At 56.0% G+C, this 57078-nt stretch carries 53 protein-coding genes and 4 pseudogenes (1 of these 57 only partly in view); 12 read left to right on the forward strand and 45 right to left on the reverse strand.

The genetic code is table 11. The features are described from left to right. Nucleotides 1-117 precede the first annotated feature (117 nt). From LWH94_RS12865 to LWH94_RS12915, 12 genes and pseudogenes are all read right to left on the reverse strand, one after another. Nucleotides 118-825, reverse strand: a complete 708-nt coding sequence (locus tag LWH94_RS12865; RefSeq protein WP_232902475.1) for a restriction endonuclease subunit S — start codon at nt 823-825, stop codon at nt 118-120. Continuing rightward, nucleotides 822-2297: a class I SAM-dependent DNA methyltransferase gene (locus LWH94_RS12870; protein WP_232902476.1), complete on the reverse strand. Its 1476-nt coding sequence runs from the start codon at nt 2295-2297 to the stop codon at nt 822-824. The genes LWH94_RS12865 and LWH94_RS12870 overlap by 4 nt, the downstream gene beginning before the upstream one ends. Nucleotides 2298-2488: 191 nt before the next feature. Further along, entirely contained in the window at nt 2489-6382 is a 3894-nt protein-coding gene (locus LWH94_RS12875) for a DEAD/DEAH box helicase (RefSeq protein WP_232902477.1), read from the reverse strand. Then, nucleotides 6379-8415, reverse strand: a complete 2037-nt coding sequence (locus tag LWH94_RS12880) for a hypothetical protein (RefSeq protein WP_232902478.1) — start codon at nt 8413-8415, stop codon at nt 6379-6381. Before LWH94_RS12880 ends, LWH94_RS12875 begins: the two co-directional genes overlap by 4 nt. Further along, nucleotides 8415-9632: a hypothetical protein gene (locus LWH94_RS12885; protein ID WP_232902479.1), complete on the reverse strand. Its 1218-nt coding sequence runs from the start codon at nt 9630-9632 to the stop codon at nt 8415-8417. Before LWH94_RS12885 ends, LWH94_RS12880 begins: the two co-directional genes overlap by 1 nt. Nucleotides 9633-9679: 47 nt before the next feature. Then, a complete protein-coding gene (locus LWH94_RS12890; RefSeq protein WP_232902480.1) occupies nt 9680-10162 on the reverse strand; it encodes a hypothetical protein in 483 nt (160 codons plus the stop codon). A gap of 121 nt (nt 10163-10283) precedes the next feature. Next, entirely contained in the window at nt 10284-10526 is a 243-nt protein-coding gene (locus tag LWH94_RS12895) for a death-on-curing protein (RefSeq protein WP_232902481.1), read from the reverse strand. Nucleotides 10527-10573: 47 nt separating this feature from the next. Then, a complete protein-coding gene (locus tag LWH94_RS19430) occupies nt 10574-10705 on the reverse strand; it encodes a hypothetical protein (RefSeq protein WP_269802590.1) in 132 nt (43 codons plus the stop codon). 265 nt (nt 10706-10970) lie between these two features. Continuing rightward, complete coding sequence (locus LWH94_RS12900) at nt 10971-11660, reverse strand: RES family NAD+ phosphorylase (RefSeq protein WP_232902482.1); 690 nt, start codon at nt 11658-11660, stop codon at nt 10971-10973. Then, nucleotides 11660-12064 (reverse strand): MbcA/ParS/Xre antitoxin family protein, encoded by a 405-nt coding sequence (locus LWH94_RS12905; protein ID WP_232902483.1) that lies wholly within the window; start codon nt 12062-12064, stop codon nt 11660-11662. Before LWH94_RS12905 ends, LWH94_RS12900 begins: the two co-directional genes overlap by 1 nt. Nucleotides 12065-12211: 147 nt before the next feature. Further along, nucleotides 12212-12970: an SDR family oxidoreductase gene (locus LWH94_RS12910; protein WP_232902484.1), complete on the reverse strand. Its 759-nt coding sequence runs from the start codon at nt 12968-12970 to the stop codon at nt 12212-12214. Nucleotides 12971-12995: 25 nt separating this feature from the next. Continuing rightward, nucleotides 12996-13416, reverse strand: a pseudogene (locus LWH94_RS12915) (SDR family oxidoreductase). A gap of 149 nt (nt 13417-13565) precedes the next feature. On the opposite strand from LWH94_RS12915, the gene LWH94_RS12920 reads away from it, so the two are divergent. Beyond that, the gene (locus tag LWH94_RS12920) at nt 13566-14240 is read left to right on the forward strand and encodes a spermidine synthase (protein ID WP_232902485.1); all 675 of its coding nucleotides are present in this window, start codon (nt 13566-13568) and stop codon (nt 14238-14240) included. A 15-nt stretch (nt 14241-14255) separates the two neighbouring features. Here LWH94_RS12920 and LWH94_RS12925 read toward each other — a convergent pair whose 3' ends face one another. The 3 genes and pseudogenes from LWH94_RS12925 to LWH94_RS12935 all read right to left on the reverse strand — a co-directional run. Further along, nucleotides 14256-14558 (reverse strand): monooxygenase, encoded by a 303-nt coding sequence (locus tag LWH94_RS12925; RefSeq protein ID WP_058341221.1) that lies wholly within the window; start codon nt 14556-14558, stop codon nt 14256-14258. A gap of 78 nt (nt 14559-14636) precedes the next feature. Further along, nucleotides 14637-15656: a hypothetical protein gene (locus LWH94_RS12930; protein WP_232902486.1), complete on the reverse strand. Its 1020-nt coding sequence runs from the start codon at nt 15654-15656 to the stop codon at nt 14637-14639. 26 nt (nt 15657-15682) lie between these two features. After that, a pseudogene (locus LWH94_RS12935) lies at nt 15683-16336 on the reverse strand (DUF3360 family protein); the annotation flags it as partial. A 27-nt stretch (nt 16337-16363) separates the two neighbouring features. Here LWH94_RS12935 and LWH94_RS12940 point away from each other — a divergent pair. Continuing rightward, nucleotides 16364-16597, forward strand: a complete 234-nt coding sequence (locus tag LWH94_RS12940; RefSeq protein ID WP_442914992.1) for a diguanylate cyclase domain-containing protein — start codon at nt 16364-16366, stop codon at nt 16595-16597. Here LWH94_RS12940 and LWH94_RS12945 read toward each other — a convergent pair. From LWH94_RS12945 to LWH94_RS12960, 4 genes are read right to left on the reverse strand one after another with little or no spacing between them, the layout of a single operon-like run. Then, complete coding sequence (locus LWH94_RS12945) at nt 16588-17220, reverse strand: condensin complex protein MksE (protein ID WP_232902489.1); 633 nt, start codon at nt 17218-17220, stop codon at nt 16588-16590. The genes LWH94_RS12940 and LWH94_RS12945 overlap by 10 nt on opposite strands. Then, complete coding sequence (locus LWH94_RS12950; RefSeq protein ID WP_232902490.1) at nt 17213-18640, reverse strand: hypothetical protein; 1428 nt, start codon at nt 18638-18640, stop codon at nt 17213-17215. Before LWH94_RS12950 ends, LWH94_RS12945 begins: the two co-directional genes overlap by 8 nt. Next, nucleotides 18633-21575 carry a hypothetical protein gene (locus tag LWH94_RS12955; protein ID WP_232902491.1) on the reverse strand — a complete coding sequence of 981 codons (2943 nt, stop codon included), beginning with the start codon at nt 21573-21575 and terminating at the stop codon, nt 18633-18635. Before LWH94_RS12955 ends, LWH94_RS12950 begins: the two co-directional genes overlap by 8 nt. Further along, nucleotides 21568-22350 carry a hypothetical protein gene (locus tag LWH94_RS12960; RefSeq protein ID WP_232902492.1) on the reverse strand — a complete coding sequence of 261 codons (783 nt, stop codon included), beginning with the start codon at nt 22348-22350 and terminating at the stop codon, nt 21568-21570. Before LWH94_RS12960 ends, LWH94_RS12955 begins: the two co-directional genes overlap by 8 nt. A 59-nt stretch (nt 22351-22409) precedes the next feature. Between LWH94_RS12960 and LWH94_RS12965 the strand changes: the two genes are divergently transcribed. After that, nucleotides 22410-23057 (forward strand): MBL fold metallo-hydrolase, encoded by a 648-nt coding sequence (locus LWH94_RS12965; protein WP_269802592.1) that lies wholly within the window; start codon nt 22410-22412, stop codon nt 23055-23057. A 21-nt stretch (nt 23058-23078) separates the two neighbouring features. Here LWH94_RS12965 and LWH94_RS12970 read toward each other — a convergent pair whose 3' ends face one another. Together LWH94_RS12970 and LWH94_RS12975 are read right to left on the reverse strand one after the other, a co-directional pair. Then, nucleotides 23079-23702, reverse strand: a complete 624-nt coding sequence (locus LWH94_RS12970) for an L-threonylcarbamoyladenylate synthase (RefSeq protein WP_022989656.1) — start codon at nt 23700-23702, stop codon at nt 23079-23081. Beyond that, nucleotides 23699-24055 carry a BolA family protein gene (locus LWH94_RS12975; protein ID WP_232902493.1) on the reverse strand — a complete coding sequence of 119 codons (357 nt, stop codon included), beginning with the start codon at nt 24053-24055 and terminating at the stop codon, nt 23699-23701. The genes LWH94_RS12970 and LWH94_RS12975 overlap by 4 nt, the downstream gene beginning before the upstream one ends. Nucleotides 24056-24181: 126 nt before the next feature. Here LWH94_RS12975 and LWH94_RS12980 point away from each other — a divergent pair, with 126 nt between their 5' ends. The 3 genes from LWH94_RS12980 (at nt 24182) to LWH94_RS12990 (ending at nt 28744) form a co-directional block, all read left to right on the forward strand. Then, on the forward strand, nt 24182-26344 hold the full coding sequence (locus LWH94_RS12980) for a DNA topoisomerase III (protein ID WP_232902494.1): 2163 nt from the start codon (nt 24182-24184) through the stop codon (nt 26342-26344). Nucleotides 26345-26427: 83 nt separating this feature from the next. Further along, nucleotides 26428-27111 (forward strand): response regulator transcription factor, encoded by a 684-nt coding sequence (locus LWH94_RS12985; protein ID WP_022989659.1) that lies wholly within the window; start codon nt 26428-26430, stop codon nt 27109-27111. Continuing rightward, nucleotides 27104-28744, forward strand: a complete 1641-nt coding sequence (locus LWH94_RS12990; protein ID WP_232902495.1) for a PAS domain-containing sensor histidine kinase — start codon at nt 27104-27106, stop codon at nt 28742-28744. Before LWH94_RS12985 ends, LWH94_RS12990 begins: the two co-directional genes overlap by 8 nt. On the opposite strand, the gene LWH94_RS12995 is transcribed toward LWH94_RS12990, so the two are convergent. From LWH94_RS12995 to LWH94_RS13015, 5 genes are all read right to left on the reverse strand, one after another. Beyond that, nucleotides 28713-29225 carry a shikimate kinase gene (locus tag LWH94_RS12995; RefSeq protein ID WP_232902496.1) on the reverse strand — a complete coding sequence of 171 codons (513 nt, stop codon included), beginning with the start codon at nt 29223-29225 and terminating at the stop codon, nt 28713-28715. The genes LWH94_RS12990 and LWH94_RS12995 overlap by 32 nt on opposite strands. A 7-nt stretch (nt 29226-29232) precedes the next feature. Continuing rightward, nucleotides 29233-30453 carry a serine/threonine transporter SstT gene (gene sstT, locus LWH94_RS13000; protein WP_232902497.1) on the reverse strand — a complete coding sequence of 407 codons (1221 nt, stop codon included), beginning with the start codon at nt 30451-30453 and terminating at the stop codon, nt 29233-29235. 459 nt (nt 30454-30912) lie between these two features. Continuing rightward, nucleotides 30913-34035 (reverse strand): efflux RND transporter permease subunit, encoded by a 3123-nt coding sequence (locus LWH94_RS13005; protein ID WP_232902498.1) that lies wholly within the window; start codon nt 34033-34035, stop codon nt 30913-30915. After that, nucleotides 34032-35378: an efflux RND transporter periplasmic adaptor subunit gene (locus LWH94_RS13010; protein WP_232902499.1), complete on the reverse strand. Its 1347-nt coding sequence runs from the start codon at nt 35376-35378 to the stop codon at nt 34032-34034. The genes LWH94_RS13005 and LWH94_RS13010 overlap by 4 nt, the downstream gene beginning before the upstream one ends. Nucleotides 35379-35383: 5 nt before the next feature. Continuing rightward, a complete protein-coding gene (locus tag LWH94_RS13015; protein ID WP_232902500.1) occupies nt 35384-36703 on the reverse strand; it encodes a TolC family protein in 1320 nt (439 codons plus the stop codon). A gap of 221 nt (nt 36704-36924) precedes the next feature. Between LWH94_RS13015 and LWH94_RS13020 the strand changes: the two genes are divergently transcribed. Beyond that, the gene (locus tag LWH94_RS13020) at nt 36925-37194 is read left to right on the forward strand and encodes a hypothetical protein (protein WP_232902501.1); all 270 of its coding nucleotides are present in this window, start codon (nt 36925-36927) and stop codon (nt 37192-37194) included. Between the two features lie 125 nt (nt 37195-37319). Further along, entirely contained in the window at nt 37320-37529 is a 210-nt protein-coding gene (locus LWH94_RS13025) for a hypothetical protein (protein ID WP_213477922.1), read from the forward strand. A gap of 502 nt (nt 37530-38031) precedes the next feature. On the opposite strand, the gene LWH94_RS13030 is transcribed toward LWH94_RS13025, so the two are convergent. The 8 genes from LWH94_RS13030 to LWH94_RS13065 all read right to left on the reverse strand — a co-directional run bounded on the left by LWH94_RS13030 (nt 38032) and on the right by LWH94_RS13065 (nt 43716). Next, the gene (locus LWH94_RS13030) at nt 38032-38583 is read right to left on the reverse strand and encodes an ABC transporter ATP-binding protein (RefSeq protein WP_232902502.1); all 552 of its coding nucleotides are present in this window, start codon (nt 38581-38583) and stop codon (nt 38032-38034) included. Between the two features lie 133 nt (nt 38584-38716). Next, complete coding sequence (locus tag LWH94_RS13035) at nt 38717-39136, reverse strand: c-type cytochrome (protein ID WP_232902503.1); 420 nt, start codon at nt 39134-39136, stop codon at nt 38717-38719. 110 nt (nt 39137-39246) lie between these two features. Next, complete coding sequence (locus LWH94_RS13040; protein WP_232902504.1) at nt 39247-39720, reverse strand: hypothetical protein; 474 nt, start codon at nt 39718-39720, stop codon at nt 39247-39249. A 187-nt stretch (nt 39721-39907) separates the two neighbouring features. After that, entirely contained in the window at nt 39908-40744 is an 837-nt protein-coding gene (locus tag LWH94_RS13045) for an outer membrane lipoprotein-sorting protein (RefSeq protein WP_232902505.1), read from the reverse strand. An 18-nt stretch (nt 40745-40762) separates the two neighbouring features. Beyond that, nucleotides 40763-41695 carry a DMT family transporter gene (locus LWH94_RS13050; RefSeq protein ID WP_232902506.1) on the reverse strand — a complete coding sequence of 311 codons (933 nt, stop codon included), beginning with the start codon at nt 41693-41695 and terminating at the stop codon, nt 40763-40765. A 43-nt stretch (nt 41696-41738) separates the two neighbouring features. Further along, nucleotides 41739-42389: a methyltransferase family protein gene (locus LWH94_RS13055; protein WP_058091979.1), complete on the reverse strand. Its 651-nt coding sequence runs from the start codon at nt 42387-42389 to the stop codon at nt 41739-41741. Then, nucleotides 42382-42603 carry a DUF2933 domain-containing protein gene (locus LWH94_RS13060; RefSeq protein WP_076657107.1) on the reverse strand — a complete coding sequence of 74 codons (222 nt, stop codon included), beginning with the start codon at nt 42601-42603 and terminating at the stop codon, nt 42382-42384. The genes LWH94_RS13055 and LWH94_RS13060 overlap by 8 nt, the downstream gene beginning before the upstream one ends. Before the next feature lie 42 nt (nt 42604-42645). Next, nucleotides 42646-43716 (reverse strand): YncE family protein, encoded by a 1071-nt coding sequence (locus LWH94_RS13065; protein WP_232902507.1) that lies wholly within the window; start codon nt 43714-43716, stop codon nt 42646-42648. A 234-nt stretch (nt 43717-43950) separates the two neighbouring features. Between LWH94_RS13065 and LWH94_RS13070 the strand changes: the two genes are divergently transcribed. Continuing rightward, nucleotides 43951-45243 carry a hypothetical protein gene (locus LWH94_RS13070; RefSeq protein ID WP_099616092.1) on the forward strand — a complete coding sequence of 431 codons (1293 nt, stop codon included), beginning with the start codon at nt 43951-43953 and terminating at the stop codon, nt 45241-45243. A gap of 36 nt (nt 45244-45279) precedes the next feature. Here the strand turns inward: LWH94_RS13070 and LWH94_RS19625 are convergent. From LWH94_RS19625 to LWH94_RS13095, 4 genes and pseudogenes are all read right to left on the reverse strand, one after another. Further along, a pseudogene (locus tag LWH94_RS19625) lies at nt 45280-46862 on the reverse strand (BCCT family transporter). Between the two features lie 16 nt (nt 46863-46878). Continuing rightward, on the reverse strand, nt 46879-47397 hold the full coding sequence (locus LWH94_RS13085; protein ID WP_232902510.1) for a lycopene cyclase domain-containing protein: 519 nt from the start codon (nt 47395-47397) through the stop codon (nt 46879-46881). Between the two features lie 188 nt (nt 47398-47585). Further along, nucleotides 47586-48593, reverse strand: coding sequence for a hydroxyacid dehydrogenase (locus LWH94_RS13090; RefSeq protein ID WP_232902511.1), 1008 nt, complete (start codon nt 48591-48593; stop codon nt 47586-47588). Nucleotides 48594-48692: 99 nt separating this feature from the next. Next, nucleotides 48693-50993, reverse strand: a complete 2301-nt coding sequence (locus LWH94_RS13095; RefSeq protein WP_232902523.1) for a copper-transporting P-type ATPase — start codon at nt 50991-50993, stop codon at nt 48693-48695. A gap of 375 nt (nt 50994-51368) precedes the next feature. Between LWH94_RS13095 and LWH94_RS13100 the strand changes: the two genes are divergently transcribed. Next, the gene (locus tag LWH94_RS13100) at nt 51369-52409 is read left to right on the forward strand and encodes a type II glyceraldehyde-3-phosphate dehydrogenase (RefSeq protein ID WP_232902512.1); all 1041 of its coding nucleotides are present in this window, start codon (nt 51369-51371) and stop codon (nt 52407-52409) included. Nucleotides 52410-52411: 2 nt separating this feature from the next. After that, entirely contained in the window at nt 52412-53527 is a 1116-nt protein-coding gene (locus tag LWH94_RS13105; protein ID WP_232902513.1) for a phospholipase D-like domain-containing protein, read from the forward strand. 111 nt (nt 53528-53638) lie between these two features. Here LWH94_RS13105 and LWH94_RS13110 read toward each other — a convergent pair whose 3' ends face one another. The 7 genes from LWH94_RS13110 to LWH94_RS13140 all read right to left on the reverse strand — a co-directional run bounded on the left by LWH94_RS13110 (nt 53639) and on the right by LWH94_RS13140 (nt 56922). Continuing rightward, entirely contained in the window at nt 53639-54025 is a 387-nt protein-coding gene (locus LWH94_RS13110; protein ID WP_091854522.1) for a DUF302 domain-containing protein, read from the reverse strand. 75 nt (nt 54026-54100) lie between these two features. Beyond that, nucleotides 54101-54409, reverse strand: coding sequence for a hypothetical protein (locus tag LWH94_RS13115; protein ID WP_177186091.1), 309 nt, complete (start codon nt 54407-54409; stop codon nt 54101-54103). A gap of 29 nt (nt 54410-54438) precedes the next feature. Next, the gene (locus LWH94_RS13120) at nt 54439-55200 is read right to left on the reverse strand and encodes a hypothetical protein (protein WP_232902514.1); all 762 of its coding nucleotides are present in this window, start codon (nt 55198-55200) and stop codon (nt 54439-54441) included. 37 nt (nt 55201-55237) lie between these two features. Then, on the reverse strand, nt 55238-55504 hold the full coding sequence (locus LWH94_RS13125) for a hypothetical protein (RefSeq protein WP_232902515.1): 267 nt from the start codon (nt 55502-55504) through the stop codon (nt 55238-55240). Between the two features lie 31 nt (nt 55505-55535). Further along, on the reverse strand, nt 55536-56051 hold the full coding sequence (locus LWH94_RS13130) for an outer membrane lipoprotein-sorting protein (protein ID WP_232902516.1): 516 nt from the start codon (nt 56049-56051) through the stop codon (nt 55536-55538). A 5-nt stretch (nt 56052-56056) separates the two neighbouring features. Next, entirely contained in the window at nt 56057-56383 is a 327-nt protein-coding gene (locus LWH94_RS13135) for a hypothetical protein (protein ID WP_211289140.1), read from the reverse strand. Further along, a complete protein-coding gene (locus tag LWH94_RS13140) occupies nt 56380-56922 on the reverse strand; it encodes an MMPL family transporter (RefSeq protein WP_232902517.1) in 543 nt (180 codons plus the stop codon). Before LWH94_RS13140 ends, LWH94_RS13135 begins: the two co-directional genes overlap by 4 nt. Before the next feature lie 52 nt (nt 56923-56974). Here LWH94_RS13140 and LWH94_RS13145 point away from each other — a divergent pair. Next, nucleotides 56975-57078: pseudogene (locus tag LWH94_RS13145) on the forward strand (IS630 family transposase) (its annotated part continues 538 nt past the right edge of the window); the annotation flags it as partial.

Raw genomic sequence — 57078 nt, forward strand, 5'->3', positions numbered from 1 at the left:
AAAGAAATGGACGATGCCGATCCGTGATTGGAAGCCGGCACTGAATCGCTTTATTATCGAATTCGGTGACCGCCTGGACGGTCACCTGTAATGGGGTGGGCAGTTACACAGATTTATTTACAGGCTCTCTTCCGACACCAAAAGCAAATTCTCATCAAATAGGTAGTCAACAACGTGGTCTACAACCCCTGATGCCCCATAGTAAGGGATATTCCCACTTTTTCTATTCGCTTTCGTAATCGGAACTCGCTTCCTGTCCAAATTCTCAGCCACTTCGCTCAGGTATTTTGTCGGCCATCCCCGATTTGAAAATGCTTGCTTCAGAAAACTCTCAAACAACTCCCGAGCATTGGCAAGGTTCTTTTCGGTGTTGGCAATCGCCGCGTCGATGCCCTCAAAGGCTTCATCGAGAATGTCGTCGATGCGTTTTTGCCCTTCAACGGTTCCTGGAACACTCACCATTTCATTGTGGACGCTATTTCTATTGAGCGTTGGCACTCCCGCCCCGGAAGAAAAGCGTTCCAATCCAAAGCTCGAAAGAAGGTAGTAAACAAAGCGAGGGTAGTTTCCGTGAAAGTCCTTAACATACAGTGTGGTATTCAGGGGCCAGAAGTCATCATCAACGTAGAACACATTCCCAATACTACCGCTCCGACCAGTGACAACTCCTGGCCCCGCCACTTTGGCTTGGTTATGGAAATCAATTGCCCCACTGGAGCTCATCAATGGTATATGTCCTAATACCCTATCCCTTTTCGGAAGATCAAAACCACGCTGTAGGGTACATACGTCAGCTAACGCACAATCTTTCCACTCTCCCTTCATAACATCCCCCGAATCCCTTCGAGAATTTCCTCGCTCTCTTTATCCAGCGTCTCAATCTCATTGATGATCACTTCCGGATCACGGAGCGGTGCTTCCTCGGCTTTGTTCGGGTTCTTCACAGACAGGTCGAAGGTTTCCGTATCCACGTCGTTAATGCTGACGGTCCAGGAGTTATCGGAGTCCCCAAAATTCACCTGCCGGGCAACAAAGTCTTTGAGATCGTCGTCATTCAAAGGGTTGGTTTTGCCCAGGCTGCGGCCGGGGTCGAGCTGGTAGTACCAGATGTTCTGCGTGGGGGCGCCCTTTTCGAAGAACAGCACCACGGTTTTCACGCCGGCACCAAGGAAGGTGCCGCCGGGACAGTCCAGAATGGTGTGCAGGTTGCAGCTTTCCAGCAGCTCCTTGCGCAGGGCTCTGGAGGCGTTATCGGAGTTCGAAAGGAAGGTGTTCTTGATCACCACCGCTGCACGGCCGCCGGCCTTCAGGTATTTGATGAAGTGCTGCAGGAACAGGAACGCCGTTTCCCCGGTCTTGATGGGGAAGTTCTGCTGAATCTCCTTTCGCTCTTTGCCGCCAAACGGTGGGTTGGCGAGGATAACGTCGTAGCGGTCCTTTTCCTGAATCTGGCTCAGGTCTTCAGTCAGACTGTTGGTGTGGACGATATTGGGCGTTTCCACGCCGTGCAGGATCATATTCATGATCCCGATCACATAAGGCAGGCTTTTCTTTTCCTTGGCGTAGAAGGTCCGGGTCTGGAGCGTTTCCAGGTCCGCTGTTGAAAGCCGCCGATCATCGCCCTCCCCGTCCGGGCCATAGCGCAGGTAATCGTGGGCTTCACACAGGAACCCGGCAGACCCCGCTGCCGCGTCATAGATACGCTCGCCAATCCGGGGGTTGATCACTTTGATCATGGCGCGGATCAGTGGGCGTGGCGTGTAGTACTCACCGCCATTTCGCCCGGCATTGCCCATATTGCGGATTTTGGCCTCGTACAAGTGGGACAGCTCGTGCTTTTCCGCCTGTGAGCCGAAGCTGAGGGAGTCAATCAGCTCCAGCGCATCGCGCAGGCTGTAGCCGCTGGCAAACTTGTTACGAATCTCGCCGAAGATTTCACCAATCTTGTATTCGATGGTGTCCGTGCTGGAAGCCCGTTCCTTGAAGCCCCGCAGGTAGGGAAACAGCTCAAAATTGACGTACTGGATCAGGTCATCGCCGGTGAGCGCGTTGTCGTGATCGAAGCTGCCATCGGCTTTCCTGGGCGCGGCCCATCTGGACCAGCGGTGGTCTTCGTCAATAATGAACTGGTAGGTCTGGCCGCGCAGCTCGGCTTCCTGTGAACGTTCGAACTCCAGGTCATCCAAATACTTGAGGAACAGCATCCAGGACGTTTGCTCGGTGTAATCCAGCTCCGTTGCGCAACCGGCCTCTTTCCAGAGGACATCATCGATATTTCTGAAGGTTTGTTCGAACATTGAGTTTCCGTTTGAGAATTGGCATCCAATTGGGGTGACTGATAGTGCTTGATTCGCGGGATTTTTCCAAGGTCGTTTCTGATCCAACTCCGGGGCAGATACCGACAAGGTCTATGTGCAACGAGTGGTTTGATTTGAGCAGCTTCATGGGCTCGCGACTCTTTCGCGAGCTAACACCGGAGCATTTCAGATCAGAACTGATCGTCCTCACAGACAAGATACTCCAGCCGGTCACTCTCCACCGCCAGCACATGAGCACAGTAGACAAACTCCCGCCAGTGCAGACTGTCCACTGGATGCACGCAGCGGGCAACAATCTCCTGCCCGTCATTAAGCATGAACTCGACCACGTCAGTAGATCGATTCCGCTCCCAGGTGAGCTCTACAATTTTCTCAACAGTCTGTGCCCTAACAATGTCCGCAGGAACTGCGGAGCTTATGAAAATACACTGCCCGTCGCACTCCGATAGGAGGACGGTCTGGGAGCGCTGCAATTCGCCCTCTTTGAACCAAAACCGGAGTCCGACCGTTTTCCCGGAATCGACCACATCCACCTTCAGAGCCTGTTGACCGACTTGAACTTCTTGGTCTTGCCGAAGTCGTTCGAGATGTTGAGAAACCACAGAGCCTGGCGGTCGGTATTGCTTCGGGTCGTGCCTTTCATGAAACCGATCAAGGAGCGCCGTCATATCCCTCTCGACCGTTACAATCTCATCCCCCACCAGCATTTCGGCATCGTAGGCCAAGCGCCAAACGTTTCTGGCAGTTTGGTAGGCAAAGGTTCTATGGAGCGTGGTCCAGGACTGTTGGTGCATCAACGTAGCCAGTTCAGCATGGGAACCTATCTGGACTTGGGCTCCACGACCGTCCTGGTGATCGACCACGACTCGGGCAAGGATTTCTCCAGATGCCCTGGCTGTCGTCAGCCGGACTTCCGCCATACCCGATACCTGTCCGACCAGGTCGCTGACCTTCAGGTTAACGCTCAACGGCCAGCGAACGCTCTCACTAACACCGAGCGCTGAGGCGATCAGTTGCTTCGCCCGATCGACGTTCGCCTGCACTTGCTCTTGAGTCTCCCTGATCTGCTGTTTGAGAAAACTTAGGTGTCCCATATCAGATCTTGGATCTGCCGGATCAAAAGGACTTTCCAGGAAATCTCTTATCTGCGGCTCTATTATAGTGCGATCGGCAATTTCAGATTCGGCAATCTCCTCCCTATCTGAAGCGACGGTGTTTCCGATCTCATGGAGCGAGGCCATGTAACGATTGATGCTTTCCGAGAGTCGACGAATCTGAACGCGCTCAATGCTCTCCTTCACATGAGGGAAACTGACCTGTATTAAGTCATCCTCTTCCGGATCACTGAAGCCTTCACGAGTGAGCCGCCGCTGTGCCAGCGAGCCAACCCGATCAACCCGGCCATTCTTCTGCTCAATGCTCACTGGCGAACCTGATACGCCGTAGTGAACAACGCTGTCACAGAACAGGTGCAGATCTTCGCCTTCCTGAAACACGTTCGTGCTCACCAGTACCAATGGATACCCCGGCATACGAAACTTGCGGGCCTGGGCTGAGCGCTGTCCCGGCGCATTGGTCTCGCCCGTGGCACCAATGATCGGAGCGATTGGGTTTAGCTGGTTACTCAGATAGCGGCGATATTCATTGGTACCCAGGTCAAAAATGCCTGGAAGGTTGGCTTTCAGTATCGCCGGCAGCTCATCCGCCAGCCCCTTTAGTTCACGATAGGTGGAAAACCCTGGAACCTGGGACTGTCGAGTCAGCTCCGTGACGAAGTCTTTAACCCAGCCAGAGAGGACGCTGCTACTGAGATCTCCCTCTCCCTGCCTCAGACGTGACACGTACAGATCAATCATGCCGTGGCCCGTGCGTAGCACCGTCGATACAAGTGCCGCGTGTATATCGACGGTCCTCAGAAGCGCTTGAATGTCCTCAGGGTTATTGCATTCTGCCGTTTCAGTCAGCTTACGAAGCAGCTTTCCTAAACTTGGCAGAATTTGCTCCCTTAGCTCATCGCTGGCTTCTAGCTCAGAGAACAGTGTTGGCATGCCGAGTTGCTCTCGAACGTCCTGAGGAGTAAGAGGAGCGCCATCATCCTCTGGTTTCTGATGACTGGCGGAAGCTCTAAGATGATCTCGAAGTGGCGCAAAGGCGATGTGCCCGAGTTGATTGACCCAGGCATCGAGGAAAAACAGTTGCGACAGCCTGAATTTCCGGAGGTACTCCTGCGCCTGAACCTTTCCAAGATCAGCAAGGGACGTTTCGGTTGCAGCGGCCAAACATTGCTCGATAACTTGGCGTTGATCCGCACCGCTATAAAGGCAGATGAGCTGAGCCCAATTGATGTCCAATAGCGGGCTGGCAAGGCGCTTGGGTAAGGAGAGACTCTGCTTCACCTGATCCGGCGTTAGCAGCCCCCCCCAGTCTGCTTGTTTTTGAGGTTTTGGCGCATCGCCTCGGAAGAACCAGTTGAAGAGGTTGTCGTTCTTGGGGGGCTGCCGGAGTTCGGCCTCCCCAGTGCTGCCCTCCTCAGCGAGGCCTTCGTCTATGCGCTCGTCCCTGAAACGGCTGATTTCACGGTATTCGCCGATCACGCCTTGCATAGAGCTCAGGGCGTTCGGGCGATCTTGCAGGCGGAAGTTCAGATAATTGATCAGCCAATCGTCATAGCACTCATCGAGTTTCTGTTTGAGCTCTTTGACGCTTTTCACCCGACGCACGAATACAAGCTGTTTGCGATTCTCCTGGAAAACCGCATTGGCCAACTGCTTTGCAACGGTGTCCATTTTAGGGTGTGGCAGTGACCGCCCGAGGTTTGCATTGACATAGCTGTCGACAATAGCGCCAACCACGTTCCGGTCCTGAGCATCGCGTCCTCTATCATCGGGGTCTTCACTATCGAACTCCACCCGGGGGGAGCGAGTGGTTTCACCATAGCTCTCGAAGGATGCGAGCATGCCCATTTGAAATGACGGCGAGCCATGTTTGTGACCAAGTGCATCACCAACCTTCTTCTGAACCAGGGCGGTGACCAGCTTCTGTTCATCCGTTTCCAGTTCAATCGCTGCCTTTTGCCCATCGCGCCACTCCGCACGGTACATATTGCGGGTGTATTCCCGGTCGCCGATTTTCAACCGGTTGAGGCGGCGCACCATAAACCGGGCAATCTCTGCTTTGTCCGTTACAGACTGGGCGTTCCTGAGTAGGCCGTCCTTCCCTACCAGAGCAAGTTGGTTTCGTAGCTGTTCCAGATTGCGGTCGTAAGGCGTGGCGGAGAGCAGCAAGGCATTGCGTACGCGACGCTGAAAAGGTCGGTCCTCAGCGTTTTGGTTTTGATAGAACCCCAAGACCTGAGAAAGTACGCGGTTTCGGTCGCTGCTCTCGAAGTTGTGTTTGAAATTGTGGCTCTCGTCGATAACCACCAGGTCGAAGGTGGGCAGCACGTAATTCAGTGCCCGGGCGAACTCGTCTTTTACTCCACGATGAGTGGGATCACCACTTGGGACCGAAAACGCCGGTAACATTCTCTGCAGTTTATTGCGCTGCTCGTTCCAGCTTCTGATTGCTTCCTCATCGTATTCATCGGCAGCCTTTTTTAAGCCAAAGCTGAAACTCCCATTGCGAACGAAAAAGTCAGCATAGAAGCCGGAGGCTGCTGTGCGGATAAGGTCTTCCAGGCTATCGCATTTGGCCACAGGGGCAGCCGGCTTGCCCTCCGGAGTACGCACTCGGTAGCTAGCAGTACAGACGTTCCTGTCGATAAAGCTAGCATGTTCCCGCAGCCATTTATCCTGAACATTAGCACTCGGGCAAATATAGAGAACCCGCAGGGCCGGGTTGAAATACCGCATTAGCGCAACAACTCCGAGCGCTATGTAGGTTTTTCCCATTCCGACTTCATCGGCGAGATAACCTAACCCGATATTCTCGGTGTTGATCATGTTGTAAAGAGCAACCGCGCCACGGAGCTGGACCTCGCCGAGCGATTTGAGCTCATCCCTACCACCACTGAAATCAAGAATATGGCGTGCAGAGTCCAGGTCGAGAATAGGGTAAGGTTTCATGCGCTACCCTCCGCTCTTTCGATCCGGTACTGCTGCAGAAATTGAGCCTCAAACCAATCGAAGAACCGGCCTCGATCAGCCTCACGCTCACTGGAAAGCTTGATCAATTTGCTCTCGCGTATCTGTTGAAGAAGCGTTTCGATAAACTCCAACTGCACTGTGACATAGGGGCGACCTGCAAATTCGGCTGATCGATAGACTTCCTTGGCACTGAGTAATAACAGATACGCACTGACTGGATGGAGCTGCTGATCACTCTCCTGCGCGGGTTCGAGTGCAGCTGCAGCCCGGCCTACTAAGGTTGGTAGGCTATCCACGCCGGTGCCGGTGAGGTAGTAATCCTGCTTCTTCGGTGTGGATTGCTCGTTGCTGAGGTCACGCCTCAGCATGCGAAATGCGTGGAACAGTTCGGCATATTCGGAAAAGAACTCGTTCTCCAGCGGTGCCTCTTCGATCAAGCTGGTTTCCCCTCGCTCGCCCAGTTCAAACAGTCTCTTAACCCGTGCGTCCGTCAGCAGCAGCTGACGGCGTTCGGGAGACATTCCGGCATAAATAGCCAGGATCTGTTGAGGAGACAGTGTGGCGAGCTCGGGCTGAGGTTTGTGCGACCAGTGTGTTTGCTGAAGCAAAACACGGTGCGGGGCGATTAGTTCATCGGAATCACAAACTCGTCCAGAAACGAGGATCAGGGAGCCATTGGCTAGCGCCTTCTCCAAAGCTTCAGTGTCGCCAGTGTAGTCGTTCAAACAGTTGCTGAGGTGCCAGCCTTTAACTGCCGTGCTTTCTGCCCCGTCCGGGCCGATTAGATCAACTTCGATCGGGCTTTCAGAGTCCACTCGCCCGCTCAGGGTTTTGGTCAGCCAATCAAACGTGAGGGAGGTCTGCGGCATGATGCCCTGCTCTTCGCCGTCAGGTTCACCCGGTGCTGGATCGAGTGATCGTTGGCTAACCTCCGGCAAATCGTCGGATATTGTCTCCAGCAGCGACTCGGGATCTGTAGCTACCAGAAAACCGGCTTCGACATTCTCATTGAGCGCTTTGTACGTGAAATTCACTGACCCAACAAAGGTGAAAGCCAGATCAGCGCCAATGAAATTGAAAATCTTGGCGTGCAGTTCCCTATGAGGCTCTTTTCCTACTCCCAATGGGTCTGATGTTGTTTTAACCCAATCGGACCAGGAGACGTTCTCCAACCTATCAATATGGGCCAGATAGTCGATGTTGCAAAGAGCCTCTTGCTTATCATCACGCGGCAAAAATAGGCGCACATTACTTACGCCCAAATCCTGAAATGCCTCATGCAGATTATTCCTGGAGTCGTCGGCGAAAAATGGCGAGATAATCTCCAGTTCAACGGGCTTTTTAAGCTGGCGGGTCTCTGCCGATAGAAAATCCAGCAACCGCGTTGTACTGGATAATCCGAAGTAGTGGACTGGTGGTGCTTCAGGATCCGCTACGCAGTTAGCCAGAAATCTCTGAATTTCTGAAACCGCACCATCGCCCGACTGGACTATCTGCTTACCTTGCAGGTATTCAAGATCCTGTTTCAGTACCCGCAGAAACTCTCCATCGCCATTCTTTTGGCGAATTTCCTCCCAGTGCTGGCATTCAATGTTATCCCACCAACCAGCCTTAGTGAGGTTATTGGAACCGGCGGATATCAGTAAGGAGTCACTCTCCCCAGCGCCGTTACCTACAAGCAGAAACGATAGCTTCGGGTGGAAAGCACGATTTCCTTCTGAAACACCGTGGCAGCCGTATTCCATTCCAGGTGAGCTTTCACCCTGAATACGGAAAATGTTCTGATCGTAAAAGACATCAATCGGCAGTTCGGCTTCCCTGAGGGATTCTCGCACCTGGAACTGTTTGACCCGCTCATCGATCGAGAACGAGCTGTTTTCTGGCAATAGAAGAGGAACAACTTCCAGCTCAAAAAATGCGGGATCGAACGTGTAGGTAGTAAAGACAGCGGCTTTTACTAAGCGCCCTCCCAGCCGTTCTTCAAGGTATTGGGATATCTGCGCATTATCCATTACGCCCCCTCCAAGTTCGCTTTGGCAATGCGAAAATAAGATCCCAGGAAGTAATCGTAGTCCCAGTCACCTAAGAGAGCCTTCTGGGACCGAAGAACAGCTGTTTCTGACTTCACTTTGACGTTGAGAATATCGCCGTCACAGGTTACCCAGGGAGCACCGCCCCTCGCTTTCATAACGTCCGCATTTAATTTAGTGACGGCTTTCACTGCTCCCCAGTGGTTGCCAGCTTTCAGATTGTCGTTGATCTCACAAAGCGCGTTCCGTCGCGTCATCCCTTGGGGCAAAGTCTCTGGCAGGTGCACATAGTCATATTTTCCTTTGCTTTCAATCGCCTTAACAACTGAAGAAACAGACTGGCGATCCTGTCTGAGCAGGTAATAAAACACATTGTTGGCAGCGACCAGTACACGTTCTACTCGCTGGATTTCGTCCAGACACTTCTGCAGTTCAGGCGACGCGATGCGTTGAATTTCATTCAACTTTTGTTGAAAGTCACCAGTCAGTTTGCCTTCCCTCACTAGTGTCTCGGTTGCGGAGAAAAGATCCTCCTGAACTGAGGCATTTTGATTCTGGCGTCCACGAAGCAGAATATGAGTGAGTTTTTGTCGAACAGTCTCCGTTCGAATTGCCTGCCAAAACTGAGGTGCCAAGCGTTCACATTCATCTCTGGAAAGCTGACAGTCACCTCTGAACAGCGGGATGAATTCATTGGCGTTCAGATCCCTCGCGATTGTGTCAGCGAGCGCCATCCCTTCGGCTGTAGGCTTCCGATCGCTCCCTTCCGCAAGCCCGGAATCTTTCAGGGCCGAACTGTACAAGCCCCACAAGCCATAACTTGCCTGATTGCTCAGAATTTGAGCCTTCAAGCTAATAGCTAACGACCCCACCTGGGCTGTCATATTTTTGTGAACGCGGGTAATACCCATGATTTCTTTGCTACCGGACTGGTAGCGGAGGTAGGCGGCAAGCTGCTCGTAGCGAAGGAACGTCTCCCTGATTAGCCGCTCGCGACTGTCTTTGTCGGCATCCCCATGGATCTGATGTGCCCAATAAAAGCCAAGCAGCGCAACAGTGAAGTTCTCAACGGAACTGGTGATGGTAGTCAGGTTGCCAACCACCTTTCGGCCGAAATGGGTCCATACCAGCTCGAAGCCCAGTGGGTCACGTGAACCTTTGGGTTTGGCTCGATCATCAAGGAGTGAAAGGAAAGGCATATCGTTTCAGATCCATCTCTTTATTATTCTGGAACCCTCGCTTTTCGTCAGAGGGTCGTGACTACTTTTCTCTCCACACCAAAGGGCACTACTCCCTTTTCGAACATTCTCTGCAGACCATACGCCATTCCCTCAAGCGGAGCCTTTTCGCTGTACCCAAATCTTCGTATTTCTTCCATATAGCGTTGTATAAAGTTTCGCGCGCCGAGCGTTCGCCATTGGATAACGTGCACCAGTTCGTGAAAGTGGATACCAACATCCCTGGCTGCCTCTGGCACAAGGTAGTAAGTATCTTTGTAGGTGATACCACCGAAGTGGCCCTCATTATCTATAAAGTCAGCCAACCCTGCTTCTCTGAGCTCCGGCATCTTCGGCATGGGGATAGCCTTCACGACTACGAAATAGGATGAGCGGAGCAGGTCCGGGCGATAATAGCCTTCAAACTGGTGCTGCAAAACTGAACAGGGGCGGCGGTCGCTTTTGTGGGCCTCATTGACCTCATCAATCCAGGATTCCAGCAGATCAATCATTTCCTCTCCCAACACTTAAACCCATCCATAGGATGTTAAGCCAACTTCCGGTCACCAGTAGTTAGCCTGCGAATTTGACCAGTCATCAATACTGCTTGCTTCATTGGAAATTTCCAAGGGTTCACTCTCGACCACCCTCCGATTGAACTTGTAAGAAATCCTTACAAGTTGCCTCCTCCACCAGCTCACCCTCCGCATAGATGCTCTTCAGGTGCATGGTGATGTTCTGGGGTTTTACGCCAAACAAAGTCCCAATTTGCGCCTGAGTTAACCACAGGGTTTCCTGGTCGGCATCCAAGCGCACCTCGACCGCCTGACCGGCATTTTCGTATATGACGATGGGGGTGTTTTTTTCTTCAGTCATACTATTTCTCTATCCTTGAGAGTTTTCACTTGAAAACCGTTGCTCGATCAATGATCAGGCTCACGCCACGGCCTCGTCCACAGCATCCAGGACGTTTGCTCGGTGTAATCCAACTCCGTTGCAAAGCCAGCCTCTTTCCAGAGGACCTCATCGATATTTCTGAAGGTTTGTTCGAACATTGAGTTTCCGTTTAAGAATTGGCATCCAATTGGGGTGACTGATAGTGCTTGATTGGCGGGCTTTTTCCAAGGTCGTTTCTGATCCAACTCCGGGTCAGATACCGACAAGGTCTATGTGCAGCGAGTGCTTTGATTTGAGCATCTTGATACCCTCCCAACTCACTCGTTATTCATTTAACCCGATCTGCCCACTCGGTTTAAACCAAACAGGCACCGGCGATCCACTGGTTATTCTCCAGGGGGCACCACCTTCCCTGCGCCAAAATCAAATCCCAACCACCCTCTTCCGGTCCACAATCTGCCCGTCCCGCACAATAAACTCGTAATGCGCGGTTTGAACAATCGATTGCACCCGCCTGGGCGTAAACAGCCCCCAACAGGTGGCTCCCGGGTTTCTTACTGACCAGTACTGGATCCCTTCGGAACCGGCTGAACGAAGCCGGGCACCGAGTGCGCGGGCGGCGGAATAATCCTCAGGGTGATAAATGTCGCTGGATTCCGGCAACACCGTTGCGTCGTGAATATCTTCGCCAGCAAAGGTGCAGGCCAGCCCCCGGAACATCAACCGATCGAACTTCAGACCTTCAATGTTGGCCAGGTACCGGCCCTGATGGTACTGCACTTCCGAAAGCGCGGTCTCAATGGTGTCGGCGATGTACAGCATACCGAAATCACCAGTGCTGAACCGGCTTCCCTCCGGTGCAACCTGGGTAAAGGGGGCTGCGGCATAGTGGCAACCGGGAATACCCCAGGGGATTTCGTTCAGGTCGATGTAATTCAGGCTGCCGACTTCCTGCCGGAGCCTGGGGTTGGTCAGTGCCTGCAGGTCGAACAAGTCCTGAAACTCGTCCGCATCCGCTACATCGTTAAAAATGTCGATGGGTGGCAGCCGGGTGTTGATCAGGCGAAAGCCCCTGGTTTTTGGCAGGGTGATGGCGGGTAACTGCGGCACCATTACCAAAGGCCACCCCGCAGCGCATCAATGCGCCGGAAGGTTTCGTACAAGGCCGCGAAATCACCGCTTTCGATCACCTCCAGCGGAGCCCGGCCATGGAAATACGGATTGTGATTACGCTTGCGCATGAAGCCGTACACGTTGTCCGGGTTCTCGAACACAATGCGCAGGGCCTGGTGCATATTCAGCAGGTAACTGATCCGGGTAAGCTGGTCCCGATCCAGGCGGGCGCTATCCGGATCATTCCGGTATTTATAGAAGGTTGCTTTGGGCAGTCGGAGAATGGCCTGCATCTGGTCGGCGTTGCATCCCCATTTCTCAAGAATATTGAACGCCGCCTTAAGGCCGCTGATACCCATTTTTCGGGCTTCAGCGGGCGACTTTTTCTCTGCCAATGCACTCATGGTCGACCTCCAGTAACCAATTCGGCTTCACGCCTGATATTCCAATTCTAGACTCATATTTACAATAAGTCTAAAACGGGAATCCCGGGAGAATTCCGCGTACAGTAAGCCTGCTGCGGCCTGGCGTTCAATTCTGGCCGTAACCGACTACTCTTCGTAGATCATTTTCCGGGTCATGCCGCCATCCACCACAAAATTCTGCCCTGTGATAAATGACGCCTCCGGCGAGATCAGGTAGGCAACCATGGCGGCAATATCCTCCGGGGTGCCCACGCGGCCTGCGGGATGTTGCTGGTGATCTGACGCTGACAGTGGCTCCGGTTTTTCAGTCGTTCCCTGCCAGCCACGGGTATCAATCCAGCCGGGGCTGATGCAGTTCGCGCGAATATCCGGGCCAAGGCTTACCGCCAGTGCATGGGTCAGCGCAATCAGGCCGCCCTTGGTTGCAGCGTAGGCCTCGGACTCCGACTCCGACTGAAGCGCCCGGGTAGATGCCATGTTAACGATAGCTCCGCGGTTTTTTCGAAGGTGCGGAACCGCGTGTTTGGTCACCAGAAACGGCCCGGTCAGGTTCACGTTCAGGCGGCGCTGCCACTGTTCAAGGCTCAGCTCTTCTACCGGCCCGGTATGGGGATCAGCAATGCCGGCATTATTGATGACTGCATTCAGGCCGCCCGCCCAGTTCACCGTTTGCGAGATTATGCGCTGAACATCCGGCTCGCTCGCCACATCGCCCTGGACAAACAGGATGTCATGCTCTGAACTGGCCGCCAGTTGCTCGCCTGCCATTCGGTCGGTATCACAAAAGACCACCTTCCAACCGGCGGAGGCCAGGTGCAGCACAATGCCCCGACCAATACCCTTTGCCCCGCCTGTTACCAGGGCCACGCTTTGCGCTGATTTCACGTTTAGCTCCAACTGTTCCTGAACTTCACTCCACGGCCGGCGTTGGCCGCACCAGGATCTCGTTTACGTCTACATGTGCAGGCTGGGCGACCGCATACATCACCGCATTGGCGATATCTTCGGGCTTCAGCGCGTGGGCAGGGCGTTCGTCAAAGAACGGCGTATCCACCATACCCGGTTCAATCAGGGTTACGCGGATGCCGGAACCACGCAGCTCCTCACGCACACCATAACCAATGGCGGAGACCGCCCACTTGGTGGCGCTGTACATGGAGCCGGGAATGGTGACGCGACCTGCCGCCGAGCTCTTGCTGCAACCCCTTCAATTTGTCCTCGGAGCGCGCCGCCAGTACCAGGCGATACCCCTGCCGGGCAGCAGCTCGTGCGGTTTCGGCACCAATGCCCGATGAAGCTCCGGTTATCAGCATGACCGGTTGATCTGTCATAAGTGCGCTCTCCTATACTCTGGGCTTTAAAAAATACGGTTATTTGATAATAACTGCAGTCTAACAGCTATTCTTCAAGGGGGTTTTGGCTGAAAACAACGGTAGCGTCGGGTTAGAATGCGGCCTGATCCCGCCACCCGGAACCCTTCATGGCCCGCTTTGATGAAATTGGCACCGCAACCATTCCCGGCAACGGAACCCGTTTGCGATTGCTGCAACGCAATGACGAATTCTCCATCAAGATTGCCGGTGCGCCCGGTGAGCTGATGAACAGTCGGTTGCACGGCTCGGAAGACGCCCTGGCCACCCTTGCCTGCGAACGTATCGCACACCTGCCCGAGCCCCGGGTGCTGATTGGTGGGCTGGGCATGGGCTTCACCCTGGCGGCGGCTCTGTCTTCACTGGGCGACAGCGCCCAGGTGACGGTGGCCGAACTGGTTCCGGAGGTTGAAGCATGGAATCGCGGGCCCTTGGGCGCCGCCGCGGGCTACCCGCTGAACGATGCTCGAGCCAGGGTACACCTTGGCGATGTGGCAGAACTACTCAGGGAGGGTAATGGCAACTGGGACGCCATCCTGCTGGATGTGGACAACGGCCCCGAAGGCCTGACCCGGAAGGAAAACAACTGGATTTACTCGCCGGAAGGCATCGACGCCGCCCAGAAATCCCTGAGCCCGGACGGCATTCTGGCCTACTGGTCCGCAGGCCCTGAGCAGGCCTTTACAGAAAGGCTGCGCCGGGCCGGTTTCTCGGTAGAAGCGGTAGTGGTTCGCGCCCTGCGCCCCGGCAAAGGCGCAAGGCACACCATCTGGCTGGCCTGGTAGGCTTAACCGGCCCGGTCAGACCGGGCCGTGATCAATCGCCGACAACGCATCGTTCACCTGAAACACCTTGGCATTCACCACCGGCACTCCGAAACCTTTAAGGCGTGCCGTGTGCATGTCCAGATACTTCCTGGCGCTGGCATCATCTTCGAACAGATAAATACCGCCAGCCTCCCTGGTTCCCGCATTCTCGGTCCAGATCTTCCAGATAAACCCGGGTTCTTTGGCAATGGATTCCGCCAGCTCTTTCATGGCATCGGCCATTTCCTGCCCGAACGGGCCATCAAAGGGAAAATCCACCTGCAACAATGTTTTCATCTCAGAATCTCCGTAACGGGGTCAGACCCCCGGTACATTTTGCCGCAGCAAATGTATTGGGGGTCTGACCCCGGTTGGTTATCGGCGGGCGGGGATGAACCAGAGGCACACCCGGGCCAGCCATCGCAGTATCAGCAACAAGGGTAACAGGATCAGGAACCAGCCGGGCACCTGTATCATCCACGGTGGCACACCGAGGACTTTTGCGGCCCCGGCAAACAGGTCGTTCAGTAATACCGGATGGCGCACTGCTACGTAGGCAAGTGCCGCCACGGCCGGCCACTTGGCATAGCCGATCATGGTTGATGCCATCTGCCCTGCCCTGGCCAAACGGGAGCCATAGGCAGCTGAGCGTGCGGTTACGGTGGTTGCCCGGGCGGTAGTGGCCGCTGCCCGACCGGCTTTGAGGAATTTTACCGCGCTGCCGATCACTACGGCATCCACCGCCGCCCAGCCAAGATCACTGGCACGGATGGGCTGGTCGGTTCGGTAGCGGGACTCCAGGGTGCGAATGCCGCTGGTGAAAAACCGGGTAACGCCTTCTGTTATACGCTCCGTCCAGATCCATTCAATGCTGCCATCCGGCGCCACCACAAACTGGCCGGTGAAATCCTGCCCTTCCTTGTTGGCGAAGTTTACCGCGTACCAGGCCCGCTGTTCGGGGGTAAGGGTTTCTCGGGTTCCCGCTACCCGATTCAGCATTTCGATGGAACTGACCGGGTTGCGGTAGAAATGGATAACCGGCGGAATCAGGTATTCGCCGTGGGTTCTCAGGGCTTCCCGGAACTCCGGCTCTTCACCGAAAAGTTCCAGCAACTGCCGGGCATGCTCCGGATACACCTGCAAGGCCGCCTGCGCCTTTAACAGCAGCAGGCGATCGCTCCGGTAATCCAGCAGCGCGGCCTGCACCGGCAGTGGTTCTGCAAGGAGCTGGGAATCCGCCCCGAACACTTCCTGGGAATGCAGGCGCACCAGGCGTTCCTCTACCGGTTGTGGCGGTAAACGAACCGCTACAAGGATTGCCACAATCAGCGCAAACACCGCCAGCCAGGGCCAGCTCCGGCGGCGATGGGTTCTGAACAGCACGGGCTCCGGCATTCGCCACTCCTGCTACTGCGAAAACCTCAGTCTACACGGAAAGCGACCACCATAGGCTCGATGCCCGGGAACATTCCGATGGCCAGCATGACCACGCACAGGATAACAAAGACAATACCCGGGATAATCCAGCGGCCGATATGGCCCAGTTCCTTACCGCGTTCCTTACAGCCGATCAGCCCAAGGTTATCCAGCAGTACGGTCAGCGACCAGCCAAACACCGGGTTCACCAGGGCAGACGAAAAAATCACGATGGCTGCAGACTCGGTGGTCTTGCCCTTGCGGGTCATTTGCATACCTGCCTCCAGCAATGGCAGGAACACGCCCACCATCAGCGCCACACTCAGCACCGGCGGCCATACCGCTAGGTCCATCGGGTAACCCAGCACTGCGGTAGCCGCACACAACAACCCGGTAAGCACCGCACCCGCCGCAATGGGCCGCTTGGCAATGGCTGCCGGCACAATGTAAGTACCCCAGGATGACGCAATGTTACCGCCACCCAGCGCCGTTCCGACTACCTGGCGGGCCGAGGCAGAGACCATGGTATCGTCGATATCCATCAGCACACGCTCGGTTTTTGGCGGGTAATTCAGCTTCTGGAAGACCTGGTGCCCCAGAAAATCCGGAGACCACATGGCTACCGCCAGCACCGCAAACGGCGCCACGGCCATATCGTGGGCCGGACCGGCGGAGACGAATTTGTGGTGATTACCGGGCCCCTGAACGGCGACGACGGTGCCCGGTACATTGCAGAAAAAATGATTGCAACCCTGAATGAGGTGTTCCAGATACAGGGCCACACGATCGGTATTGGCGCTTCCGTCGGCATTGCCCTGTATCCGGATAACGGCATGACCGCCGAAGATCTCATGAGGGAAGCCGACGCCGCTATGTACCGGGTAAAAGCCGGTGGCCGGAACAACCTGGCCTACGCCTGACCGCCCTGCTCGTACTCCTGAACCAGCTGGCCGAGGAAGTACATACCAGCTGAGCTCAGGAAATACCGCCCAGCCCCGGAGCGAAACACCAGGTTACGTTTTTCCAGATAATCCAGCGCTTCACTCAGGCCTTTCTCGAATCGAGCTGCCCGCAGAATGTCCTGGTACTCCTCATCGGCCGCAAGGTTAGCCAGGTCCTGCTCGTTCAGGCCGGCTTCCGGCCGCCCCAGGTAATCCAGGTCCCGCCCGCTACGGGCAAAGTAACGGCCAATAAGTAACAGCACCACCTGCACCCGGAAGGCATTCTCATCGTGCTCTTCGCTTTCATCGTCACTGCTTTCTTTCAGGAAGAAGAACGAGCCGGTTTCGTTAAACACCAGTTCGCTGCCCAGGTGTTCGTAGAAAGTGCGGAAATGCGAAAGATAATTGTATAGCAGGTTGTAGAGCGGATTGGCCCGCAGCTCGGAACGGTTGGCATCCCAGACATCCCGCACGATCACGCGGCCCGCCTGGAATTCCCGGTAGATGGCAGCACTATGGGCCGGCAGGATCTGGTCAAAGCTGCTGGTTTGTGGTTCGTTCAGGTTGTTTTCTGAATCCCGGGTTTCCGCGAAATCAGGCATGGTCTGGCTCTTGTTCGGTGTGAGTCGTAGTGGTTTCGAGGCGGCGTTTTCGGTAAACAAACTGCCCGCTGTCCGGCGCCTGTTCCAGGGTTCGGAAACGGTTGGTGGTCGTTACCTGCATCCCCTCGGGCGGTGAATTGACTAGCCGGTTCAACGCCGCCAGCAGGTCCGGAAAGCGATAGCCGGGAATAAAACCATCCAGCCGGCCGTGCAGTTCCCGAACCAGGTCCGCCGTAGGCCGCAACTCCAGGCTTTCCAGCCACTGATACAGCTGGTTGATGCGCTGAACGTCGATGCGACTGTGGCGGCCGCTGCCGTCCACTTCCTGCAGAGTCGGCACTTCCGCTTTCCGGCGCAGGTCGCTCAGGCGCAGGTCCAGTTCACTGAACAACAGCTGGTAATAGCTGGAGGACTGGCCGAAGGCGTAATGTTTCGGCCGCTGCTGCGCCCGCAAACCCACCAGAAAGCCCGTGCTGCGGGCAAAATCGCCGCCTTCCAGCCATTTGCGGCGCAGGCTCAGGGTTTCAGTGTCGTCTTTCAGCGCTCGCAGTTTGCCGTAGAAATGCTCCATGGCGTTGTACTGGGCCATGCCCAGGCGGGTTTTGCGCAGGAAATGCTCCACCTCTTGGGCGACAGCCTGGATAGGCTTGTACAGGGCGTTCAGGCTGATAGACGAACGGAACAACTGGTCCGCCAGGCTGTGGTCGCCGTGGCTTTCCAGCAGGCGCACCATGGCTTCCAGGGTTTCGAACAGGTTGCTGCCGTCCGGCAGGCGGGTGTCCGGGTTCAGGAACACCAGCGTGGGTTTGATGTGGCGCTCGTACAGGGTGACGATCTGCTCGAACAGGTTCTGGCGGAACTCCAGGTATTTCTCCGGCGCCCGGCTGGCATCGCCGGACAGGTCCGCCAGCTGGGCACTGATGGTCTGCATGCGCAGCACGTTCTGGCGCAGCAGGCCGATCAGCTGGCTGACCCGTTCATTCAGGTCGTCCCGCAGTTCGGTGTAGTCCGGATCCGATTCGCTGAAGCTGCTGACTTCGAGGCGGTTGCGCACGTCGCGAAGGGTCACCAGGTGGCCCCGCAGACGGGCGTCGGTCAACTCCTGATACAGCGAGGCATTGCAGGCTCGCATCAGGTTGATCAGGGCATCCTGGAACACCAACCGGCGCTCGCCCTCGGCCTTGATGATGTCGATGATCAGGCCGCTGCGGAACAGGTTGTCGGTGTTCATGGCCAGCCGCACCCGGTCCCGGTCCGCCTTGCCGAGGCTGCGGGTATAATCCATCACCTCAGACACCAGGTCGCTTTCGCGGATGTACCGGGCTTCGTTCCGGTCCATGCGCTCGATCATCCGGAACAGGATTTTCGGGTGCTCAAACAGCAGCCGGGTGGTGTCCAGGGTGCTGAAGCGTTTACTCATCCGCAGGCTCCAGCAGGCTGTTCTGGGTCTGGTCTGCCCAGTGGCTCAGGGATTCACCGCCGGTAAAGCCTTCCGCGCCACCCCAGAACACCAGTGTGCGTTCCTTGCTGTAAGGCCTCGCGGTGCGCATCTGCCCCACTTCCAGGTGCCGGCCAATCAGGTAGATCACTTCGGCACTGGCGCTGTGGGTGGCGGCAGAGAACAGGTTGAAGCCCTGCTTGCGCAGCCGTTCCAGCAACGATGGCATCTGGCTGATGTCCACACTGGCCAGCTCGTCCAGCACCATGGGGAAGGACAGCTGCACACCCGGGTACAGCACCCGTTTGAGCAGCCGGTACACCAGTTCCAGGTTGATCAATGCCGTGGTGGAGGTGGACTGGCCCTTCTTATCCAGGTTCGCGGCGTTTTCCTTGCGGGTGCGGTAGGAAATACCGGTGATCACCTTGTCCATGGTCAGGCGCTTGCTGCCGCCCTGCTCCCCGAAAAAGTCCGCCACAAACACCCGCAGGCGGTCGTAAAAGGCATCAGACTGAAGCTGGTTGCCATACGGATCGATGTTGTTGGCTTCTTCCACCAGATTGCGGAATTTCGGGTCGGTGTGGATGTCCACCCGGATTTCCACCAGATCGTTGATGCGCACGCCGTCCAGCTCCCGGTTGAGCTGGGCTTCGAAGCGGGCGATGTGCTCGTGGTTGGACTTCAGGGCCTGGCGATAGCTGGCCACGGTTTCGTTGTGAATGCCCACCTGCTGCTCAAGCACACTCCAGCGCTCGGCCATACCGGCAAACAGATCGGACAGGCTTTTGAAAGTGTCGCGAATCGTCGAGGTGGCCGGGCTGTCTTTCTGCAATTCGCCGTCGCTGTCCTCGTGGATGCCCAGATACACGAACTGCCGCAGGTGGTCGAGGATGTTGCGGCGGCGTTCTTCCAGGTCGTCCAGTTGTGTTTGCAGGTCATCAAACGCGGCGGCAGATACCCGCTCGATATCCAACGGTTGTTCTGCCTGCACTGCTTTCAGGTGCGGGAAACGATGCTCTACGGTGCCCACGCTTTTGCTCAGCGCAGCCAGTTCCCGCTCCCGCTCTTCAATGCGGTCTTTCTCAGCCCTGGCCCTGGCGGCTTTCTGCTGCAGTGCATCCTGCTTTTCCTGCTCCAGCCGGGCCTGTTCCTCCAGCTTGGCTAACTGCTCCTCGGCTGCCTGCTTTTCTTCTGTAGCGTCCCGCAGGGTAGTGGCAGCGGCTGGATAACGCTGAAGCGTCTCAAGATCTTTTTCGATGGCCCGGATTTCTTTTTCCGTGCGCTCAATGAGCTTGGGCCGGTCGTGTTCCTGGTTGGCGGTGTCTGCCAGCTCTGAGCGTTCTTTCTCAAGGCCGTTCAGCTCGCCCTCAACATGGTGGCGCTGCTCGGCGAAATTGGTGTGCCGGGCCGGTTGGCTCTGGTATTCGGTGTCGAACCAGTCAAAGCCATGGTCGTTGGGCGCGAACAATCGGGCGAAGGCTTCAATGGTGGTCTTGCTGTCAGCATCCAGGTCCTGGCCGGGGCTGGCCATCATCAGGCGGGGATCAACTGCCCGCAGCGGCGCGGCAGTGGCTTCGTCCAGCTGGTTCTGCAACTGCCACTGCTGTTTGCTTTCCCGGTCTTTCAGGTTTTCCAGCTGGCGTTCCAGCTCCAGCTTCTTGCGCTGGATCTGTTCCAGACGAATCTCCGCCTGGGCGGCGCTTTTCAGGGCAGCCAGGTGGCCACGTTTGCCCTCAAGTTCTTCCTTCTGGATGTCCTCGATTTCCTGCAGGGTCATCTCGCCGTATTGCGCAACCAGCAGCTCGCCGTCTTTCTGGCTCTGCTCCGCCTGCTTGATGCGTCGGTCAGCGGAGCGGATCTCGCCTTTCAGTCCGCTTTCTTCCTGTTCCAGCTTTTTAAGGGTTTGCAGCACATGGCGCAGCGTTTCGTTCTGTTCGTTATACGCCTCCAGCGCTACCCGGCGTTTGGCACCAATGTCTTGCAGCGCATTCGCCACGCCATCCCGGAATGCGGCAAAATCGTGCTGACTGCGCAATAACGTTTGATAGGCCTGGTAGTCGCGATTCAGCTTTTCAAAGCGGGGGCGCTCCTTCTCGATTCGATTGAGCTGGCTTTGCTGCTGTTTGAGCTGGTCGTGGCGATTAAGAAAATCGTCGATGTTGAAATCAAAGGCGTCGTCGGCAAATTTCTTATCCGCCTCGATGATACTCGCCACCGCATTGGCCATGGCCTGGTCGTCGGCCTTCACTTCGAACAGCAGCAGAATCAGGGTGCGCAGGGACTGCACCCGACGCTCGTCGGATTCCCCCAGCGGCAATACAGAATAGCGAACCGCGTCGGCGTTCATCAGCTCACTGCTGTAGAGCATGGATTTGAGTTTGGCCGGGTCGTTGACCAGTTTCGTTTCTTTCGACAGTTTTTTCAGCGCCTCTGACAGCCGACTGAACGAGAGCTCCGGCACCGCCTGGCCAATGCCGTCTTCATCGTCGCCGTCCCAGAACAGCGGCCGTAGCTGGTCGTAACTTACCGGTACAAAGGCACGGCCATAGCTGAGCTGACTGGCGTTGTCCCGGTACAGAATCTGGCAGTGGGTGCCGGCCGGGTTCTCCGCCTCCATAATCAGGAAACTGAACTGACTGGGGAAATAGTGCTGGTAGCTTTCTTCGTTGGTGTAGAAACTGCCGGCGCTGGCGTTGCGGAACGCGAATTTCTTGCGGCTGTTCTTGAAGTTGTTTTCCGGCAACAGGAACAGGCGCAGGCTATTCAAAAGGCTGGACTTGCCCAGGTTGCCCGGCCCCAGAATCAGGCCGTGGTTGTCCACCGGAATTTCCACGTAACAGAAGCCAGCGGAATCCACCAGCACCAGGCGGCGAATGCCGAAGTTAAAGGTGCTCGCGCTCGCCTGTGAATCACTCATCCAGAATCATCTCCTGCTCCATGAATTTGCCGGTGGCCCGAAAGGCCTGCGCCAACGACACAAACCCCAGATCTTCCGCCAGCATGATGGCCTTTGTAAACCTTTCGGTGGCGTCCGGGGTTTTGCGGAAACAGCCAAGCCAGGGTTTCCACTCAGCGGGCTGGAGAAAACAGGCCTTGTCGCCCAATGCGGCCTGCACCGATGAAAACATCTGCAGGCCGCCGGCATCGTAATCGAAGGCGCAAAGCACCTCATCGTACCGTTTCAGCCAGTCCAGATCCGCTGCGCGGGTAATCCGGTTTCCGCCACCGAGCACGACATCGCAATTTGTGAGATCCACCGGCCGGCCCAGACACTCCCCGGCAAAGGCCAGCATCTGGCGGTGATGGTAAAAATTTCGCTCGTTTTCCACCACCAGCACCCGGGGCGCCGGCCTGAAGCCGATATCCACCGAATCCCCGGTAATCACCACCGAATCCGGCCGGTTGCTCGCCAGAGCCTGATGGTAAACCAGCAGGAAACTCACCTCGGTGCCATGGCGGTGGGAGTCTCCTTTCCTGGCGGCATCCACCCTGCTCACCGGAGTTGCAGCCTGTTCCCGAAGCGTTTCGAAAACAGCCTCATCCAGCACGCTTACTCGCCAGCGGTTCGGCCCCGTTTTCTCGGTCGAAAAAAGCTCCCGATGCCTCTGCCGCAGTGCCTCCGGCAGCTTTTTAAGAAAGGCCTCGTAGTTGATCGCCTGGCCCTTAAGGATTTTTTGGAGGTAGTCGTTCAATGGCTCACCTGTTGCCGCCTTGGTAAACTTGCCGAAAAGTTTACAACCCGAGGCAGATTATGTCCCTGAAGTACCGTGTGATTCCCGTCACCCCCTTTGAACAAAACTGCACCCTGCTCTGGTGTACTGAAACCAACAAAGCAGCAGTCGTAGACCCGGGCGGGGACCTGGACCGCATTCGGGCGGCGGTGGAAGCCGAAGGCGTTACTCTGGAGAAAATCCTGCTCACCCACGCCCACATTGACCACGCCGGCGGTACCGCGGAGTTGTCCAAATCCGCCGGGCTGCCGATTGAAGGACCGCACAAAGAAGATAATTTCTGGATTCAGGGCCTGGCCATGCAGGCGCAGATGTTCGCCTTTCCAGCACCGGAGGTGTTCACGCCCAATCGCTGGCTGGAAGACGGAGACACGGTACCGGTGGGCAATGAAACCCTGGAAGTGCTGCATACACCGGGCCACACTCCGGGCCATGTGGTGTTCTTCCATCGCGGCTCAAAACTGGCCCAGGTGGGCGATGTGCTGTTCAATGGCTCCATTGGCCGCACGGATTTCCCGAAGGGCGACTACAACACCCTGATTCATTCCATCCGGGAAAAACTGTTCCCGCTGGGCGATGATGTGGCCTTCATCTGTGGCCACGGGCCCATGTCTACCTTCGGGCACGAAAAAGCCACCAATCCCTTTGTGTCTGACCACCGGGGCTGACTGCCCCGGCAACCAACAGCCCTAGACCTGAAACGGCGCCGGATCACCTTTGCCAACCCGGGTAACTTCCGGAGCGTCGCCGGTGAAGTTCACCACCGTGGTGGCTTCCATTCCGCAGAAGCCGCCGTCGATGATCAAATCCAGTTCGTGTTCCAGGGTATCCCGGATTTCGTAGGGGTCGGTCATCGGCTCGCTTTCCCCCGGCAAAATCAGGGTGCTGCTCATGATCGGCTCGCCCAGCTCACCCAGCAACGCACGTACAATCTCGTTATCCGGCACCCGGACACCAATGGTACGGCGCTTGGCGTGTAGTAAGCGGCGTGGCACTTCGCTGGTGGCATCCAGGATGAAGGTGTAGGGCCCCGGGGTGAACGTCTTCAGCAACCGGTACTGGGTGTTGTCGACCTTGGCGTAGACGCCGATATCAGACAAATCCCGGCACACCAGGGTGAAGTTGTGCTTGTCATCCAGCTTGCGGATACGTTTGATGGTATCGGCCGCCTGCTTGTCGCCAAGATGGCAACCCAGTGCGTAGCCGGAATCGGTGGGGTACACGATCACGCCACCCTTGCGCAGAATTTCCACGGCCTGGTTGATCAGCCGCTTCTGCGGGTTTTCCGGGTGAATCTGGAAAAACTGACTCATGAATCTGCTCCCTGTTCCAGTTTGGCCGCCATGGAGGCATCACCCTTCGAGCCACCCATGCAATTCGGCGAATCCGGCGTAGCCTGACCACTGGCCTGCCATTCTTCCGGCGTAAACAGGTGCAGCGACAACGCGTGCACCGAGCCTGCCAGTTCGTCTGCCAGCACCTTGTAGATCGCCTGGTGCCGCCGAACCTTCATCTGGCCGGCAAAATCCGGTGAAACCAGGGTCACCTTGAAGTGGGTTTCCGAATTCGGCGGCACCGAGTGCATGTGGCTCTCGTTCTCTACCTGAAGCAACCTGGCTTCAAAGGCATCTGCCAGTTTGGTTTCAATGGCACTCTGTACTTTCATCTTCGTTTAACTCCCGCAATTCCCTGAGTGGTCAGTCTACTACACATTGGCCCTTACCCCCGAAACCTTGACAGCAATCCGGCAAAGGGCCACATTCCCGAACCGATCCAGCAACGCCAAGACCCCATGCATCTTTACATAGCCGAAAAACCCAGCCTGGCAAGAGCCATTGCTGCCGCCCTGCCCGGCCCACACCAGAAAGGTCAGGGCTGGATTCGCTGTGGTCAGGGCAAAGACGCCGCTACGGTCAGCTGGTGCATCGGCCATTTGCTGGAGCCGGCAGAACCGGCCCGCTACAACCCGGCCTGGAAAAAATGGCGGCTGGAAGACCTGCCCATGATTCCGGAGCCATGGCAGCTGTCCCCAAAAGACAGCGTGCGCCAGCAACTGAAAGTGCTGGAATCCCTGATCCGCCAGGCCGACACCATTACCCACGCCGGAGACCCGGACCGGGAAGGCCAGCTGCTGGTGGATGAGGTACTCCGTTATGTGGGCACCGAGGCGCCGGTGCAACGGATACTGATCAACGACCTGACCCCCAACGCCGTTGCCCGGGCCATACAGGCGCCCAAAGACAACCGGGAATTCCGGCGCCTGTCCCATTCGGCACTGGCCCGCCAGCGCGCAGACTGGCTGTATGGCATCAACCTGACCCGTTTCTACACGCTCACCTATCAGCAACAGGGCGAACAGGGCGTGTACTCGGTCGGCCGTGTACAGACCCCGGTATTGGGGCTGGTGGTAGAGCGGGATAACACCATCGAGGACTTTGAGCCGAAGCCCTGGTTCCGGATTGAAGGCGAATTCCGCGCCCGTGAAGAAGACGCAGACCAGCGCTCCTTCACCGCACGATGGCTGCCAGACGAACAATTCCAGGAACACCTGGACGAAGAAAACCGCCTGCTGAGCCGTGAAATCGCAGACCAGATTGCCGCAGAAGTAAACGGCCGCCCGGGCACCATTGTGGAATCCCGGTTCCGGGACCGGCCGGAAACGCCACCACTGCCACTGTCTCTGTCTGCCCTGCAAATAGAAGCCGGCCGGCTGTTCCGCATGGGTGCCAAAGACGTACTGGATACCGCCCAGAACCTGTACGAGCGGCACCAGCTGATCACTTACCCCCGTTCTGACTGCCGCTACCTGCCCGAAGGCCACTATAACCAACGCGAGCAGGTCATCCGCGCCATCGGCCGTGTCGCGCCCGAGCTGGAAACGCAGTTCGGCGAACTGGACACCAGCCGCCGCTCCGCCGCCTGGGACGACAAACAGGTGGACGCGCACCACGCTATCATTCCTACCGTGCGGCCGTCGGCCAACGGCAAGCTGACTGCGGCAGAGCAGAAAATATACGGGCTGATCAGCCGCTACTACCTGATGCAGTTTGCGGCAGATGCCGTACACCGGGAAGGCAAGCTGACGGTGAAAGTGCTGGAGCACAAGTTCCGGGCCACCGAAACCGCCATTCTCAGCCCAGGCTGGAAAAATCTGGAACTCCGGCTTCGGGAAAACAACAGCGAACCGGAAAAGCCCCCTCTGCCAAGGCTGGAGCGAAACGAACCGGTGCTGTGCCCCAACGCTGGCGTAAAAGAAAAGAAAACCCAGCCACCCCAGCATTTCACCGATGCCACACTGCTGTCGGCGATGACCAACATTGCCCGTTTCGTGGCGGACCCGGAGCTCAGAAAAACCCTGCGGGAAACCGATGGCCTGGGCACCGAGGCCACCCGGGCAGCGATTATCGACACCTTGTTCAAGCGGGACTACCTGTTCCGGGAAAAGCGCTACATTAAAGCCACAGACAAAGGCAAAGCGCTGATTGCCGCCCTGCCGGATTCCATCCGCACTCCGGATCGTACCGCTGTCTGGGAGGCGACCCTTGAAGGCATCCGCCGTGGCGAAGATGACCCCCGGCAATTCCTGGCCAGCCTGAAGGAAGAAATCACCGGCTTTATAAACCGGCGCCCGAAGCCGGCCAACGACGACAGCGTTGCCGGCACCGAAGCCATCCACTGCCCCAAATGCCGGGCACCGATGGTTGAGCGGGACGGCAAGTTCGGGCGCTTCTATGCCTGCACCCGCTACCCGGATTGCAAGGGCACCCGGCCGCTGGAAGACAGCCAGCCGAAAGACGGCACCAGCCAGAAACCGGTACCCTGCCCGCACTGTTTTTCACCCCTGGTGCGCCGGCACAGCAAGAAAGGCTGGTTCTGGGGTTGCAGCAACTTTCCCGGCTGCCGGCAAACGGTGGACGACGACAACGGAAAACCGGCGCTCACATTAAGGAAATAGCCCCTGCAGGGCTGATTGAACATTGAATTTCTGGAATAATGGCCGGATATTGCAGATAGCCCTATTAACGAAGGAAACGCCTGATGCGCATTGCGCTTCTTGAAGATGAGCACGAACAGGCCCAGCGGATACAGACCATCGTCTCCGAGAAAGGCCACCATTGTGACAGCTTTCCCACCGGCCAGGCCTTTCTGGGCGCGGTTCTGCACCGCAGTTACGACCTTATGATCCTCGACTGGCAGATCCCGGACATGACCGGCATCGACGTTCTGGAGAACGTGCGGGCGCACCTGAACTGGCCTATCCCGGCCATTTTCCTGACCCAGCGGGACAGCGAGTCAGACATAGTACGCGCCCTGGATGCCGGCGCCGACGACTACCTGGCCAAACCGGCGCGGGCTGCCGAATTGCTGGCGCGCATCAATGCCCTCGCCCGCCGCAGTAACCCGGACAGCGAGAAAGAAGTTCTGGTATACGGCCCGTTCGAAGTAAACACCCAGCAGCGCAGCATCAGCCTGCACGGTGAGCCACTGAGCCTGACCGACAAAGACTTCGACCTGACCCTGTTCCTGTTCCAGAACCAGGGCCGCTTGCTCACCCGTGAAATGTTGCTGGAACGGGTATGGGGGCTGACCAAGGACATCAACACCCGCACGGTCGATACCCACATGAGCCGACTGAGAAGACGGCTGGGGCTGAACCCTGAAAACGGATTCCGCATCAAAACCATCTACCAGCGCGGTTACAGGCTCGAAGCCGTTGCTTGACCGGAAGCTCTCACCGTGGGGCCTTGGCCTGCTGGTCCTCGGGGTGCTTGCTGGCAGCTACGTTCTGACACTGCTCGTATTCGGCTACCAGCTTTCACCTACCAACCTGCTGGCGATACCGCTGATTGCCCTGCCGGTGGCCGCGGCGGTGCAACTGGCTGTAACCAACCGGCTGCTGAACCGGCAGCTCGACAAAATGGTCAGAACGCAGACCTTGTCACTGCCGGAACCGTCGAAAAGACAGCCCCATCGCTTACTGGAACATTTCCGGGCCCTGCTGCGCCCGGAAGGCTGGTTGCTGGCAGAAGACGGCGACTTACTCGAAAACCACGGCATGAACCTTGCCGAGGCCCCGCCACTGCCGGAACCCGGCGAGTGGCAGCACCAGCAGCAGCAAAGCTGGATCCGGCTGACCCGGGGCGAAACCAGTTACGTCATCGGGCTCACCCTGCGCAACGACCTCAGCCGGGAAGTGATACAGCACTTCCTGCACAAACTGGAACTGGACTCGCAACCCGCTACCGGCCCGCTCAGCCCCGGGATCGGCCACTCGCCGCGCTTGCGCAAGGTGATCCTGGCCAGCGAACGCCTGGCCCAGATGCAGGCCTTTATCAGCAACAGCTTCGAACACATGCCGGACGGCATTATCGTAACCGACGAACTGGGGGTTATCCGGTTTGCCAACCAGCACATCGAAGACTGGTTCCGGGAGCCCATGCCCAGCATCACCGGCATGCCCCTGACCAGCCTGCTGGAAGGCCACGACCCGAAGGATACGCCGCCCTGGCACGAGGTGATTTCCGAAACCCTGACCCTGAAAGAAAGCCGCACCCTGGACGTTACCGTGCATGGCAAGGACTTCCTTGTTCACTTTGCGCCTTTCGAGCTCCCCGAACACGGCCAGTTCGGCATTATCGCCAACATATCGGACATTTCAGAACTGCGGGAACAACAACGACAGCACCGGGAGGCCATCGACTTCATCTCTCACGATGTGCGCTCGCCGCTGGTATCTCAGCTGGCCCTGATCGAACAATTAAAGCGGGACCCGGCCAGCATAGACGAACTGCACCTGGACCAGCTGCGGATGCTGGCTCGGCGCAGTTACAACCTGGCGGAAGAGTTCGTGCAACTGGCCCGGGCCGAACAGCTGACCGAGCCGCGCTTCTACGAGTGCGAACTGCTGGCCATTGTCGAAAACGCCCGGGACAGCGTGTATGAGCAGGCCCAGCGCAAAAACATTTCACTGCAACTGATCGGCACCGAAGACCTGTGGATGCGAGGCAATGCGGAGTTGCTGGAGCGGGCGGTCATCAACCTGCTGACCAACGCCGTGCAGTACAGCCCGGAAGACGCCACCGTGAGCATCCACGTGTATCGCGCTGCCCACCTGGCCTGCCTGGCCATCGCCGACGAAGGCTGCGGCATCGACACCGATGAACTGCCCTACCTGTTCGACCGCTACCACCGGCAAAAGCGCAGCGAGCTGGCGGGCACCCTGGGCGCCGGCCTGGGATTGTCGTTTGTGAAAACCGTGGTGGAGAAGCACCGGGGCGAGATCAAGGTCGACTCCCTCCCCGATGAAGGCACAACCTTTACCCTCAGGTTCCCGATTTCGGATCCGATGCTTTGACAACCGCTTCACAAACCTGGTCCTGGGTAAGGCCTTCGCCCTTCACTGTGATATCTGCATAGCGGGAATAGAGCGCAAAACGCTCGTCGAACAACTCGGAAAGGGACTGGTCCGGCCGGCGGGAAATGCCCCGCAGGCTGTAGTCACCGATTCTCTGAATGACCACATCCAGCGGAATATCCAGAAAAACCACGGTGCCATTGGCTTTCAGGTGGCGCATGGCGGCATCACTGTAAACAGCGCTACCGCCGGTGCTGATAACCTGGTTTTCCACGGACAGCTTCAGCAGCACCTGCTCTTCAATATGGCGCAGGGCCTGGTAACCGTCCTGGTCGACAATCTCCTGCAAGGTGCGGCCGGCCTCTTCCTGGATCAGAAGGTCGGTATCCACAAACCCCATACCAAGCCGCTTTGCCGCCAGCACGCCCACGGTACTTTTTCCGCTGCCGGGCATGCCGATAAAAACCAGGTTTCGAGACATCGCCCTGTTACCCCTCTTTGCGCTCGGCCGCGCGGCAGGCGGCTGCGGTAAACAGTACATCCGTAGAAGAGTTCAGGGCCGTTTCTGTAGAATCCTGCACCACACTGATTACAAAACCGATGGCGACCACCTGCATGGCGATATCGGTGGAGATACCGAACAGGCTGGTGGCCAAGGGAATCAACAGCAGCGAACCACCCGCCACACCGGAGACCCCGCAGGCCGCCAGCGCAGACACCACACAAAGCAGCAACGCGGTACCGAAATCAACCGGTATACCCAGGGTGTTGGCTGCAGCCAGGGTAATTACAGAAATGGTGATGGCAGCGCCAGCCATATTGATGGTGGCACCCAAAGGGATGGAGATGGTGTAGGTGTCCGGGTCCAGCTCCAGGCGCTCACAAAGCTCCAGGTTTACCGGAATGTTGGCGGCGGAACTACGGGTGAAGAATGCGGTAATGGCGCTGCCCCGAAGGCAGGCAAATACCAGGGGAAACGGATTCTGGCGGGTTTTCAGGAACACAATCAGCGGATTGGTCACCAGCGCCACGAACAGCATGCAACCCACAATAACACCCAGCAGCCGGCCGTATTCCAGTAAGGCGCCAATACCGGCCTCTGCCAGGGTGTTAGCTACCAGCCCCAGAATACCAAGGGGCGCAAAGCGGATAACAATATGAACAATGCCTGAAACCGCATCAGATACGTCATTCAGTACCTTGCCGGTGGCATCACTGGCGTGGCGAAGCATCATCCCGAGGCCAACCGCCCAGGCCAGAATGGCAATGAAGTTGCCCTCCATCAGCGCGGTAACCGGGTTGGCGACCATGCTCAGCAACAAGTCCCGGAGGATCTGGATGATGCTCTCGGGCGGATTGCCGCTCACCTCCGGCATATCCAGCGTAAGTTCGGTGGGGAAAACAAAGCTGGCCACCACCGCCACCAGCGCGGCGACCAGGGTGCCAACCACATACAACACAAGGACACCGCGAATATGCGTGGGCTGGCCTTTCTGGTGTGCGGCAATCGCTGCGGCAACCAACACAAACACCAGGATGGGTGCGACGGCTTTAAGGGCGGAGATGAACAGCTGGCCCAGAATCGAGAAGGATTTAGCCGTTTCAGGCGACACCACGGCCAGCAAGACACCGGCAATAATGCCTAGCGTGATCTGCGGAATCAGGCCAAGTTGAATAAGGGGGCGGAAAAGCTTGTAGAGGCCAGGCATCAAAAGCTCCGGTTGCTTGGTGGGACGGAATACTCGAAACCGCCGCAAATATCAGGGAACTCCGCACCCGGAATTAAAAAAAGAAAAGCAGATCAGAACATTACTGATCTGCTTTTCTTTTAACAACAAGCGGCGCAGATTTTGACCGACAATGATACAGACGCCTTACATTGGTCGCAATCTGACACGTTCAGCGTAAATAGGCCGAAATCTCACTACAGTCCCGTCATTCAAAGCTCTGAAAGCTCCTTCGGGCGACAATTCCTGGTTACGATCATCCTCAGGATGGAAGATCAACCAGCTAACCAATCGTACCCATCGGTCGCAAAGCGAACGTTCAGGCAAATAGATTTTGGAATATGCGCAGTAGACGGGTAGGCACCCTGCGAATGATCGTGATAACCGGTAAAGACGTGATAGCAAGGTGCCAGGCCGAATCCTGGCACCTTGCTATCGGCGTCACTCACTAAGAGTTCGCTGTTTCCAGAGATAAAAGAGCACAGGAATCACTAGCAACGCCAGAATGACGGCGGAAATCATACCGCCCACCATCGGTGCAGCTATGCGCCCCATGACTTCGGAGCCGGTACCGGTGCCAACCATGATGGGCACCAGACCTCCGATAATAGCAGCAGCGGTCATCATTATAGGCCGCACCCGCAATCCGGCACCGTGAAGCACGGCGTGGCGTAGCGTCTCGCGTCTTGGAGCCAGCCCCTTCTCTTCACAGGTTTCCAGCATTGCCTCGTAAGACTGGTTCAGATACACCAGCATGATCACACCAATCTCCACGGCAACGCCGGCCAGCGCAATGAAACCTACACCGACCGCAACAGAGAAGTTATAGCCCAGCAGATACATCAGCCAGATTGCACCAATCATAGCGAACGGCAGAGTACCCATGATGATGCCCACTTCCGCAAAACGACGGAAGTTCAGGAACAGCAGAATGATAATGATACCCAGCGTCAGCGGTACCACGTAGGTCAGCTTTTCCTTGGCACGCAGCATGTACTCATACTGGCCAGACCAGGTAACCGAATAGCCCGCAGGCAGATCGAGCTCTTCGTTAACGGTAGCCATGGCCTGCTCCACATAGGTGCCGACATCGACCCCTTCAATATCCACGAAGGTCCAGCCATTGAGGCGGGCGTTTTCACTTTTGATCGCGGGAGGACCATCTTCGACCCGAATATCGGCGACATCGGCCAGCGCAATCCTTTGCCCCGTTGACGTAACGATGGGCAACTGCTCCAGCTTCTCGGGGGAATCCCGGTAGTCCTGGGGGTAACGCAGATTAATCGGGTAGCGCTCAAGCCCTTCTATCGTCCTCGATACATTGATGCCGCCAATCGCCGAAGCAACAACCTGCTGAACGTCCGCTATGTTCAGTCCATAACGGGCTGCACGCTCCCGATCGATATCCGCCTTGATGTATCGACCGCCGGCAACCCGCTCTGAATAAACAGAGGCGGTACCAGGGATGTCGACCATGATCTCCTCAAGGCGTTTGCCAATGTCCTGAATAATGGCAAGATCCGGGCCCGCCACCTTGATACCGACCGGTGTTTTGATCCCCGTTGCCAGCATATCGATGCGGGTGATGATGGGCATAACCCAGGCGTTCGTTACCCCCGGGAAACGGATCAGGGTATTGAGCTCCTCTTTAAGCTTTTCGGTGGTCATCCCTTCCCGCCATTGATCCCTGGGTTTCAGCTGGATAAACGTTTCAATCATCGTTAAGGGTGCTGGATCGGTTGCGGTATCCGCCCGCCCTACTTTGCCGAATACCGTTTCTACTTCCGGTAAGGTGGCAATCAGCTTATCGGTTTGCTGCAGCAGCTGCCGGGCCTTGCCAATTGAAATACCGGGGTAGGTGGTTGGCATGTACATCAGATCGCCTTCATCCAGCGGTGGAATGAACTCACTCCCGATCTTGGTCGCCGGCCAAAGCCCCACAGCCAGTGCCAGCAGTGCAGCCATAACAGTGGTTTTCGGGAATCGAAGGACCAACTTCAGGACCGGCATATACGCACCGACCAGCAGACGGTTCACGGGATTCTTGTGTTCCGGCAGCACCTTGCCACGGATAAAATAGCCCATGAGCACCGGAACCAGCGTCACCGCCAGAGCCGCACTGGCTGCCATGGCGTAGGTCTTGGTGAAGGCCAGAGGCGCAAACATCCGCCCTTCCTGCGCTTCCAGCGCAAACACCGGCACAAAACTAACAGTAATGATCAGAAGCGAGAAAAACAGAGCTGGCCCGACCTCAGAGGCCGATCTGGCCACGACCTCCCATCGGTTCTCAGGAGTTAACGGGGTTCGCTCCATGTGTTTGTGCATGTTCTCGATCATGACGATGGCGCCATCGATCATCGCCCCGATCGCAATCGCAATGCCTCCGAGGGACATGATATTGGCGTTAATGCCCTGCCAGTGCATGACGATAAAGGCGGCCAGAATGCCAACCGGCAGGCTGAGAATCGCCACCAACGACGAACGGATATGAAACAGGAAGATGATGCACACCAGGCCCACAACCAGAAACTCTTCAAGCAGCTTGAACCCGAGATTATTCACCGCCCGCTCAATCAGACCGGAGCGATCGTAAACCGTCACCACCTCCACGCCTTCCGGCAAACTGGATTTCAGCTCCTCCAGTTTCGCCTTCACGCCATTGATGGTGGCCTGGGCATTCTCACCGAAGCGCATCACTACAACGCCACCCACGGTTTCGCCTTCGCCGTTCAGCTCGGCCACCCCGCGCCGCATCTGCGGCCCGACCTCAACACTGGCCACGTCTTTCAGGAGCACAGGGGTGCCGTTGTCATCGAGCCCCAGTGGAATTGACAACAGATCCTCACGGGACTGGATGTAGCCAGACGTGCGCACCATGTATTCCGCCTCGGCCATCTCGATGACGGAGGCCCCTACTTCCTGGTTGCCTCTTTTGATAGCGTTCTGGATGTGAGCCAGAGGAATGCCCAACGCCCTGAGCTTTTCCGGGCTGACCTTGACCTGATACTGCTTCACCATGCCACCAAGCGCGGCCACTTCGGACACACCGGGAACTGTTTGCAGTTCGTATTTCAGAAACCAGTCCTGCAGGCTGCGCAGTTGGCTCAGATCATTGTTCCCGGTGCGATCCACCAGGGCATAAAGGTAAACCCAGCCAACCCCGGTTGCGTCCGGCCCCAGTTGCGGGCGGGCCGAGTCCGGGAGGCTCGGGGCCACCTGGGACAGGTACTCCAGCACCCTGGAGCGAGCCCAGTACATGTCGGTGTCTTCATCGAAGATCACATAAACGTAGGAGTCACCGAAAAACGAGTAGCCACGGACGGTTTTGGCCCCCGGGACCGACAGCATGGCGGTGGTCAGTGGATAGGTCACCTGGTCTTCCACCACTTGTGGCGCCTGGCCCGGAAAGCTGGTTTTGATGATGACCTGCACATCCGAAAGATCCGGCAGCGCATCTACCGGCGTCTTGTTCAGTGAGTAAAGGCCAAGCCCTGTAATAAGCAAGGTGGCCAGCAATACCAGAAATCGATTACGAACAGACCAGTGAATGATGGCAGCGATCATGATTCGCCTCCGCCATGATTCATGGAACTATGGTCCATCGCCTCAGGTTCGATCTTGGGCTCCGCTTTCTCCGGATCCATGACGTGCCCCGAATGATCCATCTGTAAATCCATGGCGTTGCTGCCTGATGCCGACATTCGCTGGAAATCCGAAGTCTTGCTGGACTCGGAATCGATCAGGAACTGCGCAGAGGTCACCACGGTATCGCCAGGCTTAATGCCTTCCAGTATTTCTGCGTACTTGTCGCCAATCCGCCCTACCGTGACGTTGACGGACTTGAAGGCACCCTGTTCCAGCGCCACCACCAGACGGTCGCTTTGTCCAGTGCGGATGATCGATTCACGTGGCACCAACAGGCGTCTTTGCCCTCGATCCCCCTGGACCTCCAGGCGAGTAAACATACCGGGCAGCAAAGCTCCGTCGGAGTTGTCAAAACGCATCCGAACCCGGGCCGTCCGCGTCTTCGGATTAACCTCGGGATACACATAATCCACTTTTCCGCGCCACTGGCGCCCGGGCATGTAATCCAGAGTCATCACCACCCGGCTATCGCCTTCCACTGCCGAGAGCTGGCTTTCAAATACCTCGCCAATCACCCAGACTTCATCCAGTGCAGCAATCGACAAAACCCGGTCTCCGGGCTTTATGAACATGCCCTCGCGAACGTTCAGGTTGTCGATAACGCCGGAGCTTGGGGCGTATACGGTCATCGTTCTCTGTACGTTTCTCGTCTCTCGCAGCTGCCGTATCAGACTGCCCGGCACGTTCAGAGCAACCAACCGTTCCTCAGCGGCATTGACCAGGCGCTGATTCCCCCGGTTCAGGGCAAGGAGCAACTCCTCCTGAGCATTGACCAATGTGGGCGAATACAGGGTATACAAAGGCTTGCCTTTCTCGACTGGCTCACCCTCAGCTTTCACGTAGAGCGCTTCGATCCAACCCTCTACTCTGGGGTGTACGTGCGCCATCTCGTCTTCGTTATATTGGACGTAGCCCACGGTAGTTATGGTATTTGGCAGGCGCCCCTGGATAACGGACTCGGTGCGAACTCCTAAGTTGTTTACCACTGCAGGGGAAATACGAACGGTACCGACCGGATCGTCAGCCGACCCGGCATCCTCGAACACTGGAATCAGATCCATCCCCATAGGTGATTTTCCGGGTTTGTCGCTTTTAAAGTTAGGGTCCATGGGTGCGACCCAGTAAAGCGGCTCCTTTGTCTCGCCACCGGCCGCCTCCACTGTCGGATCGGACAAAATTTCCGGTGCCAGCCAATAGGCGGCACCCACGCCAGCAATCCCGCCGAGCAATACAAAGCCCAATGGGCGAACGAAATTAGCCATGATGATCAATCCTGGTAATGAGTCATTGAAGAGGAAGAAATATTGGAGGCGTCCGTGGTCAGATAACGGAAACTTGCCAGAGTTTTGGCTCGCTCGGCCATCATCTGGATCAATTCGACCTGGGCATTGAGTTCCGAAATCCGTGCACGTACCGCCTCAGCAAAATCACCGTCGTCATTGTTATAGGCGGTCAGCGCGGCGCTGGCCTGCTCTTCCATCTGAGGTAGGAGCGTTTGCTGATACAGGTCAATTCGATCATCCAACCGCTCGATGCGGGCTAGCGCCGCGCGCGCCTTTGCCTGGAGCGACCGGATTCTCAGAACCCGATCCGTCCTTTCGGCTTCCAGCCTGGCTGAGGAAGCACTGAGCCGTCGATCTTGCCGGTTTCCTGTGAATATCGGCAGGTCAAAACCAATACCAATCGAAAACAGGTCTGCCCTGTCCTGGCCGTTCGGAGCCTTATCCCGATAACCATATTGTGCGAAGACCGACCACTCTGGTTTGTAGGCTTGCCTAGCAAGATCTACGTCAATGGCCTGCACATCAATCAGTTGATCTGTGGCGCGAATCGACGGGTGACGGATGACAGACTCCACGGTCGTCTCAGACCAGCCGCTGGAAACGTCTTCCAATAGCCGAGGAGGAATGTTTTCAGTGACCAAGAACTGGGCCTGACTGGAACCGATCCATTCACCAAGAGCTTCCCTGCTGGAAGCCAACTGGGTGTGCAAGTCGGTCAGTCTATCTTCAAGGCGAGTCAACTCCAGCGAAGCACGAATAACATCTTGTTGTCTGGAGCCCATTGTCGCGGAGGTATATCCAGCTTCAGCAACATCCGCCAATTGCTCGAATAATCCCCGATTTTCTTCAATGAGGCGGATGCTTTCCTGGGATTTCCACAGATCGAGCCATAGGTGGGTCGCCGTTTCGGTGACCTGCGCACGGCGATTTTGGCGGAGGTAAGGCTGCACACCGGCCATCTCTTCTTTCTTTGCGCTAGCCAAGCGGCGGCTATCTCCACGAGGAATTCGCTGTGTAAAGCCAATCGTTCCCTGGGTCATGGGCTCTTGTCTGGTATCAAATGTGTCTAGAGGTAGATTTGCCGCGCCGATCGTTACCCGGGGATCGGGAAGCGCGCCCTCAGCAACAGACTCCTCCATCAACGCATTTTGTTTATAAGAGCTTTGGCCAAGCCAGGGATCGTTTTCAGTTGCTGCTTCGATGACACTCATGAGCTCCAGTCTGGGCTGGGCCCACGCAGAAATGCTACTAAACAGCAACACACCCAAAATAGTCTGCTTAGTAAAAAAGGTGCGGATGGACAACTTGAGATCTCCGTGGAAAGCATATAAGAGCGCTTATATTAGACCTCAAAGCTGAAACGAAGCTGAAATTAAGTGCGCACAAATTTTAGATTGATCTGGCTCAACTATTTTTATCACTAACAAAAGTTATCAAATCGTTAATAAACTTTTTTTTGTTTTTTCAGTTAGGTTTCAGGAACTAATGATCTAATGAAACCATCAACCAAACAGGAGGTGAAATTATGAAATCATTAATAGTATTCGCCGCAGCAGCCACTCTCTCAATGTCAGCACTTGCCGGCAGCATGCCGGACCACAAAGACATGAAAGAGATTCACAATAAACTGCACAATGAAATGAACAATGACCAAGTAAATGAAAATATTCTTCAGGATAAAGAACTGCAGCGACTCCACAAAGAAATGACACGCTATGGATTGTCAGAAGTTGGAATGGAGGCGCGAAGACAGATGATAAGTGAAGAAGGAGGAGCCTACCATCGTGCTTTATAGAAGAAACAAATGGAGCAGAAGGTAACGTACAGCAAATGATAACAGAAATACCGCTGGTGGGCATCAGCGGTATCTACTAGAGGCCCAGTTGCATGGGCCTGGAGCAACAAATCAAGGAGTTCGTCATGAAGAGCATCATTACAGCCATAGCAATGACAGCACTGTTTAGTTCCTTTGCCTACGCCGATTCTGGCTTAGCCGACAGGATTAACGAGGCAAGGAGCTATCCGAACAAGACCGTGGAAACCGTTGACAGGCAAGAACTCCGCCTGAAACATCAAAAATTACACAAGCAGATGAAGGAGGCGGGAATAGCAGATTCAAGTGACGACTAGTACGTTCCGCTTAGGCAGAGCTAACAAGCGAAGCTTGCTTCTCATACAAAGAACGTTGCCAGTCATGAAAATAGCATGACTGGCTATAGTATTGATTTACTGGAATCTCGGCGCTAAATTTATTACCGTACCGCAAACCTTAAAATGTCAATAGATGTATATTTGACTTGCGCCTTGACTATCATCTTCTTCATTAGTCAATATTAATAATCGAGATTCTCCTTTAGATTTAACATACGAAAAATCAATAATAAAGGAACTTAACTCATACATGGGGAAAACTGTAAACCCCGATTCGAGCTCACTATTATCCCAGCGGGCTCTGATTAACATATCTGACCCTGAAGCGGAAGCTAACCCAGAAAAACCCGACCTTCTCTTTCTGAGATAGGTCAAAACAGATCCATTATTAACGACCACCTTCCTGGGAATAGACAGATGCTCCTCGTTAACGGAAAAGGCGTAATCAGGTGATGTAGTGATTTCCCTATCCTCCAAGCGTTTAGTTAGCCTTGGCGACGAAACCTTGCCCAAGTCTAGCCGTGGGCTCGTCGGCCAGGACAATGGCGGGCTTGCTGACAATCGCCCGCGCCACCGCGACACGCTGTTGCTGGCCGCCAGACAGTTCATGGGGCAGCCGCCGCTCCAGCCCTTGCAGACCGACCTCCACCAAAATACGCTGGGCCTCGGCGCGGCGCTCCCGGAACGGCACTCCCCGTAGCATCAACACGTACTCGACATTCTCCTGCGCCGACAGCACACCGATCAGGTTGTATTCCTGAAAGACAAAGCCAATCTTCCACAACCGCAGAAGGGTCCGCTTCTTGCGGCTGAGCCCGGTGATTTCCTTGCCCGCCACCTGAATGCGCCCGCTATCCGGCTCATCCAGGACTCCAATCTGATTCAGCAGCGTGGTCTTGCCCAACCCGGATGGGCCCACCAGGGTTGTGAACTCCCCGGCATCGATGGTGACTGACACCTCATCGAGTGCCTTGACGGCTATGGAATCCTGACGGTAAACCCGCGACGCTTTTTCCACATTGACGATGCTCATACCAGGCCCTCACTGTGGGTTGCGCAGGAGGCGCAATGAAAAAATGCGCTCATCGGCGCATGAATTCTATAAGGATCTGGTCCGGGCGACCCGCACTGAGAGGTCGCGAGAGCCTTGACCAAAAACTAAGAGATTACAGCCCACTCCTTTCAAACCATGCATCATAGATCCGCTTATCCCATTTGCTCTGGAAGTAGCTGATAACGGCCTTCTGGTCGTCCTTGGAGAGTTTTCCTTCGAAGGCCGGCATTTGCCCACCTATGGGAGCACCACCTTGACTAATTGTACCCATCAGCATATCGAAAGGATGATGCCACGCATGCCCCGTTCCGTTGAGCGGTGGTGGCGGGTAGGAGCCATCCTTCAGGGGCGTTTTCCAATTGAAGGAGCCCTGAGCATTGCCACCATGACAACTTGCACAGTTGTCGTCGAATACAGTTGCACCGCGCTCGACCTGGGCTTGAGTGTACCAGCGCCCCTCCACGGCCCCGTCGCTGCAGCCGCTGAGCAATGCAACCAAAAGAACGGAGAATGAGACTTTTGCCCTGAGCATCGTATTTTTGTCCCTCAACTTCACGGAGCACCATGGGCCTGTGCCGATGAGGCCCTCAGACACCAGACCTGAGGAGCTCCCCATCGGTATGCCCAACAATGGTCAAAAAGTTACTTTTCGCGATCTTGAAGCTCCCGCTGATGTTCCAGCATTTGCTCCATCATCAGTTGCATCTGATCCATCCGCTTTTCCATAAACTGGATGCGGTTTTCTGATTTGATTACGGGATTTCCTTGGTTCGAACTTCCCTGCATCCCCTGACCGTTCATCATTCCTTGGCCATTCATCATCCCCTGACCATTCATCATTCCTTGATCGCCCATCATGCCGCCGCGCATCATTTGCATCTGCTCTTGCATGAGTTCCATATGCTCCTGCATGAACTTTTGCCGATTTTGTCCGGAGCTTCCGCGCATCTTGGGCGCTAAATCTTGCATGCGGGACATGTTCTGCTGCATTTCCTGCATCTGTTCAGTGGACATCATCATTCCACCAGCCCCCTGCTGGTTGTCTGAACCATGTGCCCAGACAGCCGGTGTGGCCATGATCAACGAGATTGCGACTACTTTGGTAAAACTCTTCATAGCGAAGCTCCTTAACGAGGTCGATTTGCGACATACCCAGTAAACACCATTCACCTGAATCGAAACTGAATATATACTAAAACCAACATCTCAATTGCTGTATATCAAATTTTTTTGGCTATTCGATTCAGCAGCGTGGTCTTGCCCGCCCCACCATCGTTGCGAACTCACCGGCCTCAATGGCGACCTACACCTCTTCGAGCGCCTTGACGGACATTGAGTCCTGACGGTAGATCCGCGATTCGTTTAAGACATGGAAGATGCTCATGCCGGCCCCTCGCTGTGGGTTGCGCAGCCGGCGCAATGAAAACACCTCTTCATCGATCGGCAGGTCGAATTCAATAGAGTCAATCGTGATCACCGTGCGGGACTCGGGGTTATCGGCGTCCACCATCGTCCAGCGGGTGGGTATCCGCCGCCCATCCATGGTTTCGATCTGCTCATAGGTCATGCGTTTGACGATCTGATCGCGCTCGTCGTAGTAGGCAAGCGAAACCGGGATCGAGTCCTCCCGAACATTGAATTCAAGACGGCTCCACACTACCGAGGCATCAGGTCGGGGCGTCGAGACAACACGATACACAGGCACCTCACCGGAATCGTCGGTTTCGACCAATTCGTGGGTGTAGTCCTCGACGAACGAGCTTTCCTTGACCAGGTCGTCGTTGCTGAAGTTGGAGCCCATCCATGGCTGGAGCATCATCGACGGTGGGATCTTGATGGTGCGATCAACTTTGGGCAAGTAATTCCACATGGCATCGCCGATGCGCAGCGAGCCGATGCCGGCCTCTTTTTTGGGCGCGTGAATGCGAATCAACGTATGCTCCGGACGATTCATCCAGGCTTCCAGTTCCAGTGTGCGAGTCCAATACTCAGACTCGATCCGCATAGTGAAACGCCCGTGATTGCTGTCGGACCACAGAGTCTGTTCCATGCCTTCAATCAAGGAAACTGCCGAGGGAGGGCCCGCGATAAGCCGACCTGATGCGGCAAACAAAAGGAGAACGCTAATCCAGACTCTCATTGACTACTCCCTTTTCTACTATGAGCTACGGATCACCTTTGCCTGTTCCCCGACAGCGGAACCGCTTGTTGTTTTCCGAGGCGCTTTGACAACGATCACCAAGCCGACAATTGTGATTCCTATCCCGATCATCTCCAGTGATGTGAAAGTTTCGCCGAACAAAAGCATTCCGATAGCGAGACCGAAAACAGGCGTTAAAAAAGTAAACGAATTGAGGCTGTTCAAGGGCGCGCTGGCGAGCAAGGCATACCAGAGCACAACCATCATTGCCGTTGCCGGAATGGCCAGAACGAACATGGCCGTCGTAAATGACCAAGTCCAATCAATCTCGAAGCCCTCGCCCAAGCTCACGGATGCTATTCCCAGAAACACTGAACCTATGACAAGCTGAATGCCCATCGACCAATAGATATCATCACTGCCGGCCTGGTATTTAAGCAGCACATTTCCAATGGCGGTTCCGATGGCTCCACCAAGAACATAGACGGCCCCTGAAAATCTGGCGTTACCAAACTCCATCTCTGGCATCGCTAGCACCACAACACCAATAAAACCAATCAAAAGGCCCACAAACACACGCCCGGTCACCACCTCTCGAACGATAAAAAACGAAAGAACCGCCGCAAACAGTGGTTGCGCATTGGCCAGAACCGTTGCAAGCCCCGGTCCCAGCTTGCCAGCACCGAGAAACATCCCTCCAAGCCCCATACCCGTGTAACTGAGGCCAATTACGGCCAGCATTAGAAGCTGGCGAAGTGAATAACTGGGCCGACCACCTTTTGTAAAAGCGAGCAGAATCAGACAGAGCCCTGCCAGCAATGCGCGTAAAGCGGCAAAAAGCAAAGGTGGCGCGTCCGGCAACCCCACCACAATCAAAGGAAAGCAGATCGCCCAAAGAAAGGCGACAAGAACCATCCCAGCGACTGCACGTATCGAAAGTGATTGGTTCACCAACGGCTCCTTTATCTACCCATCAAATGAGTAGAGCTTTTGTTCAAGCTTGCCGCCCCAATCCGCGCAATCGCGGCAAAAACCTGGGAGTGTTGTCTGCATAGTGTCTCCAGGCTTCCCCGAACGTTTCTTCGGCTTCCCGTTCCTCACTGATCGATAACCGTGAATACATCCAGAGCAAAACCGGGAACATCGCCAGGGTTAACAGAGTCGGCCACTGCAGCAGGAAGCCAAACATTATCAAGACAAAGCCGACATACTGTGGATGCCGAACATACGAATAGAGACCTGTCGTAGCCAGCTTTCGCTCTTTTTGCGCCGCGTACAAGGTTCGCCACCCGGCGGCAATCAAGTAAAAACCTCCACCAATAAACACCGTACTCAACAAGTGGAAGGGGCCGAAATGGGGAGAACCCTGCCAACCAAAAAGCATTTCAAGCAGGTGCCCGCTATCGTGGGCAAGCCAATTTACATCGGGGTATTGAGTCTGAAGCCAACCGGATAGAAAATAGAGTGTCAACGGGAACCCATACATCTCAGTGAATAATGCCACGAGAAACGCGCTGAACGCGCCGAAGGATCGCCAGTCTCGTTGGGTCTGTGGCTTAAAAAAACTGAAAGCGAAGAAAATAAAGATCACCGAGTTAAGAACCACCAGCCCCCAAAGACCGTAATCGGACGAAGCATCAGTCATCGCGTTGGCCTCCGTTTTTGCCTTCTGGTTGATCGTGGTGGTTGTGGCCACCGTGACTCCCATGCCCTCCGTGCATAAACATATGAATAAACGGGCATGCAAGAAGGATTAACCAGGGCAAAGCACCCAGAAGGTGAACCTTATGTTCGCCCCAGAGTAAAACCAAAGCGATAACCGCAAAAATTGCCAACGTAATCTTAAAACGCTTATCCATATAGAATCCCTTTGGGAAAAGCTTATCAGTGGGGCTTACTGGCTAGTATGCCTCTAGCGATATTTGGTGACCTATCCCGTCCAAAGAAACGTCATCGATAATTTCCAGAGAGCCCGGATCAAGCACCCAGAGCTTGGCTTCGGCCCGACTGGTGATCAAAAGGCTGCCATCGACGGGAGAGACCGCCAGATGGTAAGGGGCCGGCGCCAGAGGCATGCTGTCGCGGGTTCCGCTGGCCAGCTCGATACGGACAACTTGGTTGCCGCCCTCGCTGGTCGCATAAAGTATCTGGCCATCTGTGCTTAGTCCCACGCCGTGGGGTTGCGGCCCAACATCGTATCTTGCCAGCACCTCACCTCTGGAAAGCCCAAGGACAGCGACTTCCCCCGAGGCCCCGTCATTCACATACACCCTCTCGTTGTCAGGGGAAAGCACCATGTGCTCAGGCCCACCGCCGACGCGAAGATTACGCTTGACGAACCAGTGCCGAGTATCCACTTCGCTGACGGTCCCGTTACCAGTATTGCTGACCAGTAAAGACTGACCGTCATCGGTCGCCACTACGTAGTTTGGCGCCGGGCCCGTGGCCAGGGTTTCAACGAGCTGTCCGGACTCCAGGTCAACCACACTGATCCCACCGCCCATAGGATGAGTGGAGACAGCGAATCGACCGTCAGGGGTCACCAGCACATGGTGCACGGGCCCTGGCACCTCTACAGTGCGAGTAATCGCGCTCTTGGCGGTATCCACAACGTAGATCCGGCCGGTATTGGCGTCTTCCGGAGCCGCGGTAGCTTCACCACCGTGGTGGGCCGCGTGCTCGTCCTCCGTCACGCCCTCCGGGCGACTGATCGGCTCTTCGCTGTCGTGCGCGGTCAGACTGCCAGCAACCAGATAGTGACCATCCGGAGTCAGGGCCGAGCCATGGGTGTTGATTGTCCCCATAATCGACGGCATTACCTGACGACTTCTCAGATCAATAATGCCAACAGAATCAGCTGTCCCCATGGGTACAAACGCTCGACGGCCATCTGCAATTGCAATAGTCGATAAACCTATCAAAGCGGTGATCGCGAATCCGGTAAACCACCCTTTTTTTGATCTATATTTCATAGTTCTGCCGCCTGAATCATCGTGTAGTACCAGTCTGCTACCTATCGGGAGAGTCTAAGATGGGTAGAGAGAGCCAACTTACCTAGCGATAGTTCAACACGCGGAACTGAAACAGATCTGAAAACAGATCTGAAGTATGAATCTATTTGACGTAGATCACACATGGGAGATAGGTTTTTTTGAATTTCAAGTATGCGATTACAATCAGTGAAACTCTCGACCAACGGACTCCTGATGCCCGAACCTATCCACAAAAACCAACGATTAGCCGACAGTCGAGCCTACAAGCTCAATCGCCATTGCTACTGCATCACTCTCGACCGTAAAGCGCTCAACAAGAGCCTCAGAAGCATTCTTATCGATGCTGGAAGTGGACCGTCAGAGTTCGCCGAGTTCGACCAGCTTTTTTCAAACACACCGATTTTTGTTCCCAGATCCGACATAGCCGCGATGGAAAGGATCGTCCAAGCGATCGAATCGGCCACCGAACTTCCGTCGTTTCGTGAACGAGTTCTGTCCTGGGCACCAAAAATCGCACAGTTCAATCCGGGCCCCATTGGGGCATTCATGGGTTACGACTTTCACCTGGGTCCCGACGGCCCCCGGCTGATAGAGATCAACACCAATGCCGGAGGTGCCTTCCTGAACGTTGTGCTGGCGAGAGCCCAGCATCGCTGCTGTAACCCATCTCAACAGACCGCAGTAACCCGTAGCGAGCTCGACGGATTCGAGGATGCAGTGTTGACGATGTTCAAACAGGAGTGGCAAAGACAGCATGCCACTTCGGTACCCAACTGCCTGGCGATAGTTGATGATGCCCCGAAGACCCAGTTTATGTTTCCCGAATTCCAGTTGGCCCAACAACTTTTCCAGACCAAAGGAATTGAGGCGTTGATACTCGATCCCTCAGAGCTTGTGTATGCCGATGGGCGACTGACAGCCCGTGGTAAGCCCATTTGTATGGTTTACAACAGGCTGGTGGACTTTTCACTGGACGCCACGGCTCATGCGGCATTAAGACGTGCGTATCTGGACGGCGCCGTGGTTGTAACTCCCAACCCCCGAGCTCATGCCATTCTGGCCGATAAGCGAAACCTGACCTTGTTGTCAGCCCCGCAGACTCTACTCGACTGGGGACTGAGCTTAGCGGATGCGGGCTGCCTGGAAGACGCCGTGCCGAAGACCCGGCTGGTTTCGAGTGAAGATGCTGCGGCGTTGTGGAGCGCTCGGCGCCAATTGTTTTTTAAGCCGGTTGCAGGTCACGGCAGCAAGGGTGTCTACCGGGGCGACAAGATGACCCGGCGTGTTTTCGAAAACATTCTGGATGGCGGCTATATCGCACAAGATCTCGTCCCCGCTGGAGAACGAACTCTACGAATTGACGATGCGGTGACCACCAGAAAGGTCGACATTCGCCTGTATACCTACGCCGGCAAAAGTCTGCTGGTTGCCGCGAGGATATATCAGGGCCAGACAACCAACTTTCGCACGCCAGGAGGCGGGTTTGCACCGGTCTTCCAAGTGTGACTATTCACACTACGGGCAGATACTGCCAGGTGATGTTCATGCTTGATCTGCTCCTGTCCATGGCTCAGCAGCCCGATGTTGCTTACAACCTTCTCTGGGTGCTACCAGGGGCTCATGATGCAGCGCCTTCAACAGGCCGGCAGTCATAGCAACAATAACCAGTGAGAACGGCAAAGCCGCAAGTATGACCGCATCCTGAAGGACGGCAATCCCTCCAGCCACCAGCAGCACAGCTGTCAGCACCCCATTGGCAATGGCCCAACCGGCTCTTGACGCTTTCGGAGGCTCAAGTTTTCCTCCCGACAAAATGATATTGACGACCAATGCGCCCGAGTCCGCAGACGTTATAAAGTAGATGCCGATGAGGAGGGTTGCGACCAGACCCATGACAAATTTAAGTGACTCAGGAGCTCCCAGATGCTCGATGGTGGCAAAGAGTGCATAGGCGATGTCTTTGTTGACCGCGTCAACGATCCCGCCGCCACTAAAGAGTTCGCTGTGGAGCGCAGCCCCCCCCATCACCGCGATCCAAACGAAGGTCACCAGCGTTGGTAAAAGAAGAACTCCGAAAACAAACTCTCTCAAGGTGCGCCCGCGGGATATCCGGGCGATAAACAGCCCGACAAAAGGTGACCACGCTAACCACCAGCCCCAGAAAAACACCGTCCAGGTCGATTGCCAGTTCCCCGGTTCATTGGCGCCAACATAGAATGTCATGACTAACAGGTTATCGAGGTATCCGCCGATTTCCTGAACCAACACCCAGCCATGTAATCAAATGGGCCAATCACCATAAAAGCTGCCAGCAAAACCAGCGTTAGCCAAAGATTCATCTCACTCAATATCTTGACGCCTCGCCTTACCCCGGACACCACCGAAATCGTCGCGATCATGGTAACCACTGTCACCACTGACAACTCTACCCAAAGGGAGGCCTCCACAGAAAAAAGCCACTTAAGGCCAGTGCCAGTCTGACGGGCCCCCAGCCCCAGCGTGGTCGCCAGACCAAAAACGGTAGCAAAAACAGCGAGGGCGTCCACCAAATGCCCCCAGAACCCAAAGATTTTCTCGCCAATAAACGGAAACAACGCAGAACGAGGGGCGAGCGGGAGGTCTTGCCGATAACTGAAGTATCCGAACGCAATAGCGACCATTGCAAAAATAGCCCACCCGTTAAGCCCCCAGTGGAAAAACGACAATTGAATTGCGGTGGACGCTGCGGAGGGGGTAAAGCCCTCTGGAGCAAAAGGGTTACCCTGGAAGTGCATGATCGGCTCGGCAATGCTCCAGAACAGGAGTCCTACCCCGGTTCCAGCCGCAAACAGCATCGCCAACCAGGGAAAAAGCCGATATTCGGGTTGCTCATAATCTTTACCAAGACGGACGTTCTTATAGCGGCCCAGTCCCAACCACAATACAAATGCCGTCAGAAACGCAACCAGTGCCACATACCACCAGCGCAGCAGACCATCGACGGACGAAGAAACGTAAGCGAGCGCATACGCAAACTCAGACTGCCAGATGAGCGCGCCAGCGAGGGTCAAACCAATGGCCCCAATGCTAAATAGTGACGGCAAAATGGGTTGTTGGAGATGGCTATTGCCTATAACGTTCCGCATGATGATTAGCCTTTTGTTATACCCTACTCTGCCAATAGCGATGCTCGTAGAAATTACTCCAAAGTGCGCCTAACGTGGCGGCAAAGAGCAGCTCCTCGACCGGGACCCCAAAAACCCTGAACCCGCTGATCGCTTCGTTGTTCCAGTAAAGATCAACAAAGTTTGGGTGTGACCAGTTCATCGCACTGAAAAAAACGAAATAAAACAGCGAAAATATTGCGGCACCTTTTATCGCACCATCGAGAAGATCGACTCGACAAATAACAGTGCTGATGGCCCCAGCCAAGAGCCCCATAGAGGCGGTATATATTGAGTTGAGACTGGTGGTCAGTTCCAGGAAGGCAAACACTAAAACCGGGGAGCTCAGAGCCAACGCATGAAACCGATGCATCCTCCCCAGTTTATAGTCACTCGGTATTGACTTTGCTTTCGTGGTCGATCCGAGCTCATAAAGCGTACTGGCCAAGCCACCCACGGCGAAAGAGAACAGAATACTCTCGACATCAAAGCCGTAGTTTTCCCCCAATCCGAACAACGTTGGAGGGCTCCAGTATTCCGGGTAAAAAAACGGGCTCCGTTAACCCCAGGGGAGCGGTACCAAGACTCATTGTCAGCATTTTCTTCTTGTTGCGGGTAAAGACGAAAACCACACTCCACAGAAGCACCAACAACACGCTCCAGATCAAATAGGTATAGAGCATCGGCATAAAAAACCATCCTGGCTCAGTGTTTATTCACAAGATTGCGGGGGGCACCCTCGATGAAGCCAACAATGTTTTCGCCAGTGGTCTTGAGGATTCTTTCGACAGCCTCTTTCGTATTGAACGCACTGTGGGGGGTGACGATGACGTTTCTCATGTGCTGAAGAACATGGTTGGCAAACAGCGTTTCCAGATCATGTTCCTTATCAAAAAAAGAGCGGATCAATTCCACCTCTTCCCTGATGGAGGGCTCGTCCGGCAACACGTCAAGGCCGGCAGCCACCACTTTCCCATCCGCCAGTGCGTGCAGCAAAGCCTGGGTATCAACAATGGAGCCGCGAGCGGTATTAATCAGGACAATCCCGTTCTTCATCCGCGCGAACTCCCTGTCCGACAGAAGGTGCTTGGCCGATTTGCTGCCAGGAACGTGCAGCGTCACAACATCGGACTGCTCAAGAAGACCATCCAAATCGACGTAAGACACGTTATATCGGTCCGCGAATACGTAATCCGGCTTGGGATCGCAGGCAAGAACGTTCAGACGAAACCCTTGCGCGATTTCCACAACACGCTTACCGATAGCACCGGTACCGATCACTCCAAGGGTTTTGCCTTGCAGATCGAATCCCTGCAGGCCTTTCTGCGAAAAATCCCCCTTGCGAGTGCGATTGATCGCCTCTGGAATCTTGTGGCTAATGGCAAGGAGCAGCGCAAAAACATGCTCCGCAACAGTCTGGTCACCGTAGACGGGCACATTGCTGACTGGAATCGCATTTCTGGTGCAATACTCCAAATCGATATGGTCGTATCCCGTCGACCGGGTAGCAATGAACTTCAGATGCTCAAAACAGTCAAGGACCGAGTGGTCCAGGACCGAATGAACGAAAGGGGAGATGATATCGGCGTCCCTGTATAGCCCAACGTTGGCTGTTCCGAGTTCCTCGTCCGTGAAAACAACCTCATGATTGCAGCAGGCCTGCTGCAGAATATCGCACTCCCACTTCTCTGCCTCAAAGAACACAATTTTCATTAGTTTTCCCTGGCCAAACTGATTTTTACTCCGACCTCAGCACTGAGCGCCACAGGATAGGACTTCCAGTGAGAGGTCATCGATATGGTCGTTTCGCGCCTAGACTCTCTCTCGACGCAAACGCAGGGAGTTCATTACCACCGACAATGAGGACGCGCTCATTGCAAAAGCGGCAAAGATAGGTCCTATCAGGATGCCAAAGAATGGGTAGAGCACACCAGCAGCCACCGGCACACCCGCACCGTTGTAGACCAAGGCAAAAAACAGGTTCTGCTTGATATTTCGCATCGTCGCCTGGGACAACCGTCTGGCGCGGACAATGCCATCGAGGTTACCCTTAACCAAGGTAAAGCCCGCGCTCTCAATGGCGACATCCGCGCCGGTTCCCATTGCAATACCAACATCGGCCTGGGCCAGGGCGGGTGCGTCATTCACGCCGTCCCCCGCCATCGCTACCTTGCGCCCCTGGCTCTGAAGTTCGCGAATGATGCTGGCCTTGTCCTCTGGCAGCACATCGGCACGAATCTCATCGATACCGAGTTTACCCGCCACCGCCTTTGCCGTGCGCTCATTGTCGCCAGTTGCCATAATTATGCGGAAGCCAGCGGCGTGGAGGGCCTTGAGCGCAGCGGGTGTCGTTTCCTTGACCGGGTCGGCTACGCTGACAAGGCCTGCAACGGCGCCGTTAAGCACCACAAACATGACCGTTTCGCCTTCATCGCGTCTGCTATTGGCAACCTCCATCAGATGGCCACCGTCCAAGCCCAGCTCTTCCAGTAGTTTGGCATTGCCCAAAGCCACTGGCTTGCCATCCACAACACCCTTGACCCCCTTGCCTGTAACGGCTTCAAAGTCATCGGCCTTTCCAAGCATCACGTTACGTGCCTCGGCGCCTGAAACGATGGCTTCAGCGAGCGGATGCTCTGACCCTTTCTCCAGTGTGGCCGCAAGCCTGAGGACCTCGGTCTCGTCATGACCCGATTCCGGCAGCACCGCCACTAGTCTGGGCTTGCCTTCCGTCAAGGTACCGGTTTTATCCACAATCAAGGTATCCACCTTGGCAAAACGCTCCAGCGCTTCGGCGTTCTTAATCAGCACACCTAACTGGGCACCGCGCCCCGTAGCCGTCATGATCGACATAGGCGTAGCCAACCCCAATGCGCAAGGGCAAGCGATGATAAGCACCGCAACCGCAGACACGAGCGCATACGACAAAGCTGGTACCGGCCCCCAGATGGCCCACGCCACAAAGGACAGGGCCGCCACGGCAATAACCGCTGGTACGAACTTGCCGGCCACCATATCGGCAAACTTCTGGATAGGCGCGCGGCTGCGCTGGGCATTGGCAACCATCTCGACGATTTGACTGAGCGTAGTATCCGCGCCAACCCGGGTCGCCTCCATAACAAGGCTTCCGGTACCGTTGATGGTGGCCCCGGTCACTTTGTCTCCCTCCACTTTCTCTACCGGAACCGGCTCCCCCGAAATCATAGATTCATCAACGGAAGACCGGCCTTCAACAACAACACCATCCACCGGCACCTTGTCACCAGGCCGCACCCGCAGGTGATCACCGACCTTCACATCCTCCAGAGCAACCTCTGTTTCGGTTCCATCGGGCCGGATCAGGCGCGCCGTTTTGGCGGCCATATCCAGCAACGCACGTATGGCTTTACCGGTGCCCTCACGGGCCCTCAGTTCCATCACCTGGCCCAGCAGGACCAGCGTGACGATAACGGCTGCCGCCTCAAAATAAACGCCGACGTTTCCTCCAGAATCCCGGAAGCCTTCCGGGAAGATCCCTGGCACAAGGACCGCTACGATGCTGAAGATATAGGCCGCCCCAACTCCCATGCCGATCAGGCTGAACATATTCAGGTTCATTGTCCGAAACGAGATGTAACCGCGAGCAAAGAAGGGCCAGCCGGACCATAGGATTACAGGAGTAGCAAGCACCAGTTCAATCCAGAGTGACAAACGCTCACCGAAGAAGTCGCGAACCGCCATGACACCGATAAAGGGAGTCATGGTCAAAATCAGCAAGGGCACTGAAAATGCCAGGGCAACCCAGAGCCGATGAGAAAAGTCCACCAACTCCGGGTTGGGCCCCTCATCTTCCGCGGTGGCCGATTCCTGCTCCAGTCCCATACCGCACAGAGGACATGCCCCGGGCTTTGTCTGTCGGACTTGAGGGTGCATGGGACAAGTGTAAACCACCCCCGAATACCCGGGTGGTACACGGTCATATGTTCGATCGTCGCCTGACGGTTTTTCATGATCTCCAGAACAATGGTGAGAGTGATCTGAATGAGAACTCACTTTATTGTTTTCCAGAGGCACAAGGTGCATCCCGCATTTCGGGCAACTCCCAGGCTCATCAGATATGACCTCCGGATGCATCGGGCAGGTATACTGGCCCTCCGACTCCTTCCCAGCACTATCTTTGATAGCAGAACTATTTTCTTTGGCAGACATCTTCCGATCATCCTTTCGATGGTTTCATACCATTCGAGCCTCTCAAGGTTCGACCTGATCATAAGCAATGTAGTTGCCCTCTACTGCACCCCATTCCACTACACCCGGCTGAACTGAACCTGAAAAGCACTTCTGCGCTTTGCATTTTTTTGATCACCATCAACTTTTCGGTAAAGCCATTGCCCTGAGGTACACGTCAAACCGGACTTTCAGCTGAAATTCAGTCTTTGCCTATACTCTGTTCACCTAAAAAATATCACGGTTCGTTCGCTCCTCTTCAGAAACTGGGAGATACAAAAGATGGTCGGTCAGAGAATTATTCGTGTCGCGGTCAATGGTTATGGCGTTATCGGCAAGCGGGTAGCACAAGCCGTTGCGGTACAAAAAGACATGGTCATAGCAGGTGTAGCTGATGTCGCGCAGGACTGGCGAGTGAGGGCCGCGCTGAGTAGAGGATATGCCCTGTACGGCGCGACTGAAGAGCACGCCGTTGCTATGGGCGCAGCCGGGCTCGATGTTTCCGGCTCTCTAGATGACTTACTTGGAGCCGCGGATATCGTGGTGGACTGCACACCGAAACACCTGGCCAGCAAGAATATCGAAACCTACCGGCGGTTTGGCATCAAGTACATCGTTCATGGCGGCGAGAAACATGAAAGCACGGGCCATTCATTCGTTGCCGAGGCCAACTACGCGAGCGCTGTCGGCCGTGACTGCAGCCGTGTCGTATCGTGCAACACAACGTCGATCATTCGTACCCTGTCAGCACTCAAACGCCACGGCTTGCTGGACCGGGCACGGGGAACCCTTCTGCGCCGGGCCACCGATCCCTGGGAGAGCCATCAGGGCGGGATCATGAATACCCTCGTGCCAGAGCCGGAGATTCCCAGTCACCAGGGCCCGGATGCCCAAAGTGTCGACCCGGACCTGGATGTGGTAACCATGGCGGTCAAGGTTCCGGAGACACTGGCCCACCTGCACTACTGGTCCGTTCAACTGACACGTGAGGCGAGCAAGGACGAAGTGCTCGATGCGTTCCGCACCTCCTCCCGCATTGTTTTCCTCCGGAACAGCGACGGGCTAAGCGCGATCAACAGCGTCAAGGAGTTGATGGCCGACCTTGGCCGACCTCACGACAGCCTGTATGAAGTCGCGCTTTGGGAAGACATGCTCAAAGTGCAGGGCAATGAGCTGTTTTATGCCTATATGGTCGACAACCAGGCGATTGTTGTTCCGGAAACCATCGATGCCATACGCGCACTGACCGGGGCCGAACCCGATGCGGAAACGTCGATCAGAGACACCAACGACAGCCTGGGTATCGGCTCTTTGGGGTTATAGATATGGACGGCAACCCCGGAGACGTCGCCTGTGAACCCGAGGGCGGGGCCGTGAAGGGTGTGTTCAGGCTGTTCGGTGAGGGAGACGAACTCTATGCGGAGATGATTCGCTCGGTCCGTGCTGCCACCCAGCGTATCTTTCTTGCTTCGTATATCCTCGCGGCGGACGAGGTGGGGACTGAACTGCTTGATGAACTGATGAAGCAGTCCCGCCACGGCCTCGACGTGCGCATTCACGTTGATGCGCTGGGCTCAAGCAGCGTTCTTACCCGAAAGCACCGACGCCAGCTCAGAGCCGCCGGCATCCGTCTTCAGCGCTTTCACCGCTGGAGTTGGCGGCAACCGATGCGTTACAACCGTCGCGACCATCGCAAGCTGCTGGTCATTGACGGCAAAACAGCGTACCTCGGCGGCTTCAACATTCATCGCGAAGGCTCGAGGCGCTATTACGGCCCAAAGCGTTGGCGCGACGTGCATGTGTGCTTCGAGGGGCCTCTGGCGGCGGAGGCTGACGCTCTGTTTGACGCCTTCTGGTGCGGTCACCCTGACTGGAGCCCACAGAGTCATACCATCGGTGACAGCCGGATCACTCCCAATACCACACGCGCCTGCCGCATCCAGCTGCGGTGCTCCATCAAAGACCAACTGGCTGGAGCATCCGACAAAATCTGGCTGGCGACGCCCTATTTCGTACCGGACCGGGGATTACGCAAACAACTTGCTCTCGCGGCCCGCCGTGGAGTCGATGTGCGGATCCTGACCACCGAAAAGACCGACTCGACCCCCGCACAATGGGCGGCCCGCGCCATTTACGGAGAACTGTTGGAACACGGCGTTCGCATATTCGAGTACACGCCCCGGCTAATGCATTCCAAAGTGCTGCTCGTTGACGATGTCTGGGGAAGCATAGGGACAGCGAACTTCGACTACAGAAGTTTGTTTATTAACTATGAACTGACGCTGATTTCCACAAACGAAGCCTTGAATGGCCAGTTAAGAAACGAGTTCGTAACTGATTTGCTGGATGCCAGTGAAATCACTGGCATCGCCTGGAAACACAGCGGCTTCATGAAAGGCGTGTATGACACGCTTGGCCTGTTGCTACGCAAGTGGCTTTGACGTGGGCCGGCTTAGATCGGGGCTCAACTTGCTTGGTATGCCGAACCAAGGTCCCAGACACCCGGTGCGGCAATGATTAAAGACACAGCGAGTGCTTTGGTGCGAGTCGAGTTAGACCGCCTTGATAATCTCAGACAGCCTATCTCTCACCTCACCCGCAATATGCTTGAGTTGCTCATTTTCGATCGCTGTCATGGATAACACGGGATCAACCGCACTGACTTCAACGCCCTCCGGGGTCTCGCGCAATATGACATTGCACGGCAACATAGCGCCTACCCGGGGTTCCACGCCAATGGCTTCCCAAGCCATGGCTGGATTGCAGGCACCGAGAATTCGGTAGGCGAGCATGTCCTTGTCCAGTTTCTTTTTCATGGTGGCCTTAACATCAATTTCTGTCAGAACCCCGAAACCCTGATCGGCCAGGGCCTTGCGGGTTCGCTCATCCACTGTCTCGAAATCCACATTCTGAATTACGCGATTCATTGTGTAAGACATATACATTTCCTTTTCTTTGGGTAAACCGAGTGAGGCCTATAGTAGCCAGCCCTTCAATATCAACACCTAACCTTTTCAGAACCCATAGCGTACCCCCAGATACAGGTTATTGTTGTCCTCAAACTGACCGAAGAAGGTTTCCTCCTGGGCGCCGAAAAACAGGTTTCCGCCGGCTTCAACAGAGAGATGGTCATCAACCTGATAGCCCACCCGGGGGCGCAGGTACGCGTCCCGGTCCGAGGGCGAGTAGAACAGGAACAACGACCACTCCAGATTCTGGCTGTGTGTCAGCCATGTCAGCCGCTGGGTGAGGACGTGGCGATTCTCGTCCCGCACCGGGGCACCCGGGGGCAAGGCCCGCCGGTAGGCCTCAAACTCGCCCATGCGCTCAAGGTAGTATTGCAGGCCCAGGGTCAGGTTACGGGCAATTTCCTGCTCATAGCCGAGCAGCAGGCGCAGCTCGCTGTTGCGTACTGTGGGATCGTCGCCATCGCGGTCTGCGCGGGAATCGTATTAGCCCAGCTCGACGTTGCCGATGCCGGCCCGCGCAGGCTGGCCCCGAGCACCGACAGCGGAGGAAACCTGGCCCGACCGCTGGCCGGATCAGCCCCGGCCGGGCTCTTCCAGAAGCCGTCGTAGCCGTAGAGCGCGACCTCGTAGGCGCCAAGGTTACGGTACAGCCGGGCGGCCCACTCGTCGTCTTCGAACGCGTCCGCCGGTCGGCCCGCCAGTACAACCGCATTGCGCCCGGTCAGCCGCCCTTGCCCTGTGTTGAAGAAAGAGAGACGGCGACCGTCGATGAAGCGATCCGCGTCAAACCGGGGGGTGTAGACAAGGTCAAGATTGGCCCAGCTGGAAAAAGCCGAAACCTTCAGCGCGTCCGAGGGCGCCTTGAGGTACTCCACATCGCGGCCGATAAAAAACGAGACCCAGTCCTTGGGAAACAGATCGTTGATGAACACCAGGTCGCCGGTTCCCCAGGTTAGTATCTGGCGCCCCAGCTTGACATCGGTATCCGCGCTCGGCGAAAACACCAGGCTGGCCTCGCGCAGGTCGAACGCGCCCTCACCCGATTCCAGGTCCACCGACCGATCATCGTCCAGGTCGTCATAGAGAAAATCGCCGGTAAGGCGCAGCGTTACTCCCTTGAAATACTTCTCCGCCTCGAGCTGCAACCGGGTTTCGGCGATGGAGAGATCGCGCTGGTGAGGATCATCGCCCAGCCGGGTTCCGCCGCGGGCCTCCCAGAAGCCGCGCAGACGAAATGGCAGCGCCGCCGCAGCCGATCGGTCGGTCGGTGGTCTGTTCTGCTCCGGTCTCACCCCCGAGGCCCGCTGGCAGGGCCGGTTCTGCGGTATCACTGGCTGGCGCACCCAGCCCCTCCGGCAGCTCGGGCGCGGCCGCCCATAGCGCCCCGGGCGCTGCACCGAGAACGATACCCGCCAGCAACATGCCCCAGAGCAGGCTTCTGGTGTTCATCCACGCCCTCCTGCCCTCAGTGCACCGGTGGTCACTGCAAGTACTCCCTCGGTGCCCGGCGCAGATACCGCTCCGAAAACACGTCTTCCGGCAGGCTCAGGTCATAGTCAATGCCGCTGTAGGTCAGCTCCGTAGTGCCACCGTTACGCAGATTCTCCATCCTCGCCTTGACGACCGTGGGGTAACCCTGAATGTTCTCCACCGCCAGCGCGGTGTAACGCCGGTAGAGGTTGTCACTGTCGTCGATATACTCGGTGCGAACCGGCAGGAACGACTGCTTGTGGATATAGACATCGTAGTAGGCGAACTCAACCTCCCCGGGCCTCTTGGGTTTGTTGCGCACTACGTAGTAGTTATCCGTGGTTTCAATCAGCTCATGGCTGTCGGCATCAATACTGCGCCCGGAGATGTCCTCGTAGAAGAAATCCGAGCCGACGAAGCTGGTGCGTTTGTCGGAAGCGGCAATTCGCTTAACCAGATCCAGCGCCGGCAGGTACAGCCAGCGGTCGTCGTCCCGGTCCTGGTGTTTCCAAACCAGCAACGTCATCTGGCTCACATCCGCCGATCGTCGGAAATAGACATAGTACTTCTGCTCGCCGAGATAGGCGCCCCCTCAACGGCATCTGTCTCCGGACCGTCTCTCCGCAAAATGGTGAGTTCGCGACTACGGGTACGCCCCTGGCTATCCGTGATGGTCATAGCGACCCTGGCGCGGCCATCACGCCCCTGAAAGTAGGAGACCATATTGGCACGGTTGACAATGCGCTCCACCTCGGGCGCAGCGCCGGCATCCTGGGCCAGGGCAATGGGCGTGATGCCCAACGCCATTGCAATCAGGGCCAGCTTTTGGAACAGGGTAACAAGCCAGTATCTACTCATTGCACGCCTTCCTCTTGCTTTTGCGAATTCGGGACGGCCCTGCGGGCACCGGGAAACAGCCACCGTTGCAGCAGGGTTATCAGCGCCGGCAGGATCAGCAGTGTGCTCAGGCCGGCGGTCAACAGAATGGCCGCGATAAATACCCCCACCGTCAGGTAGGGCACGAGCGGCGCCGCCAGCAGCGGCAGGAAACCAACGCCAAGCACGATGGCGTTGCGGGTTATTGCTCGTGCAGGCTCACCGAACATCGGTGCCACCGAGCGACGCCAGGAGCCGGTCTCGGCCTGAGTGGCGCGGGTACGGGCCAGAAAGTGGATGGCGTAGTCCACGGCGAGCCCCAGACTCAGGGCGCTCAGCACGGCGACCGGCATATCGTAATTCTTGCCGACAATGCCGATCAGACCGTAGATGGCCCCGATGGTCACGGTCAGGGGGATCATGCACAGCAGGCCCCAGAGCAGAGAGCGGAACAATAGGGCCATCAACAGGAGCACAACAACGAAACTGCCGAACAGGGCCATGGCCATGCCGCTGACCATTTTTTCCTGCCAGACGACATTGATATAGTTCAGACCGAACCAGCGTGCCTGGAGCGATGCAGACTTTGCTGAGAAGGTTTTCGATGTCGTTGGCCTGTACCTGAACCCGCCAGATAACGCGCTGGTGCTGTCGGTTGACGAAAAAACGCAGATCCA

Source organism: Marinobacter sp. G11 (genome assembly GCF_021282325.1).
GTDB lineage: Bacteria > Pseudomonadota > Gammaproteobacteria > Pseudomonadales > Oleiphilaceae > Marinobacter > Marinobacter vinifirmus.

Excerpts from the sequence above, each read along its gene's own strand:
- LWH94_RS12975 (WP_232902493.1), bottom strand. The coding sequence starts at position 24,055 with ATGAAAGTACAGAGTGCCATTGAAACCAAACTGGCAGATGCCTTTGAA.
- LWH94_RS12995 (WP_232902496.1), bottom strand. The coding sequence starts at position 29,225 with ATGTCTCGAAACCTGGTTTTTATCGGCATGCCCGGCAGCGGAAAAAGT.
- LWH94_RS12920 (WP_232902485.1), top strand. The coding sequence starts at position 13,566 with ATGGCCCGCTTTGATGAAATTGGCACCGCAACCATTCCCGGCAACGGA.
- LWH94_RS12875 (WP_232902477.1), bottom strand. The coding sequence starts at position 6,382 with ATGAAACCTTACCCTATTCTCGACCTGGACTCTGCACGCCATATTCTT.
- sstT (WP_232902497.1), bottom strand. The coding sequence starts at position 30,453 with ATGCCTGGCCTCTACAAGCTTTTCCGCCCCCTTATTCAACTTGGCCTG.
- LWH94_RS13060 (WP_076657107.1), bottom strand. The coding sequence starts at position 42,603 with ATGGATAAGCGTTTTAAGATTACGTTGGCAATTTTTGCGGTTATCGCT.
- LWH94_RS12870 (WP_232902476.1), bottom strand. The coding sequence starts at position 2,297 with ATGTTCGAACAAACCTTCAGAAATATCGATGATGTCCTCTGGAAAGAG.
- LWH94_RS13065 (WP_232902507.1), bottom strand. The coding sequence starts at position 43,716 with ATGAAATATAGATCAAAAAAAGGGTGGTTTACCGGATTCGCGATCACC.
- LWH94_RS13020 (WP_232902501.1), top strand. The coding sequence starts at position 36,925 with ATGAAATCATTAATAGTATTCGCCGCAGCAGCCACTCTCTCAATGTCA.
- LWH94_RS12885 (WP_232902479.1), bottom strand. The coding sequence starts at position 9,632 with ATGCCTTTCCTTTCACTCCTTGATGATCGAGCCAAACCCAAAGGTTCA.
- LWH94_RS12880 (WP_232902478.1), bottom strand. The coding sequence starts at position 8,415 with ATGGATAATGCGCAGATATCCCAATACCTTGAAGAACGGCTGGGAGGG.
- LWH94_RS12985 (WP_022989659.1), top strand. The coding sequence starts at position 26,428 with ATGCGCATTGCGCTTCTTGAAGATGAGCACGAACAGGCCCAGCGGATA.
- LWH94_RS12925 (WP_058341221.1), bottom strand. The coding sequence starts at position 14,558 with ATGAAAACATTGTTGCAGGTGGATTTTCCCTTTGATGGCCCGTTCGGG.
- LWH94_RS12900 (WP_232902482.1), bottom strand. The coding sequence starts at position 11,660 with ATGGTGCCGCAGTTACCCGCCATCACCCTGCCAAAAACCAGGGGCTTT.
- LWH94_RS12945 (WP_232902489.1), bottom strand. The coding sequence starts at position 17,220 with ATGCCTGATTTCGCGGAAACCCGGGATTCAGAAAACAACCTGAACGAA.
- LWH94_RS13055 (WP_058091979.1), bottom strand. The coding sequence starts at position 42,389 with ATGACTGATGCTTCGTCCGATTACGGTCTTTGGGGGCTGGTGGTTCTT.
- LWH94_RS12905 (WP_232902483.1), bottom strand. The coding sequence starts at position 12,064 with ATGAGTGCATTGGCAGAGAAAAAGTCGCCCGCTGAAGCCCGAAAAATG.
- LWH94_RS13100 (WP_232902512.1), top strand. The coding sequence starts at position 51,369 with ATGGTCGGTCAGAGAATTATTCGTGTCGCGGTCAATGGTTATGGCGTT.
- LWH94_RS13095 (WP_232902523.1), bottom strand. The coding sequence starts at position 50,993 with ATGCATCCGGAGGTCATATCTGATGAGCCTGGGAGTTGCCCGAAATGC.
- LWH94_RS13135 (WP_211289140.1), bottom strand. The coding sequence starts at position 56,383 with ATGAGTAGATACTGGCTTGTTACCCTGTTCCAAAAGCTGGCCCTGATT.
- LWH94_RS13125 (WP_232902515.1), bottom strand. The coding sequence starts at position 55,504 with ATGAACACCAGAAGCCTGCTCTGGGGCATGTTGCTGGCGGGTATCGTT.
- LWH94_RS13140 (WP_232902517.1), bottom strand. The coding sequence starts at position 56,922 with ATGGTCAGCGGCATGGCCATGGCCCTGTTCGGCAGTTTCGTTGTTGTG.
- LWH94_RS12955 (WP_232902491.1), bottom strand. The coding sequence starts at position 21,575 with ATGAGTGATTCACAGGCGAGCGCGAGCACCTTTAACTTCGGCATTCGC.
- LWH94_RS12865 (WP_232902475.1), bottom strand. The coding sequence starts at position 825 with ATGAAGGGAGAGTGGAAAGATTGTGCGTTAGCTGACGTATGTACCCTA.
- LWH94_RS12970 (WP_022989656.1), bottom strand. The coding sequence starts at position 23,702 with ATGAGTCAGTTTTTCCAGATTCACCCGGAAAACCCGCAGAAGCGGCTG.
- LWH94_RS12980 (WP_232902494.1), top strand. The coding sequence starts at position 24,182 with ATGCATCTTTACATAGCCGAAAAACCCAGCCTGGCAAGAGCCATTGCT.
- LWH94_RS13045 (WP_232902505.1), bottom strand. The coding sequence starts at position 40,744 with ATGAGAGTCTGGATTAGCGTTCTCCTTTTGTTTGCCGCATCAGGTCGG.
- LWH94_RS13115 (WP_177186091.1), bottom strand. The coding sequence starts at position 54,409 with ATGGGCGAGTTTGAGGCCTACCGGCGGGCCTTGCCCCCGGGTGCCCCG.
- LWH94_RS13040 (WP_232902504.1), bottom strand. The coding sequence starts at position 39,720 with ATGAAGAGTTTTACCAAAGTAGTCGCAATCTCGTTGATCATGGCCACA.
- LWH94_RS12890 (WP_232902480.1), bottom strand. The coding sequence starts at position 10,162 with ATGATTGATCTGCTGGAATCCTGGATTGATGAGGTCAATGAGGCCCAC.
- LWH94_RS13105 (WP_232902513.1), top strand. The coding sequence starts at position 52,412 with ATGGACGGCAACCCCGGAGACGTCGCCTGTGAACCCGAGGGCGGGGCC.
- LWH94_RS13005 (WP_232902498.1), bottom strand. The coding sequence starts at position 34,035 with ATGATCGCTGCCATCATTCACTGGTCTGTTCGTAATCGATTTCTGGTA.
- LWH94_RS13025 (WP_213477922.1), top strand. The coding sequence starts at position 37,320 with ATGAAGAGCATCATTACAGCCATAGCAATGACAGCACTGTTTAGTTCC.
- LWH94_RS13070 (WP_099616092.1), top strand. The coding sequence starts at position 43,951 with ATGCCCGAACCTATCCACAAAAACCAACGATTAGCCGACAGTCGAGCC.
- LWH94_RS19430 (WP_269802590.1), bottom strand. The coding sequence starts at position 10,705 with ATGTTCGAACAAACCTTCAGAAATATCGATGAGGTCCTCTGGAAAGAG.
- LWH94_RS13110 (WP_091854522.1), bottom strand. The coding sequence starts at position 54,025 with ATGTCTTACACAATGAATCGCGTAATTCAGAATGTGGATTTCGAGACA.
- LWH94_RS13130 (WP_232902516.1), bottom strand. The coding sequence starts at position 56,051 with ATGACGTTGCTGGTTTGGAAACACCAGGACCGGGACGACGACCGCTGG.
- LWH94_RS13035 (WP_232902503.1), bottom strand. The coding sequence starts at position 39,136 with ATGCTCAGGGCAAAAGTCTCATTCTCCGTTCTTTTGGTTGCATTGCTC.
- LWH94_RS12950 (WP_232902490.1), bottom strand. The coding sequence starts at position 18,640 with ATGAGTAAACGCTTCAGCACCCTGGACACCACCCGGCTGCTGTTTGAG.
- LWH94_RS12895 (WP_232902481.1), bottom strand. The coding sequence starts at position 10,526 with ATGACTGAAGAAAAAAACACCCCCATCGTCATATACGAAAATGCCGGT.
- LWH94_RS13090 (WP_232902511.1), bottom strand. The coding sequence starts at position 48,593 with ATGAAAATTGTGTTCTTTGAGGCAGAGAAGTGGGAGTGCGATATTCTG.
- LWH94_RS13030 (WP_232902502.1), bottom strand. The coding sequence starts at position 38,583 with ATGAGCATCGTCAATGTGGAAAAAGCGTCGCGGGTTTACCGTCAGGAT.
- LWH94_RS12930 (WP_232902486.1), bottom strand. The coding sequence starts at position 15,656 with ATGCCGGAGCCCGTGCTGTTCAGAACCCATCGCCGCCGGAGCTGGCCC.
- LWH94_RS12965 (WP_269802592.1), top strand. The coding sequence starts at position 22,410 with ATGTCCCTGAAGTACCGTGTGATTCCCGTCACCCCCTTTGAACAAAAC.
- LWH94_RS13010 (WP_232902499.1), bottom strand. The coding sequence starts at position 35,378 with ATGGCTAATTTCGTTCGCCCATTGGGCTTTGTATTGCTCGGCGGGATT.